This is a genomic window from Nocardia cyriacigeorgica, from assembly GCF_005863245.1.
GTDB classification, from domain to species: domain Bacteria; phylum Actinomycetota; class Actinomycetes; order Mycobacteriales; family Mycobacteriaceae; genus Nocardia; species Nocardia cyriacigeorgica_C.
Window position 1 is genome coordinate 629,849 of record NZ_VBUT01000001.1, and the last position, 56,066, is coordinate 685,914.

General features: G+C 67.9%; 57 protein-coding genes and 1 tRNA gene (2 of these 58 running past the window's edge). 23 read left to right on the forward strand and 35 right to left on the reverse strand.

Annotation, left to right across the window (positions count from 1 at the left end; genetic code table 11):
* The 4 genes from FEK34_RS02780 to FEK34_RS02795 form a co-directional block, all read right to left on the reverse strand.
* On the reverse strand, positions 1-177 hold the beginning of the coding sequence (locus tag FEK34_RS02780; RefSeq protein WP_249358755.1) for an HIT family protein. It extends 264 nt beyond the left edge of the window; only the first 177 of its 441 coding nucleotides appear in the window; the start codon lies at positions 175-177; the stop codon falls past the left edge of the window.
* A 108-nt stretch (positions 178-285) separates the two neighbouring features.
* A complete protein-coding gene (purB, locus tag FEK34_RS02785; RefSeq protein ID WP_138446246.1) occupies positions 286-1,707 on the reverse strand; it encodes an adenylosuccinate lyase in 1,422 nt (473 codons plus the stop codon).
* 6 nt (positions 1,708-1,713) lie between these two features.
* Positions 1,714-2,352, reverse strand: a complete 639-nt coding sequence (locus tag FEK34_RS02790; protein ID WP_138446247.1) for a TetR/AcrR family transcriptional regulator — start codon at positions 2,350-2,352, stop codon at positions 1,714-1,716.
* 148 nt (positions 2,353-2,500) lie between these two features.
* A complete protein-coding gene (locus tag FEK34_RS02795; protein ID WP_138446248.1) occupies positions 2,501-3,658 on the reverse strand; it encodes a pyridoxal phosphate-dependent aminotransferase in 1,158 nt (385 codons plus the stop codon).
* A gap of 498 nt (positions 3,659-4,156) precedes the next feature.
* On the opposite strand from FEK34_RS02795, the gene FEK34_RS02800 reads away from it, so the two are divergent.
* On the forward strand, positions 4,157-5,146 hold the full coding sequence (locus FEK34_RS02800; protein ID WP_249358765.1) for a M23 family metallopeptidase: 990 nt from the start codon (positions 4,157-4,159) through the stop codon (positions 5,144-5,146).
* A 295-nt stretch (positions 5,147-5,441) separates the two neighbouring features.
* Here the strand turns inward: FEK34_RS02800 and purD are convergent, their stop codons facing one another.
* Positions 5,442-6,713, reverse strand: a complete 1,272-nt coding sequence (purD, locus tag FEK34_RS02805) for a phosphoribosylamine--glycine ligase (RefSeq protein ID WP_138446250.1) — start codon at positions 6,711-6,713, stop codon at positions 5,442-5,444.
* A 213-nt stretch (positions 6,714-6,926) separates the two neighbouring features.
* On the opposite strand from purD, the gene FEK34_RS02810 reads away from it, so the two are divergent.
* The 3 genes from FEK34_RS02810 to FEK34_RS02820 all read left to right on the forward strand — a co-directional run bounded on the left by FEK34_RS02810 (position 6,927) and on the right by FEK34_RS02820 (position 9,159).
* On the forward strand, positions 6,927-7,304 hold the full coding sequence (locus tag FEK34_RS02810) for a PH domain-containing protein (RefSeq protein WP_138446384.1): 378 nt from the start codon (positions 6,927-6,929) through the stop codon (positions 7,302-7,304).
* A gap of 62 nt (positions 7,305-7,366) precedes the next feature.
* The gene (locus FEK34_RS02815; protein WP_138446251.1) at positions 7,367-7,792 is read left to right on the forward strand and encodes an HIT family protein; all 426 of its coding nucleotides are present in this window, start codon (positions 7,367-7,369) and stop codon (positions 7,790-7,792) included.
* Positions 7,793-8,076: 284 nt separating this feature from the next.
* The gene (locus FEK34_RS02820) at positions 8,077-9,159 is read left to right on the forward strand and encodes a class I SAM-dependent methyltransferase (protein ID WP_138446252.1); all 1,083 of its coding nucleotides are present in this window, start codon (positions 8,077-8,079) and stop codon (positions 9,157-9,159) included.
* Positions 9,160-9,186: 27 nt separating this feature from the next.
* Here the strand turns inward: FEK34_RS02820 and FEK34_RS02825 are convergent, their stop codons facing one another.
* The 5 genes from FEK34_RS02825 to FEK34_RS29860 form a co-directional block, all read right to left on the reverse strand.
* Positions 9,187-9,534: a type II toxin-antitoxin system HicB family antitoxin gene (locus FEK34_RS02825; RefSeq protein ID WP_138446253.1), complete on the reverse strand. Its 348-nt coding sequence runs from the start codon at positions 9,532-9,534 to the stop codon at positions 9,187-9,189.
* A gap of 157 nt (positions 9,535-9,691) precedes the next feature.
* On the reverse strand, positions 9,692-11,179 hold the full coding sequence (locus FEK34_RS02830; protein WP_283206580.1) for a sensor histidine kinase: 1,488 nt from the start codon (positions 11,177-11,179) through the stop codon (positions 9,692-9,694).
* 186 nt (positions 11,180-11,365) lie between these two features.
* Positions 11,366-12,088: a response regulator transcription factor gene (locus FEK34_RS02835; protein ID WP_138446254.1), complete on the reverse strand. Its 723-nt coding sequence runs from the start codon at positions 12,086-12,088 to the stop codon at positions 11,366-11,368.
* Between the two features lie 67 nt (positions 12,089-12,155).
* Positions 12,156-13,793, reverse strand: a complete 1,638-nt coding sequence (locus tag FEK34_RS02840) for an alpha,alpha-trehalose-phosphate synthase (UDP-forming) (RefSeq protein WP_249358767.1) — start codon at positions 13,791-13,793, stop codon at positions 12,156-12,158.
* 160 nt (positions 13,794-13,953) lie between these two features.
* Positions 13,954-14,124, reverse strand: a complete 171-nt coding sequence (locus FEK34_RS29860) for a hypothetical protein (RefSeq protein WP_165448960.1) — start codon at positions 14,122-14,124, stop codon at positions 13,954-13,956.
* Positions 14,125-14,285: 161 nt separating this feature from the next.
* Between FEK34_RS29860 and FEK34_RS02845 the strand changes: the two genes are divergently transcribed.
* From FEK34_RS02845 to FEK34_RS02855, 3 genes are all read left to right on the forward strand, one after another.
* Positions 14,286-15,119, forward strand: coding sequence for an alpha/beta fold hydrolase (locus FEK34_RS02845; protein ID WP_138446386.1), 834 nt, complete (start codon positions 14,286-14,288; stop codon positions 15,117-15,119).
* A gap of 152 nt (positions 15,120-15,271) precedes the next feature.
* A complete protein-coding gene (locus tag FEK34_RS02850) occupies positions 15,272-15,514 on the forward strand; it encodes an MbtH family protein (RefSeq protein ID WP_011207082.1) in 243 nt (80 codons plus the stop codon).
* 112 nt (positions 15,515-15,626) lie between these two features.
* Positions 15,627-15,698, forward strand: a tRNA-Thr gene (locus FEK34_RS02855).
* A 2-nt stretch (positions 15,699-15,700) separates the two neighbouring features.
* Here FEK34_RS02855 and FEK34_RS02860 read toward each other — a convergent pair.
* Positions 15,701-16,024 carry a hypothetical protein gene (locus FEK34_RS02860; protein ID WP_249358756.1) on the reverse strand — a complete coding sequence of 108 codons (324 nt, stop codon included), beginning with the start codon at positions 16,022-16,024 and terminating at the stop codon, positions 15,701-15,703.
* 135 nt (positions 16,025-16,159) lie between these two features.
* On the opposite strand from FEK34_RS02860, the gene FEK34_RS02865 reads away from it, so the two are divergent.
* Entirely contained in the window at positions 16,160-17,347 is a 1,188-nt protein-coding gene (locus FEK34_RS02865; protein ID WP_138446255.1) for a helix-turn-helix domain-containing protein, read from the forward strand.
* Between the two features lie 66 nt (positions 17,348-17,413).
* Here the strand turns inward: FEK34_RS02865 and FEK34_RS02870 are convergent, their stop codons facing one another.
* The 14 genes from FEK34_RS02870 to FEK34_RS02935 all read right to left on the reverse strand — a co-directional run bounded on the left by FEK34_RS02870 (position 17,414) and on the right by FEK34_RS02935 (position 30,662).
* Complete coding sequence (locus FEK34_RS02870; protein WP_138446256.1) at positions 17,414-17,665, reverse strand: hypothetical protein; 252 nt, start codon at positions 17,663-17,665, stop codon at positions 17,414-17,416.
* Positions 17,665-18,600 (reverse strand): hypothetical protein, encoded by a 936-nt coding sequence (locus FEK34_RS02875; RefSeq protein ID WP_138446257.1) that lies wholly within the window; start codon positions 18,598-18,600, stop codon positions 17,665-17,667. The genes FEK34_RS02870 and FEK34_RS02875 overlap by 1 nt, the downstream gene beginning before the upstream one ends.
* Before the next feature lie 138 nt (positions 18,601-18,738).
* The gene (locus tag FEK34_RS02880; protein ID WP_138446258.1) at positions 18,739-19,233 is read right to left on the reverse strand and encodes a h domain protein; all 495 of its coding nucleotides are present in this window, start codon (positions 19,231-19,233) and stop codon (positions 18,739-18,741) included.
* Positions 19,230-20,279, reverse strand: a complete 1,050-nt coding sequence (locus tag FEK34_RS02885; protein WP_138446259.1) for a hypothetical protein — start codon at positions 20,277-20,279, stop codon at positions 19,230-19,232. Before FEK34_RS02885 ends, FEK34_RS02880 begins: the two co-directional genes overlap by 4 nt.
* Positions 20,276-21,712 carry an MCE family protein gene (locus tag FEK34_RS02890; protein WP_138446260.1) on the reverse strand — a complete coding sequence of 479 codons (1,437 nt, stop codon included), beginning with the start codon at positions 21,710-21,712 and terminating at the stop codon, positions 20,276-20,278. Before FEK34_RS02890 ends, FEK34_RS02885 begins: the two co-directional genes overlap by 4 nt.
* Entirely contained in the window at positions 21,709-22,956 is a 1,248-nt protein-coding gene (locus FEK34_RS02895) for an MCE family protein (RefSeq protein WP_138446388.1), read from the reverse strand. Before FEK34_RS02895 ends, FEK34_RS02890 begins: the two co-directional genes overlap by 4 nt.
* Positions 22,957-23,009: 53 nt before the next feature.
* A complete protein-coding gene (locus tag FEK34_RS02900; RefSeq protein ID WP_138446261.1) occupies positions 23,010-24,302 on the reverse strand; it encodes an MCE family protein in 1,293 nt (430 codons plus the stop codon).
* Positions 24,299-25,360: an MCE family protein gene (locus tag FEK34_RS02905; RefSeq protein ID WP_138446262.1), complete on the reverse strand. Its 1,062-nt coding sequence runs from the start codon at positions 25,358-25,360 to the stop codon at positions 24,299-24,301. The genes FEK34_RS02900 and FEK34_RS02905 overlap by 4 nt, the downstream gene beginning before the upstream one ends.
* Positions 25,357-26,382 (reverse strand): MCE family protein, encoded by a 1,026-nt coding sequence (locus FEK34_RS02910; protein ID WP_138446263.1) that lies wholly within the window; start codon positions 26,380-26,382, stop codon positions 25,357-25,359. Before FEK34_RS02910 ends, FEK34_RS02905 begins: the two co-directional genes overlap by 4 nt.
* Positions 26,379-27,599, reverse strand: a complete 1,221-nt coding sequence (locus FEK34_RS02915; protein WP_138446264.1) for an MCE family protein — start codon at positions 27,597-27,599, stop codon at positions 26,379-26,381. Before FEK34_RS02915 ends, FEK34_RS02910 begins: the two co-directional genes overlap by 4 nt.
* A 4-nt stretch (positions 27,600-27,603) precedes the next feature.
* Positions 27,604-28,455: an MlaE family ABC transporter permease gene (locus FEK34_RS02920; RefSeq protein WP_138446265.1), complete on the reverse strand. Its 852-nt coding sequence runs from the start codon at positions 28,453-28,455 to the stop codon at positions 27,604-27,606.
* Positions 28,456-28,459: 4 nt separating this feature from the next.
* Positions 28,460-29,224: an MlaE family ABC transporter permease gene (locus FEK34_RS02925; RefSeq protein WP_014348837.1), complete on the reverse strand. Its 765-nt coding sequence runs from the start codon at positions 29,222-29,224 to the stop codon at positions 28,460-28,462.
* Between the two features lie 300 nt (positions 29,225-29,524).
* The gene (locus tag FEK34_RS02930; RefSeq protein WP_138446266.1) at positions 29,525-30,430 is read right to left on the reverse strand and encodes a 3-oxoacyl-ACP reductase; all 906 of its coding nucleotides are present in this window, start codon (positions 30,428-30,430) and stop codon (positions 29,525-29,527) included.
* 43 nt (positions 30,431-30,473) lie between these two features.
* Positions 30,474-30,662 carry a ferredoxin gene (locus FEK34_RS02935; RefSeq protein WP_081505543.1) on the reverse strand — a complete coding sequence of 63 codons (189 nt, stop codon included), beginning with the start codon at positions 30,660-30,662 and terminating at the stop codon, positions 30,474-30,476.
* Between the two features lie 179 nt (positions 30,663-30,841).
* On the opposite strand from FEK34_RS02935, the gene FEK34_RS02940 reads away from it, so the two are divergent.
* Entirely contained in the window at positions 30,842-32,035 is a 1,194-nt protein-coding gene (locus FEK34_RS02940) for an acyl-CoA dehydrogenase family protein (protein ID WP_138446267.1), read from the forward strand.
* 28 nt (positions 32,036-32,063) lie between these two features.
* Positions 32,064-33,170, forward strand: coding sequence for an acyl-CoA dehydrogenase family protein (locus tag FEK34_RS02945; RefSeq protein WP_138446268.1), 1,107 nt, complete (start codon positions 32,064-32,066; stop codon positions 33,168-33,170).
* A gap of 233 nt (positions 33,171-33,403) precedes the next feature.
* Here the strand turns inward: FEK34_RS02945 and FEK34_RS02950 are convergent, their stop codons facing one another.
* On the reverse strand, positions 33,404-35,053 hold the full coding sequence (locus FEK34_RS02950) for an acyl-CoA synthetase (RefSeq protein WP_138446269.1): 1,650 nt from the start codon (positions 35,051-35,053) through the stop codon (positions 33,404-33,406).
* 80 nt (positions 35,054-35,133) lie between these two features.
* On the opposite strand from FEK34_RS02950, the gene FEK34_RS02955 reads away from it, so the two are divergent.
* A complete protein-coding gene (locus FEK34_RS02955) occupies positions 35,134-35,916 on the forward strand; it encodes a crotonase/enoyl-CoA hydratase family protein (RefSeq protein WP_138446270.1) in 783 nt (260 codons plus the stop codon).
* Between the two features lie 83 nt (positions 35,917-35,999).
* Here FEK34_RS02955 and FEK34_RS02960 read toward each other — a convergent pair whose 3' ends face one another.
* The gene (locus tag FEK34_RS02960; RefSeq protein WP_138446271.1) at positions 36,000-36,419 is read right to left on the reverse strand and encodes a VOC family protein; all 420 of its coding nucleotides are present in this window, start codon (positions 36,417-36,419) and stop codon (positions 36,000-36,002) included.
* Between the two features lie 218 nt (positions 36,420-36,637).
* On the opposite strand from FEK34_RS02960, the gene FEK34_RS02965 reads away from it, so the two are divergent.
* Positions 36,638-37,627 carry a sigma-70 family RNA polymerase sigma factor gene (locus FEK34_RS02965; RefSeq protein WP_138446272.1) on the forward strand — a complete coding sequence of 330 codons (990 nt, stop codon included), beginning with the start codon at positions 36,638-36,640 and terminating at the stop codon, positions 37,625-37,627.
* Positions 37,628-37,633: 6 nt separating this feature from the next.
* On the opposite strand, the gene FEK34_RS02970 is transcribed toward FEK34_RS02965, so the two are convergent.
* Both FEK34_RS02970 and FEK34_RS02975 read right to left on the reverse strand, forming a co-directional pair.
* Positions 37,634-38,662, reverse strand: coding sequence for an AMP-binding protein (locus FEK34_RS02970; RefSeq protein ID WP_138446273.1), 1,029 nt, complete (start codon positions 38,660-38,662; stop codon positions 37,634-37,636).
* Positions 38,663-38,684: 22 nt separating this feature from the next.
* Positions 38,685-39,722: an LLM class F420-dependent oxidoreductase gene (locus tag FEK34_RS02975; RefSeq protein ID WP_138446274.1), complete on the reverse strand. Its 1,038-nt coding sequence runs from the start codon at positions 39,720-39,722 to the stop codon at positions 38,685-38,687.
* Between the two features lie 61 nt (positions 39,723-39,783).
* On the opposite strand from FEK34_RS02975, the gene FEK34_RS02980 reads away from it, so the two are divergent.
* From FEK34_RS02980 to FEK34_RS03000, 5 genes are read left to right on the forward strand one after another with little or no spacing between them, the layout of a single operon-like run.
* On the forward strand, positions 39,784-40,800 hold the full coding sequence (locus FEK34_RS02980) for a Zn-ribbon domain-containing OB-fold protein (RefSeq protein ID WP_432760919.1): 1,017 nt from the start codon (positions 39,784-39,786) through the stop codon (positions 40,798-40,800).
* A gap of 12 nt (positions 40,801-40,812) precedes the next feature.
* Positions 40,813-41,880 carry a thiolase domain-containing protein gene (locus FEK34_RS02985; protein WP_171048009.1) on the forward strand — a complete coding sequence of 356 codons (1,068 nt, stop codon included), beginning with the start codon at positions 40,813-40,815 and terminating at the stop codon, positions 41,878-41,880.
* Positions 41,877-43,046 carry a thiolase domain-containing protein gene (locus FEK34_RS02990; RefSeq protein WP_138446275.1) on the forward strand — a complete coding sequence of 390 codons (1,170 nt, stop codon included), beginning with the start codon at positions 41,877-41,879 and terminating at the stop codon, positions 43,044-43,046. The genes FEK34_RS02985 and FEK34_RS02990 overlap by 4 nt, the downstream gene beginning before the upstream one ends.
* Positions 43,043-43,918 (forward strand): TIGR03619 family F420-dependent LLM class oxidoreductase, encoded by an 876-nt coding sequence (locus FEK34_RS02995; protein WP_138446276.1) that lies wholly within the window; start codon positions 43,043-43,045, stop codon positions 43,916-43,918. Before FEK34_RS02990 ends, FEK34_RS02995 begins: the two co-directional genes overlap by 4 nt.
* Positions 43,919-43,933: 15 nt before the next feature.
* Positions 43,934-44,362 (forward strand): nuclear transport factor 2 family protein, encoded by a 429-nt coding sequence (locus FEK34_RS03000; protein WP_138446277.1) that lies wholly within the window; start codon positions 43,934-43,936, stop codon positions 44,360-44,362.
* A gap of 63 nt (positions 44,363-44,425) precedes the next feature.
* On the opposite strand, the gene FEK34_RS03005 is transcribed toward FEK34_RS03000, so the two are convergent.
* Positions 44,426-45,697: a cytochrome P450 gene (locus FEK34_RS03005; RefSeq protein ID WP_138446278.1), complete on the reverse strand. Its 1,272-nt coding sequence runs from the start codon at positions 45,695-45,697 to the stop codon at positions 44,426-44,428.
* Between the two features lie 187 nt (positions 45,698-45,884).
* On the opposite strand from FEK34_RS03005, the gene FEK34_RS03010 reads away from it, so the two are divergent.
* Together FEK34_RS03010 and FEK34_RS03015 are read left to right on the forward strand one after the other, a co-directional pair.
* A complete protein-coding gene (locus FEK34_RS03010; RefSeq protein ID WP_138446279.1) occupies positions 45,885-47,048 on the forward strand; it encodes a steroid 3-ketoacyl-CoA thiolase in 1,164 nt (387 codons plus the stop codon).
* Between the two features lie 362 nt (positions 47,049-47,410).
* The gene (locus FEK34_RS03015; RefSeq protein ID WP_014348820.1) at positions 47,411-47,827 is read left to right on the forward strand and encodes a helix-turn-helix domain-containing protein; all 417 of its coding nucleotides are present in this window, start codon (positions 47,411-47,413) and stop codon (positions 47,825-47,827) included.
* A 163-nt stretch (positions 47,828-47,990) separates the two neighbouring features.
* Here FEK34_RS03015 and FEK34_RS03020 read toward each other — a convergent pair whose 3' ends face one another.
* The 5 genes from FEK34_RS03020 to FEK34_RS03040 form a co-directional block, all read right to left on the reverse strand.
* Complete coding sequence (locus tag FEK34_RS03020) at positions 47,991-49,025, reverse strand: hypothetical protein (RefSeq protein WP_138446280.1); 1,035 nt, start codon at positions 49,023-49,025, stop codon at positions 47,991-47,993.
* On the reverse strand, positions 49,022-49,537 hold the full coding sequence (locus FEK34_RS03025; protein ID WP_036532694.1) for an ImmA/IrrE family metallo-endopeptidase: 516 nt from the start codon (positions 49,535-49,537) through the stop codon (positions 49,022-49,024). Before FEK34_RS03025 ends, FEK34_RS03020 begins: the two co-directional genes overlap by 4 nt.
* 6 nt (positions 49,538-49,543) lie before the next feature.
* A complete protein-coding gene (locus tag FEK34_RS03030) occupies positions 49,544-50,899 on the reverse strand; it encodes a hypothetical protein (RefSeq protein WP_138446281.1) in 1,356 nt (451 codons plus the stop codon).
* Positions 50,900-51,454: 555 nt separating this feature from the next.
* Positions 51,455-52,366, reverse strand: a complete 912-nt coding sequence (locus tag FEK34_RS03035; RefSeq protein WP_138446282.1) for an SDR family oxidoreductase — start codon at positions 52,364-52,366, stop codon at positions 51,455-51,457.
* A 74-nt stretch (positions 52,367-52,440) separates the two neighbouring features.
* On the reverse strand, positions 52,441-53,244 hold the full coding sequence (locus FEK34_RS03040; protein WP_138446283.1) for an SDR family oxidoreductase: 804 nt from the start codon (positions 53,242-53,244) through the stop codon (positions 52,441-52,443).
* Positions 53,245-53,304: 60 nt separating this feature from the next.
* On the opposite strand from FEK34_RS03040, the gene FEK34_RS03045 reads away from it, so the two are divergent.
* The 4 genes in view from FEK34_RS03045 to FEK34_RS03060 are tightly spaced (at most 6 nt apart) and all read left to right on the forward strand, a layout consistent with a single transcriptional unit that may run on beyond the window.
* On the forward strand, positions 53,305-54,069 hold the full coding sequence (locus FEK34_RS03045; protein ID WP_138446391.1) for an enoyl-CoA hydratase family protein: 765 nt from the start codon (positions 53,305-53,307) through the stop codon (positions 54,067-54,069).
* A gap of 6 nt (positions 54,070-54,075) precedes the next feature.
* Positions 54,076-54,951, forward strand: a complete 876-nt coding sequence (locus FEK34_RS03050; protein ID WP_138446284.1) for a CoA transferase subunit A — start codon at positions 54,076-54,078, stop codon at positions 54,949-54,951.
* Entirely contained in the window at positions 54,948-55,706 is a 759-nt protein-coding gene (locus tag FEK34_RS03055) for a CoA-transferase subunit beta (protein WP_138446285.1), read from the forward strand. The genes FEK34_RS03050 and FEK34_RS03055 overlap by 4 nt, the downstream gene beginning before the upstream one ends.
* On the forward strand, positions 55,703-56,066 hold the beginning of the coding sequence (locus FEK34_RS03060) for an NAD(P)H-dependent flavin oxidoreductase (RefSeq protein WP_138446286.1). 731 nt of this gene lie beyond the right edge of the window; the window shows 364 of its 1,095 coding nt (coding positions 1-364); its start codon is at positions 55,703-55,705; the stop codon falls past the right edge of the window. Before FEK34_RS03055 ends, FEK34_RS03060 begins: the two co-directional genes overlap by 4 nt.

The window sequence follows — 56,066 nt, forward strand, 5'->3', positions numbered from 1 at the left end:
CTCCTCGAGGCTGCGCGCCACCACCTTGGGCACCACCAGCAGATGCCCCGGCGTCAGCGGGCGGATATCCATGAACGCGATGACGTCGTCGTCCTCGTAGACGCGGCTGGCCGGCTCCTTGCCGGCGATGATGTCGGCGAAGATCGTGTAGGGATTCACCCGCCCACTATCGCTCATCCGGCCCCGGAATCCACCGCGGCCGTTTTCAGCCGAACCCGCACCCGAACCGTCGGCGTCCACCCCACGCCGGGCATGGCGCACCGAAGGCTCGAGCCTGATCCGGGCTCAGAGAATGGGCGAAGGCGTGTATCGGGCGGCCTCGGGATAGGCGGCGACCAGTTTGTCGACCTGCGCCACCACGTCACCGACCTGCGCACCGGCGGCGCCGATGAACGCCGACTTGTCCGCGAGCGCGGCATCGAGCGCGGCCCGGTCCAGCGGCAGCCGCGAGTCGGCGGCGAGGCGGTCGAGCAGATCCGGCTCGCGGCCCTGCTCCCGCATGGCCAGCGCCACGGCCACCGCGTGTTCCTTGATGACCTCGTGCGCGGTCTCCCGGCCGACGCCGGCGCGCACGGCCGCCATCAGGATGCGGGTGGTGGCCAGGAACGGCAGGTAGCGGTCCAGTTCGCGGGAGATGACGGCCGGGTAGGCGCCGAATTCGGCGAGCACCGTCAGGAAGGTCTCCATCATGCCGTCGATGGCGAAGAAGGCATCCGGTAGCGCGACCCGGCGCACCACCGAGCAGAACACATCACCCTCGTTCCACTGCGCACCGGCGAGTTCGGCGGCCATCGACGCGTAACCGCGCAGCACCACCTGCAACCCGTTGACGCGCTCGCAGGAGCGGGTGTTCATCTTGTGCGGCATGGCCGAGGAGCCCACCTGGCCGGGCTGGAAGCCCTCGGTGACCAGTTCGTGGCCCGCCATCAGCCGGATGGTGTGCGCGAACGACGACGGCCCGGCACCCACCTGGACCAGCGCGGAGAGCACATCGTGGTCCAGCGAGCGCGGATACACCTGACCGACGCTCGTCAGCACGTTCGCGAACCCGAGATGGCGCGCCACCTGCTGTTCCAGGGTGGCCAGCTTGGCCGCGTCGCCGCCGAGCAGATCGAGCATGTCCTGGGCGGTGCCCATCGGGCCCTTGATCCCGCGCAGCGGGTAGCGGTCGATCAGCTCACGCAGCCGGGTCAGCGCGATCAGCAGCTCGTCGGCGGCGGAGGCGAACCGCTTGCCGAGCGTGGTGGCCTGCGCGGCGACATTATGCGAGCGGCCCGCCATCACCAGCACCTGGTATTCGGCGGCGCGTTCGGCCAGCCTGGCCGCGATGGCGACACCGTGGGCGTGCACATGCTCGAGCGAGAGCCGGATCTGCAACTGCTCGACGTTCTCGGTGAGGTCGCGGCTGGTCATGCCCTTGTGCACGTGTTCGTGCCCGGCCAGTGCGTTGAATTCCTCGATCCTGGCCTTCACGTCGTGGCGGGTGACGCGCTCGCGTTCGGCGATCGAGGCCAGGTTCACCTGGTCGATGACGCGCTCGTAGTCGGCCAGCACGCCGTCGGGCACGTCGATGCCGAGCTCGGACTGCGCCCGCAGCACCTCCAGCCACAGCCGCCGCTCGAGCACGATCTTGTTCTCGGGAGACCACAGATGCACCAACTCGGGGCTGGCGTAGCGGGTGGCTAGGACGTTCGGGACGAGGCTCACGTCCGGTCAGTCTAGTGCTCGGAACCGGTCGACCTGCTGCGGCGTCGGCGGAGCGACGATGTCGATCACTTCCAGCAGCGCCCCGCGCGCCATCCGCCGCGGTTGCGGATCGCGTTCGGTGAGCGCGGCGACCACCGCGCCGTCGACCACCGCGACCAGCCTGCGCAGCTGTTCGGCCCGCACCACCCGGTCCGAGCGGCGCAGCACGTCGGCGAGCAGTTCGTCGAGCTGGGCGCGTAGTCGTAGCTGCACCTCGCGCAGCTCCGGATGACGGGCCGAGGCGACGGTGCGCTCGTAGCGGGCGATCAGCTGCCCGCGCGCGCCCTCGTCCGGCCCGTCGGCGCCGATCAACAGGTCGAGCACCAGTTCGACGGTCGCCTCGGCGCCACGCCTGCGGTGGCTCACCTCGCCGATCCGCCGCCGCATCGCTTCCAGCTCGGCATTGCCGCTGAACTCGACCGCGCGCGCGATCAGATCTTCCAGCGATTCGAAGTAGTAGGTGGTGGACGCCAGCGGCAGCTCTGCCCGGGTCGCGACGGAGCGATGCCGCACTGCATCGAACCCACCTTCGAGGAGGAGCTCGGCAGCGGCCGCTACCAGAGCTTGGCGACGCCGTTCGCCTTTCGGGGTCGTCGCGGTTATCACCGTGCCATCGTGCCAGTCATCATCAGTTCATCCGTGCGGAATCGGAAGGAATTAGCAGCCACCGATGTTTTTACCGCATCCGCGCGGCGATGGTGTCGTACTGTGCAAAGTTGTTGCCGGACACTATGTTCGACCGCCTGGTTAGTGCTCAGCGTCGCAGGAAGCGGCCGAGGCGTTCCAGCGCCGCTTCGATGTCGGCGGTGGCGCCGGCGAACGAGAAGCGCACCGTGTGGTTGCCCGCGACGGTGTCGAAATCCAGTCCGGGAGCCAGCGCGACCCCGGTGTGCTCGAGCACCTCGGCACACCAGGCGCGGGAATCACTGGTGAGGTGGGCGATGTCGGCGTAGGCGTAGAAGGCGCCGTCGGCGGGTGCGAGATCGGTGATGCCGAGCTCGGCGAGGCCGTCCAGCAGCAGTTTTCGGTTGGTCGCGTAGCGGCGCACGTGCCCGTCGAGTTCGGCCTTGGCCTCGGCGCCGAACGCATGCAATGCCGCGTACTGCGAGATGGCGGGCGGGCAGACGGTCATGTTCGAGGCCAGCCGCTGCAAGGCGGGGCGCATGTCCGTCGGCGCCAGCATCCAGCCGAGCCGCCAACCGGTCATGGAGAAGTACTTCGAGACCGAGCCGATCACCACCGCCTCGCGCGAGGTCTCCCACGCCGACGCGGTGCGCTCGCCGCCGTAGGTGATGCCGTGATAGATCTCGTCGGAGATGAGCACGGTGCCGTTGGCCTCGCACCAGCGTGCGAGGGCGGCCAGCTCATCGGGGTCGATCATGGTGCCGGTCGGGTTGGCCGGGCTCGCCACCACCAGCCCCTTCGGCGGCTGCGGCAGCGCCTCGAGCATGGCGACGGTGGGCTGGAAGCGGGTCTCGGCGCCGCAATCGAGCTCCACCACCCGGCAGCCGAGCGCGGTCAGGGTATTGCGGTAGGCCGGATAGCCGGGACGGGCCACCACCACGGTGTCGCCGGGATCGAAGGCGGCCAGGAAGACGAGGGTGAAGGCGCCGGAGGATCCGGTCGTCACCACCACGTCATCGGGGTCGACCGGATAGCCGTAGGTGGACCGGTGGTGTTCGGCGATCGCGGCGCGCAGCGGCAGGATGCCGAAAGTCTCGGTGTAGCCGAGCAATTCGGCGTCGATGGCGATCTTGGTGGCGCGCAGCACCGGCGCGGGCGCGGGCGTCGACGGCTGCCCGGCCGCGAGCACGAGCACATCGCCGTGCGTCCTGGCTCGTTCCGCTGCGGCTTTCCAGACATCCATCACGTAAAAAGGTGGAATGGTCGACCGCCGAGATTCTGTGAACACCCGACAGACGGTAGAGCACACGCTCACCGCCGTCGGGCGATATGGTCGCACCTGATGCTCGAGAAGGCCCCCCGGTCGCCCCTCGACCAGGACTCCGCCGAAGAGCCCGCCACCGACGGCAATAAAGCCGGCGGCGCCGGGCTCGATGAGCAGCGCCACCCGGACACCGCGCAGGCAGCCGTCAACGGCAAGCCCCGCGCCTTCCGGCTCCCCCGATGGCGCCGGCGAGCCGCGGCCGACAGCGTCATCGATGACGGCGATTCCCCGCGCGTCGGCGCAGAAGACGAGGCCCGCACCGACCCGGTCGACGACGTCCACGCGGACGCCATCGCCGCCGACAACACGCCCGCCGGCACAACCGACACGAACCAGGCATCCGGCAACAACCCGCCTGCCGGCGCATCCGCCGACGGCAGAGTGACCACCGAGACACCCGGCGACGACCTACCCACCGACGAGGAGGCCCGCACCGACGCACCCCGCTTACAAGACGTGAGCCTGGCCGGCGGGGTCGTGCTGGCATCGGACTGGCGAACCCGAGGTAAGGGACCGCGACGGGATCTGCGCAGCGTGTTCGCCTCTCGCATGGCACAGGCCCGGCAGCTGGCGGACCGGCGACCGACCGGCGCGGATGTCACCGCGCTACTCGCCAAGCGCCCCACCCGCGAGGACCTGCGGGAACTGGTCGCGAAGCGGCCGACCGGCGACGAGGTGCGGGCGACCTTACGCAAGCACCGGGTGCTGATCGGCGGCGTCACCGTCGTCGCACTGTTCGCCGCCGCCGATTCCAGCTTCACCGATCTGGTCTCCGACCGCGGGCCCGCACCGGGACAGGTGCAGCGGATCGCGGTGGCCTATCCCTGGCAGATGCAGACGACCACGCCCTCGGTGCGGCGCTACCTCGATGCCGTCGACCACGGCGAACGACTGCGTGAAGCGGCCGTGGTGGCCGCGGCGGCCCGCGCCACTCTGGAACGCGCGCGCAACGAGGCGGCGGCGGCCGCGGCGGGCGAACGTCAGCCGTGGATGGGCACCCCGCCGCCACCGGCCATCACCATGACGCCCGGCGAGGTGCTGCCCGGCGGCATCGCACCCGGTGCGGGCGGGTTCGTGCTCCCCGCGATCGGGGTGTTCACCTCCGGGTTCGGTCAGCGCTGGGGCACCTTCCACAACGGCATCGACGTGGCAGGACCGATCGGCACGCCGATCTACGCCGTCGCCAACGGCACCGTCATCGACGCAGGCCCCGCGCAAGGGTTCGGTCTCTGGGTCCGGATCCGCCACGACGACGGCAGCATCTCCGTCTACGGCCACATGTACGACTTCTTCGTCTCCGTCGGCGAACGCGTCCCGGCGGGCATGCAGATCGCCCGCATGGGCAACCGCGGCGACTCCACCGGCCCCCACCTGCACTTCGAGGTGATCGTCGGCGGACAGCACGTCGACCCGCAGCGCTGGCTGGCACTGCACGGGCTCACCTACAGCTGAGCCGGCCACCCGCCGCGCATTGCGGCCTCACGACAGTGCCCGAACCGGCACACCCGACGTCGATGAGGTCATGGTCGACAACCGGCACGCCGACCGCACCGCCGGCCGGCGCTACGCGGGCTCGCCCACCGCCGAACCAGCCGAACGGGTGCTCACTGCGGCCTCGCGACAGCGCCCGCACGGCAATCCCCACCTCGGGGCGGTCATGCGCGGCAACCGGCACGCCGGGCCCGCAGCCGTGGCTGCCCTTCCGCGCGTCGATTCCGTGCCACGGGCAGTCACAGCTCGCGTCGCACTACACGCTGATGCGTTCCTCGACGGCGGCCAGCCCGATATCGGTGCGGTAGTGGCTGCCGGGCAGCTTGATGCTCGCGATCCGCTCATACGCGGCGGCGCGCGCGGCAGCCAGATCGGCGCCGGTGCCGACGACATTGAGCACCCGCCCACCGGCGGAGATCAGCGCACCGTCGTCACGCAGTGCGGTACCGGCGTGCAGCACGGTCGCGGAGTCGTCGGCCGAACCCTCGCCCGCGCCGGTGATGACGTCACCCACCCGGGGCCGTCCGGGGTAGTTCTCGGCCGCGAGCACCACGGTGATCGCCGCCCCGTCCTTCCAGCGCGGCGGCCGCACCTGCGCGAGCGTGCCGGTCGCGGTGGCGTACAGCAGTTCGCCCAGCGGGCTGTCCAGCAGCGCGAGCACCGCCTGGGTCTCCGGGTCACCGAAGCGGCAGTTGAACTCGACCACAGCCGGGCCTTCGGCGCCGATGGCCAGCCCGGCGTAGAGCAGACCGGAGAATCCGCAGCCGCGGCGCACCATTTCAGCGGCCACCGGCTCCACCACATCGGTGACGATCGCGCGCGCGGTCTCCTCCGGCAGCCACGGCAGCGGAGTGTAGGCGCCCATGCCGCCGGTGTTCGGGCCGGTGTCGCCGTCGCCGACGCGCTTGTGGTCCTGCGCGGGCAGCAGCGGCACCACGGTTTCACCGTCGACCAGGCAGAACAGCGATACCTCCGGCCCGTCGAGGAACGATTCGAACAGCACCGGATGCCCCTGTTCGAGCAGTTCGGCGCCGTGATCGCGGGCTGCGGAGCGGTCGGTGGTCACCACGACGCCCTTGCCCGCGGCCAGGCCGTCGTCCTTGACCACCCAGGTGGGTCCGAAGCGGTCCAGCGCCGCGTCGAGCTCGGCCGGGGTGTCGACGACCTCGCTGTGCGCGGTGCGCACACCGGCGGCGGCCATCACGTCCTTGGCGAACGCCTTGGAACCTTCGATCCTGGCCGCGGCCGCGGACGGGCCGAAGCAGGCGATTCCAGCAGCGCGCACCGCGTCGGCCACGCCGAGCACCAGCGGCACCTCGGGGCCGATCACGACCAGATCGGCGGCCAGCTCGGTGGCCAGCGCGACCACGGCCTCGGCGGAACTGGGATCGACCGGGCGGATCTGCGCGTGCTGGGCAATGCCCGCATTACCCGGTGCGGCCACCACGGCCTGCACCGCGGGGTCGCGGCGCAGGGCGAGGACGAGGGCATGTTCACGGGCTCCGGAACCGATGACGAGTACGCGCACGGCAGACAGCTTATAGGTGCGACGGTCGCGCTCCGCGTGTCAGGTTCGCGGCTCACCGAACCCGCCGCCCGCACCCGCGAACCGTCGTTCACCACGAACGCCGCAGGTCCGGGCCGCCGACCCGGCCGCACCCGGCGAACACGTGGATGATGGTTGCTGACAACCGAAGTGGGGGGCGCTCCCTCACCCGAGCACGCGGAGGATGTGCGGGCCATGGGTCTGATGGACGGAATCATGGGCAACGCCGGACGGATCGATCCCGGCCAGGCCCAGCAGGAATACGCCAAACTCCTCGGCAACGGCGAGCAGATCTATGCCGCCTTCCTCCTCATCCGCGACGCCATTCTGTTCACCAACCGGCGCCTGATCCTGGTCGACAAGCAGGGCATGTCCGGGCGCAAGGTGAGCTACCACAGCATTCCGTACCGCTCCATCACGCATTTCTCGGTGGAAACCGCGGGCACCTTCGACCTCGACGCCGAACTCGCCATCTGGATCGCGGGCAGCCCCGCGCCGTTGCACAAGAAGTTCAACCGCCAGGTCGACATCTATGAGGTGCAGGGCCTGCTGTCGCATTTCGTCGCCGTCTAGGGCCGAGCGCGCCCGGCGCCGGTAGCGGCCGCAGACCGGCACCGGGCGCGTAATCTGCGAGCATGGCTTCTGTTTTCAGTGCGATCATCGCTGGTCAGCTCCCCGGTCGATTCGTATGGGAGGACGACGAATTCGTCGGCTTCCTCACCATCGCGCCGGTCACCCAGGGCCACACCCTCGTGGTCCCGCGCGCGGAGATCGACCAGTGGCAGGACGTCGATCCCGAGACCTTCGCCCGCCTCACCGGTGTCGCGCAGAAGGTCGGCCAGGCGGTGCGCGCCGCCTTCGACGCGCCACGCGCCGGCCTGCTGATCGCCGGACTGGAAGTCCCGCACCTGCACGTGCATGTCTTCCCCGCGTTCACCATGGGCAATTTCGACATCTCCGGCGCCGACCCGAACCCCTCCCCCGAATCCCTCGACGAAGCCCAGACCAAGATCAAGCAGGCCCTGCGCGAGCTCGGCTACGGCGCCAACGTCCCGGACTGAACCGCCGCGTGGTGAGGGGGCCGCCGCCTCCTCACCACCGCCGCTTCCTCAGCCATTGCGACCGGTGCTCCGCCGGCGAAGATGCTCGCGCGCGTGCTTGGCGTCCCCCGCGATGGTGGTCACCCGCGCATTCTCACGATGATGTGCCCACGCGTCCGTGCGATGGGCCGCGACCTGTTCGATGAACCGTTCCGCCGGCCCGCACCGTAGTTCCTCACGCTGCCCCACTCGATGGCGACGGCATTCCGGCCGCGAATCCTGCGGCGAGTCGAAGAGGAGCGAACATGACCACTGTCCATCCGGCACCGACCGAAACCGCCACCGAAGAGTTCGCCGCCAGGATGGTCGGCGTACTCAACGACGCGTGCACCGCGATGATGACCAGCATCGGCCATCAGACCGGACTGTTCGACACCATGTCCACCCTGCCCGGCCCGGTGACCTGCGCCGAGCTCGCCACCACCGCGGGCCTCAACGAACGGTATGTGCGGGAATGGCTGGGTGCGATGACCGTCTCCGGCATCGTCGAATTCGACGCCGCCGCACAGACTTACCTGCTCCCGGCCGCACACGCCGCCGTGCTGACCCGCGCCGCGGGCCCGGACAATCTGGCCCGCTTCATGCAGGTCGTGTCGATGCTCGGCGAGGTGGAACCCGCTATCACCGAATGCTTCCGGGCCGGCGGCGGCCTGTCCTACGACAACTATCCGCGCTTCCACCAGTTCATGGCCGAATTCAGTGCGGGCACACTCGATGCCGCCCTGATCGACAGCATCCTGCCGATGGCGCCCGGATTGACCGAGCGGTTGCGTGAGGGCATCGACCTCGCCGATATCGGCTGCGGCCGCGGACACGCGATCAACCTTATGGCGCAAGCATTTCCGGCGAGCCGCTTCATCGGCTACGACTTCTCGGTCGAAGCGATCGAAGCCGCACGCGCCGAGGCCGCACAGCTCGGCCTGACCAACGCGACCTTCGAAGTGCTCGACGTGACCGACCTCGACGCCACCGACGCCTTCGACGCGATCACCGTCTTCGACGCCATCCACGACCAGGCCCACCCCGCCACCGTGCTCGCGAACATCGCCCGCGCCCTGCGCGCCGACGGCATCTTCCTCATGGTCGACATCCAGGCCTCCAGCCGCCTCGAAGACAACGCCGACCTCCCCTTCGGCCCCTTCCTCTACACCGTCTCGACCATGCACTGCATGACCGTCTCCCTCGGCCTCGACGGCGACGGCCTCGGCACCGTCTGGGGCGAACAGAAAGCCCTGTCGATGCTCGCCGACGCCGGCTTCACCGACGTGCAGATCCACCATGAGGAGGCGGATCCGCTGAACAGTTATTACGTGGCCAGGAAGGGGTGAGCCGGGCGCGGGCGGACCACCTGATGGCTAGCCGCGCGCCAGTCGCTGGTTCAGCAGCTGGTTCAGCGAGACGTTTTGTTCAGCGGCTTCTCGCGACAGCCGAGCGTGGAGTTCGGACGACGTGCGCACCAGAAACCTTCCGCTGTAGCTCCTCTCGGAGAGCGGTTGCGGGACGGTCTCACCGTTGACGGCCATGTCCTTGATCGTGTCGGCTACCAGCTCTCGCAGGCCCTCGAGTGCGGCCTCCTGAGTTGGAGCCAGCCACGAGAGGGACGGAAACTCGGTGCACAGCGCCACGAACTCATCGTCCTCTGGCGACCAGAGGACTCGATAGGCGTAGTGCGCGGCGTCTGGCAGGTTGTGGAGATCGGACATGTCAGGCACCCTCCTCCGGTTCCACTTGATGAAGCTTGTCGATCGCGGCCAGCAGCTTCTCTACTTCGCCACACGCAAATAGTATCGCGGGCGATATCATACTCGGGAAGAGGAGCGTCTTCGGTCGCTGAGTCTGCCGGTTGGCTCGAGCGAGATCCTATAGACGGCCTCCGGGCGACGTCGTCTTCTCGCGCGGCAACCGGACGGTGAAGGTGGTTCCCTTGCCGACCGTGCTGTGGACGTCCACGCTCCCGCCGTGCGCGGCGACCAGGGCCTGCACGATCGACAGGCCGAGTCCGGTCCCGCCGCTGTCGCGGCTGCGCGAGGTGTCGGTGCGGTAGAAGCGTTCGAAGATCCGGGCGGCCTCCTCGGCGGGTAGGCCGGGGCCGGTGTCGGTTACTTCGAGCAGCACCTCGTCGTCGCCCGGTGTCAGTGCGACGGTGATGGCCGCGTCCGGCGGGGTGTGGACCAGGGCATTGTTCAGCAGATTGGCCAGCACCTGGCGAAGCCGGGCGGCGTCGCCGGAGATCTCGTAGGTCCCGGTTCCCGGCCGGGCGTCGAGATCGATGGGGCGGGGCGGCAGGTCGGGGTGGCGGGCGGCGGCCGCGGCGCGTGCGCTGTGCACGGCGTCGCTGGCCAGGGCCAGCAGATCGACCGGTTCGCGTTCGAGTGGGCGCTGGGCGTCGAGGCGGGCCAGCATCAGCAGGTCGCCCACCAGCACGCTCATCCGGTTGGCTTCGCTTTCGATCCGCTCCATGAACAGGGCCGCGTCGGTGGCCGCGCCCTGGCGGTAGAGCTCGGCGAAACCGCGGATGGTGGTGAGCGGGGTGCGCAGTTCGTGGCTGGCGTCGGCGACGAATTGACGCATCTTGGCCTCGGATCGGCGCGCCGCCTCCTCGGAGGCCTCGGTCGCGGCGAAACCTGATTGGATCTGGGTGAGCATGGCATTGAGGGAGGAAGCGAGGCTGTCGACCTCGGTGTTGGTGCCGCGCACCGGAACTCGCCGATGCAGATCACCCGCGGCGATCTCGGCGGCGATCTCCTCGACCTCGACCAGCCGCCGCAGACTCCGCCGGACCACGAAGTACCCGGCCACCGCCAGCGCTGCCAGCACCGCCGCGCCGATCACCAGTTCCAGCACGATGAGCCGGTCGATGATCGCCTCGGTTTCATCCATCCGCAATGCGACCAGGCTGCTTCCGCCCGACCGCTCGGTATAGAGCACCCGCCAGTTGGACTCATCTCCGCCGGTCGAGCCCGTGGTGAACGGGCTGGTTCCAGGATCGGCGGACACCGCGGGTGCGCCGCCACCGCCGTCGTTGAGTTGCAGGACGCGACCGGACGAATCCTCCACGCGCGCAAAGAACAACACCGGCGGGCGTTCGAAACCCGGCCGGCCAGGGGGTCGTTGCAGGATCGGCCTGGCAGGATCGGCCCACGTGTGGGCGGCCTCGTAGAGCTGGCGGTCCAGCCGGTCGACAAGTACGCCACGCAGCGACGACGTCACCGCGACGCCGGAGGCGAGCAACCCGGCCGCCGCGAGCGTGACCAGCGCCAGCACCAGCGTGACTCGCAGCGGAATCGCGGCGATCTTTCCCGCGATTGTGCGCTGGACGCGCCGCAGCAGACCTGCCTCCGGCGTCACCTCGTCCTGTTCGGTGTTCGCGGAGATTCCCCCATCGGCCACCGCGGCGAAGGGCCGGCGGCTGTCCGGTGCGGAGTCGGTTTCGGCCGCTGCCGCCGAGCCTGGCACCGCGGCCTGCTCCGGCGACTCACCGTCCACAGCGACAGCTCGTTTCAGATGATCGCCGGCCGCGGTTCGCGAACACCGTCATCCGCGCCCACTCTCCGGCTCCCGCAGCACATATCCCACCCCGCGCAACGTATGAATCAGCCGCGGCTCCCCGGTGTCGACCTTCTTGCGCAGATACGACACATACGTCTCCACCACTCCGACCTCACCACCGAAGTCGTAGCGCCACACGTGATCCAGGATGCGCGGCTTACTCAGCACGGTGCCCGCGTTGACCATGAAGTACCGCAGCAGCGTGAATTCGGTGGGCGACAACGACACCGGTTCGCCGGCCTTCCACACTTCGTGGGTGTCGTCGTCGAGTTCGATATCGGCGAACCGCAGCCGTGCGCGTTCCGGCGGCGGTTTCACCTGACCGGCGCGGCGCAGGATCACCCGCAGCCGCGCCACCACCTCTTCGAGGCTGAACGGTTTGGTGACGTAGTCGTCGGCGCCGAGGGTCAGGCCGGTCACCTTGTCGTGCACGTCGTCGCGGGCGGTGAGGAACAGTACCGGTGCGTCGAATCCGTCGGCGCGCAGCCGCCGCAGCAGGCCGAATCCGTCCATGCCCGGCATCATCACGTCGACGATGAGCGCCTGCGGCCGGAACGTCCGGGCCAGATCCAGCGCTTGGGCGCCGTCGGCGGCGGTGGCCACCTCGAAGCCCTGAAAGCGCAGGCTGACGTCGAGCAGTTCGACGATCATCGGCTCGTCGTCGACCACCAGCACCCTGGCCTCGGGCGTGTGCTGCGTACCGGTCATGCCACCATGCTCGCCGCTGCCGCTGGGACGCGGCTGCGGACTCGCTGTGTGGTTGCTGTGAACGCGGTCAGCGGTGCGGTTCGGAGTACATGTCCTCTTCGTCGGAGAGCAGGGCGCTGCCCGCGACCTGATCGTGGGCCAGCGCGTCCAGGAACGCGCGCGCCCAGCGGTCGACGTCGTGGGTGAGCACCTGCCTGCGCAGCGACCGCATCCGGCGCCGCTTGGTATCGCGATCGTCGGTCAGCGCGGAGGCGATGGCGTCCTTCACCGAGTCGAGGTCATGCGGATTACACAGGTACGCCTGCCGCAATTCGGCTGCCGCACCGGTGAATTCACTCAGCACCAGGGCACCGTTGAGACCGCTGTGGCAGGCCACGTACTCCTTGGCCACCAGGTTCATGCCGTCGCGCAGCGGGGTCACCAGCATGGCGTCGGCGGCGACGAAGAAGGCGATCAGTTCCTCGCGCGGGATCGGCCGGTGCAGATAGTGCACCACCGGGTAGCCGACCCGGGCGAACTCGCCGTTGATCCGGCCGACCTGGCGTTCGATATCGCCGCGCATCTTGATGTAGCTCTGCACCCGCTCGCGGCTCGGGGTGGCCAACTGCACCATCACCGTGTCCGACGGGTCGACCCGGCCCTCCATCAGCAGTTCTTCCAGCGCGTTGAGCCGGATATCGATGCCCTTGGTGTAGTCGAGCCGGTCGACGCCGAGCAGGATGTTCTTCGGATTGCCCAGTTCCGCGCGGATCTTGGCGGCCCGTTCGCGCACCGAGCGGCGGCGGGAATGCTCGTCGAGTTCGGCCGAGGCGATCGAGATCGGGAACGCGCCGACCCGCACATTCCGGAACCCGACCTGCACGACACCCAGCTTCGACCGCACGCCGACATTGCCACGTGAGGTCGGCTGACCGGCCAGCCTGCGGGCCAGGTAGAGGAAGTTCTGCGCGCCGCCGGGCAGGTGGAAACCGATCAGGTCGGCGCCGAGCAGGCCCTCGATGATCTCGGTGCGCCACGGCATCTGCATGAACAGTTCCACCGGAGGGAACGGGATGTGCAGGAAGAACCCGATGGTCAGATCCGGGCGCAGCATCCGCAGCATCTTCGGCACCAGCTGGAGCTGATAGTCCTGCACCCACACCGTGGCGCCTTCGGCGGCGACCTTCGCGGTGGCTTCGGCGAAACGGCGGTTGACCTGCACGTAGGCGGCCCACCATTTCCGGTCGTAGACCGGGCGCACGATGACGTCGTGGTAGAGCGGCCACAGGGTGCCGTTGGAGAAGCCTTCGTAGTAGTCCTCGACCTCCTGTGCCGTCAACGGCACCGGGTGCAGTTCGAGACCGTCCTCGATGATCGGGTCGACATCGACGTCGGGGACGCCGGCCCAGCCCACCCAGGCGCCCTTGTTCGAGCGCAGCACCGGTTCCAGCGCGGTGACCAGCCCACCCGGGCTGCGCTTCCAGCGCGTACTGCCGTCGGGAAGTTTTTCCAGATCGACCGGGAGCCGGTTGGCGACCACGACGAACCCGGAGTTGCCGCCGCCGGCGCCGATGGGCTGCGCCTGGATCGGTTCGGGTTCGGCGACCTCGGTGTCGATCGGGCCGGAGCCATTGGATACGGAGCCATTGGGCACCGAAGCGGCGCCGGACGGATCCGATAGGGCGTAGTCGGAGGAGTCGTTGTCGTTGGACGGCTGGTCGGTCATCTGGTCCACTCACGCATCCTTGTCTGAGGGCGGCGTGCGACTGCCCGTCATGAGTCGGCTGTCGCCTTCGGGCCGTCGCTCACGCCGCGCTGCGCTTCGCTGTTCCCGGTTTCAGTTGTCGGAAGGATCGCCGGACGGGCCGCCGATCCGGTGCGGCGACTTATTCGCCGCGTGCGCCGGGGCCGATGCCGAGCATCGACAGCAGCATCCGGCATTCGTCCGCGTCGGCCGCGTAGGCCGCCACGACGCGCTGGGCCTGACGAGCGGTTTCGTCGGCCAGCGGCTCGAGATCCTCGTCGGCGATTCCGTTCGCGCTGCTCTTCGTGGCCATCTTCAGTCCTCCCGGCAAAATTGCGCTCGTACGTGCGAGTAGTCAATGGTATCTGGCGCGCGGCCCGGACATACCCGGTGCTGGAGCCCACCCGGTGTACCGGCCTTCGCGGTACCGATACCGTGGGCAGCGCAGTACCAACCTTACGAAAGGGTATGCGGATGCCACTGGCCACGGTGAACGGAATTTCACTCAACTACCAGGTCAAGGGCGACCGAGCCAAGGGCACCGACGTCAAGGGCGGCGGCCCGCTGGTCGTGATGATCATGGGCACCGGTAGCCCCGGCCGGGTCTGGGAGCTGCATCAGGTGCCTGCCCTGGTGGCCGCGGGCTATCGGGTGTGCACCTTCGACAACCGCGGTATCGCGCCTTCCTACGAAGCCGCCGACGGGATGACCATCGACCAGCTGGTCGCCGACACCGCGGGCCTGATCGAACTGCTCGACGAGGGCCCGGCGCTGGTCGTCGGCACCTCGATGGGCGCGCGGGTCGCGCAGGAACTGGCGCTGGCCCGTCCCGAACTGGTGCGTAAGGCGGTGTTCCTGGCCGGGCACGGACGCCTCGACCAGTTCCAGAAGACGCTCTCGCTCGGCGAACACGAACTGGACGCGAGCGCCATCTCGCTGCCGCCGAAATACGAGGCCGCGGTCACCGCGGTGATGAATCTGTCGCCTGCCACGATGGCCGACCCCAATGCGGCCCGCGACTGGCTGGACCTGTTCGAGTTCACCGGCGGACCGGTCACCCCCGGCATCCGCGCCCAGCGGCGCATGGACCACGATTTCGACCGGGTGCAGGCCTACCGGGCGATCACGGTGCCGTGCCTGGCGGTCGGTTTCGCCGACGACCGGATGATCCCGCCGTACCTGTCGCGCGAAGTCGCCGACGCCATTCCGGGAGCCCGCTACCAGGAGATTCCCGACGCCGGGCACTACGGCTACCTGGAGCGGCCGGAAGCGGTGAACAAGATCCTGCTCGATTTCTTCGCCGCCTGAGCAGGTGCGGCGAGGTAACCGCCCAGCCGTAACGTATCCCTTGCTAGGGTCGACACAACGCTCGGGGTTTCCGATGCCCGCGGTTCGCGTAACCCGGCGCCGGTCGACCCAGCAGCGATCCCGTACACAGCGCCAGTATCCAGTGAGGTGAAATGAGCACCAATCCCTTCGACGACGAAGACGGCCGCTTCTTCGTTCTGGTCAACGACGAGGAACAGCACTCCCTGTGGCCGGCCTTCGCGGAGGTCCCGGCCGGATGGCGAGTGGTGTTCGGCGAGGACAGCCGCGCCGCCTGCGTCGAGTACGTAGAGAAGAACTGGACCGACATGCGTCCCAAGAGCCTGCGCGACGCCATGGCCGCCGACGACGCGGCCCGCCAGGGCGCCCAGTCCTGACCGCGGTCGATACTGCGCCTCGGGACACCGTCGACCGGACTGCGTACCGCTTGGCACCGTGAAACCCGGTGTCACGCGGTGCGCACGCCCGGTTATGATTGCTCCGCTTTCCGCCTCCTTAGCTCAGTGGTAGAGCACCGCTCTTGTAAAGCGAAGGTCGTCAGTTCGATCCTGACAGGGGGCTCTTCATCTTCCGCTGCTCTCGGGCCACCGGTGCCCTCGCGGGTAGCGCCGGACCGGAGTCACCAGATCGGCGAACTCGGTGATCAGCACTCGGTACGGCTCCGCGTGCTCGTAGGTCGGTACGACAACGGCCGAGGCCGCATGGTCGCCGAGGTGCTGCGCGATCACCATCGCCGCCACCAGGGGCCGCACGTCCAGGGTGATCGTGAAGACCAGCTCGTAGCCGTGCCGGCCCGCAACAGCGTGCAGGATGGCGACGTCACCGCCGTGCACGCCGCGCCGGACCAATCCGATGGCCCTGTGTTGCCCGTTCGAAGTACGCCCCATAGACCGCCCCTGTCTTCGTTGCCGAGTGGTTCGCACCCGCCGCCGAGGACCGACGTCGACCCGGCGGCGGGGCTCGCGTCAACTTTGTCCGCGTGACCTGGTGCGAAGTGGCACAACGTGTGTCACCGTGGAGGTATGGACGACGCCGGGATCGGGGCACGCACCGCCAGGGCTCGTAAACTGGCGCGGCTGACTCAGCCGCAGCTCGCACAGAAAGCGCACGTTTCGGTCTCGCTTCTACGCAAGGTGGAACAGGGCTCGAGAGCAGCCTCGCCCGCATTCATCGCGTCTGTGGCTCGCGCGCTAGGCGTGAATATCGAGGACCTCACCGGTCAGCCCTACCGTCCCGCACGCGACGACAGTGCGGCACACGCGACGATCAGGGAATTGCGCCGCACGATTCTGGCATTCAATGACGAACCGCTCAGCGAACCAACCACATTGGACGGACTGACTTCGGCACTCGACCGGGTTCGGGAGGGGATGCGGCGTGCTCGGTACAGCGACCTGACCGCCGAACTGCCGGACGTGATCCACGGCCTCCATGTACTCGCCGAGGATGAGAATTCGCAGCATCACCTCGAACAGATTCACTCGACGCTTGCGTATGCCTACAGCAAGGCAATGCTTTTCGCGTACCAGTACGGCTATCTCGATCTCGCCGGGCTGGCCGCAGAACGTTGTCAGTGGGCAGCTGGTCGCAGCGGCGACCCGATATGGCCGATCGCTGCTGACTACAACCGAGCGCTGATCTTGCTGTACTCCGGCGCTTACCCCAGCGGTCTGCGCATTATCGAGCGGGCCCACGTCGCCAGCGAAGCAATAGCGACGACCCCAGATCTGTTGGCCGTGCGCGGCGCGCTGCACCTGCGCGGATCGATCCTCGCCGCCCGCGCCCTCGACGCCGAAACTGCTGAATCGCACCTTACGGAAGCACGTGGCATCGCAGCAGCAGTCGCAGGACAGCGATACAGCAATTACGGAACCGGTTTCCGTCCGTCGAACGTCGACATCCACTCCGTCGCCGTCCCCGTTGAATTATCCGACGGCACAACAGCAGTAGCGCGCGCCGAACAAATCCGTCTGCCGAAATCGGTGGCCCCTTCCCGAGCCGGCCACCACTGGATCGACGTATCTCGAGCCTGGCTCCTCCATGGCGACAAACAGCGCGCCCTCACCAGCCTCGACCACGCCCGCCGAATCGCCCCCGAACTGACCCGCAACCACCCGCAGGTCCACGAGACCATCCGAGTCCTCGCCCACACCCGCCGCAGCACCGACGCCCTGGCGAGGTTCGCCAAGTGGGCCGACGTCAAGATCTGATCCAGGCCGCTGTCACCGACCGGTTGATTCGGATGCCGTGATGCCGCTGTCTGGACCGCTCACTCGTTACTCGCCGAAAACATCAGCAGCCGAGTCGGCAAGCGCCGCGCGGTCCAGCCACTCACAGAGCTGGTCTATATCGCGGCACGCCGAGATCAATTCGGCCTGTTCCGTAGTGAGGACGACGCCCCGGCTCCGCAGGACCAGCAGCACGATCGCACCCAATTCTCGCCGCGCCTCCGCGCGCCCTTGCTCGCGCCCCTGTTCACGCAGCATCTGCGCGGTGGCGCCCCGGAAAAACGACAGTTCGATCGCCATTAGTTGCCGCGCCCGAACACGTCCTCAGCCGAGTCGGCAACTGCCGCACGTTCGAGCCATTCACAGAGCTGGGCGAGGTCGTGGCACGACGAGATCAACCGCTCCTGGGCGGCGCTGAGGACGACCCCACGTCGCCGCATTACCCGCAGCACGCTGGTGGCAAGGCCCTCTTCGCGTCCTTCTTCGCGCCCTTCCTCGCGTCCCTCTTCGCGCCCTTCCTCGCGCCCCACTTCGCGTCCCTCCTCGCGAAGCTGCTGCGCGGTGTCGCCTCGGAAAAACGACAGTTCGATCGCCATCAGTTTCCTCCATTGTCCGGCGGCGGGGGTGTTTGTCAGACCGCGGTCGATCAGCTCGATGAACAGTTGGACGTCGTCACGGTCGCCGTGCACCCGCACTGCGGCGGCGGCTGCGTCCAGTATCGCACCGATATCGGGCTCGGTGGCGTGGGTGATCGCCGACAGCGCTGTCAACGGCAGGTTGGCAGCTGCCGTTTCGGGGTCGGAGACGGCTGGGACGCTGGCAGGCCCGAAGACGAGCGGTTTCAAAGTCAGGTTCGGGGCGATACGGTGGCCGATCGTGAATCCCGCTTCGACCCAGGCTGCGGTGTTCCGGTTGATGCAGACGACGACCAATATCGCCGGGATCAGGTGTTTCTCCTGCACGAACGACAGGTAGTAGGTCCACGCTCCCGGCCGCGACGGATCGATCTTGCCTTGCGCTTCGATAATCACCAGAAACTCGTCGGTGCGGGTGGTGATGCGCAGGATGGTGTCTGCTCGGCGCTCTACCGGCGCGGTCTCGGTGAGATCGACGCAGACCTGTTCGACGGCGATCGGGTCGGGGAACGGTAGGCCGAGGGCGCGGAACGTACCGGCGAAAGCGCCAGGATCGTGTCGGAAGAGCCTGTGCATCGCCTCGTGCTTTGCGGAGACCATGCACGCAAGCTACCGCCGATAATCGAATGTGCGTTCGACACACCGGGTTTGGGCGCGACACTCGACGGACACGCCGACAACGCGCCGAACGGCTGGTCGAGAACAGCCCGGGTCAGTGGCGCGTCGGTCGGCAGTTCGTCAGATCGGCGTCACCGACGCGACCAGCCACCTGTCGTCGGACTTGTCCATCTCCACCCGCACTCGGCTGCCGGAGGTGGTGCCCTGGGGGCTGTCCTTGCTGGTGGTGACCTGGTTGAGGTACAGCATGACGACGGCGTGGGCGCGGTCGGCGGAGACTACGCCCGCGGCCTGGGTGGTGGCGGCTACGGTGAGCTGCTTTTCCTTGGCGCCGGGGACGATGGCCTTCTCTATCAGCGTCAGGTAGTCCTTGCGGAACGGGTCGGCGAGGTTGTCGGCGGCCTTGGGCAGTTCGGTTTCGACCGTGGTGTGTTCGTAGCTGAACATCGCCGAGACGGTGCGGCTGGCGGCTTCCACGGCGGCGGCGCGGGAATCCTCGGATCGCTGGTCGTCCCAGTAGCGGTAGCCGTTGATGCCGAGGATGATCGCCGATGCGGCGACCACGACCGCCGTCACACCGAGCAGGATCTTGGTACGCAAACCCAGAGCACTCATGCCACGAACTCCACATCAGAAGCGGTCATCCCGGAATCGCTGTTGGTCACGGTGATCCGGAATCGGTAGTACCGCAGTTGCGGACCTTCCTGGCCCGCATTGGTCACGGTCTGCTTGGCGGCCACCAGCACGCGCGCGGAGTTGTCGTCCGAGCTTTCCAGCGCGGCCTCGACGACCTCGCCGGTGGATTGCACCTTGGCCTGCTTGACCACCTCGGTGAAGGGGTCGACCCGGCCGTTGAACTCGTCCTTGAACTCGCCCGAGGCCATGGTGAGGATGCGGTCGATGTCCTCCTTGGCCGTGTCCGCGCGGATCGTGGTCAGGTTCAGCACGGTCTGCCGAGCGGTCTGGATGTACTCGGCGCGCAGGGCGTCACGTTCTTCGGTGGAACGCACCGCGAACACCGAGATCACCGCACCGGCCACCAGCGCGAGAGCGAGGATGGTCGAGGCGGCGACGGCGAGGATGCGGGCGGCCGAACGGCGGGGGCGCTTGTCATCGGCGGAGTTCGAGTCGGCCGCGCCCGAGGACGCCTTGTCCAGCTTCACGGTGTCGGCGTCGGCCTGCGCCGAAGCCGTGTTCAGCTTCACCGTGTTGGCATCCGGCTCGACGGTGCCGGCATCCTTCTTCGCCATGCCAGTGCTCAGCTTGACGGTGTCAGCATCAGCCTTCTCCGCCTCGGTGCTCAGCTCGAGAGTGTCAGCATCGGATTTCGCCGTGTCGGAGCTCAGCTTGACCGTGTCAGCATCCGCCTTGGCCGTGTCGGAGCTCGGCGCGACTGTGTCCGCGGCCGACTCGGCCGCGCTCGCCTCCACCTTCACCGTGTTCGCATCGGCGCCACCGGCCCCCGCAACCACCCCCGTGTCCGTCTTGTCCGGTTCCTCCCCCCGAACATGGGCAGAGCCCGGTACGGCAGTACCGGGCTCGACCGCATCGCTGCGGTCCGGATCCGAGGCCGATAGCGCCTCGTTGCGCACCTCGTCGATCGGCGGGCCCGCGGAACGGCTCGCGCGCCGACGAGTCCGGCTGTTGTTCTTTTCGCTCATCGTTGCTGCTCCTCGAACATCGCTTGCCAACTCGACGGGACCGTTCCCGATCCGCCAGGTTCGATATTTCCCTGCCGGTAGGTGCGGCCGTCGGTGCCGATATAGACGCCCGTGCCCGGATCGTAGGACCTGGCGGCGGCGGGCGTGGTCATTGCGCCCGATCCCACCGACGGCGCACCGGCCGGGGCCGAGCCCGGGATCAGCGGCGCCGAGGCGGGGGCGACGGGCTGCGGCGGGCCGAAGGGCGGGTTGTTGCCTTCCGGAACGTACCCGGTGCGGCACAGCTCCGGCGAGGGCGCCCGCCGTCCGGGGAACTCCGCGCAGGGGGTGTTGCGGATGCCGCGCACCGCGACCGGGGAATCCTGCGGAACCTTGCAGTACAGGCCGGACGGCGTGTCGATCGGGCTGGTATCGGCCGGTGAACGCCGCTGGTCCGGCGGCAGGAATCCGGTGGTGCACGGCGGTGGATCATTGAGCGTCGTCATGAAGTCGACCATGGCGCCGTACTCCAGCGGCCCGCGGATCGAGGTCAGCAGGGCCGCGACCAGCGGCGGGTAGACGACGAGGATCTGCTCGACGCCCGCGTGGTAGGTGACCGCGACCTGGCCGAGGCTCACCAGATTGGCCAGCAGCAGCGGCAGGGTCGGGCGCAGCGAGTCGAACTGGTTGGTGACGGTCTCCAGCGCGGCCGGCCCGTCGCGCAGGATATTGCGCAGCGCCGGATCGTGTTCGCGCAGTTGATCGGTCACCGTGGCCAGGTCGGCGGTCCAGGAGCGGATGGCGTCCTCGGAGCGGACCTGGGTGTCCAGCAGCGGGCCGATCTGTTCGATCAGCTGCTTGGTCGGCTCGGCGCTGTCCTTGGCTTCCTGCACCAGCAGGGCCGCCGAGTCGATGAAGCGTTGCAGGTCCGGGCCGGCGCCGTTGAATGCGCGGAACGCCTCGTCGATCACCTGACGCAGCCGGGTGTCGGCGACGCTGGACAGCAGCCGGTCCGTCTGGTCGAGCAGCGCACCGACGTCCTGCGGGAGCTTGGTCCGCTCCACCGGAATCACGCTGCCGTCGTAGAGGTTTCCGTCACCGCCGTCTTCGAGCGGCACCAGGTCGACGTACTGTTCGCCGATCGCCGACACACTGCGCACCCAGGCCTCGGAGTCGCTGGGGATCTTGTAGTCGCTGTCGATGGACAGATCCGCCTCCACGCCTTCGGGCGTCAGCCGGACCTCGGTCACCTTGCCGACGTTCGTGCCACGGAAGGCCACGTTCGCCTGCTGGTACAGCCCACCGGTCGCCTCGAGTTGCACGGTGACCTTGTAGCGGCCGATCCCGAGCATCGCGGGCACCCCGATGTAGGTGCCGCCCATGACGACCAGGCCGATCACGGTGAGTACGGAGAAGATCGCCAGCTGGATCTTGACGAATTTGGTGAGCGTCACCGCCCCTGTCCCCCTTCCGGCGCGGGTGCCGGTGCGGCCGCGCCGGGCAGCGGCACGGTCAGCCCGGGAATGGCGGGCAGGCCGGGAATCGGCGGCAGCCCGGGGATGGTCGGTGCGGGCCCGCCGGGTTGACCGGCCGGCGGCTGCATCGGCGTGGTCAGCGGATTACCTTGCTGCCCAGCGGTATCCGGGGCGAAGGTGCCGAGCACGCCTTCCACACCGCCGAACCGGCCGCCCAGCGGGGTTCCGGTGAGGAAGTTGGAGTCCAGGCGTTTGCCGGTCATATCCACGGTCATGAACAGGTTGAGGTAGTCGCCCTTGATGGCGTTGCCGAGGTTCTTCATCGGGAACGGGAACGTCAACGCGATCTTCAACGCCTCGGTGAGGTTGTTGCCGGTGTCGGCCAAGGTTTGCAGTACCGGGCCGAGCGCGGCGAGATTCGCCTTCAGGTTGTCGCCGGCGTTGTCGATGATCCGCTGGGTGACGTCGCTGAGGTCGCCGAGCGCGGTGAGCGTATGGGTGATGTTCTCCCGGCGATCGGCCAGCACGGTCAGCGCCGGATGGATCTGCTCGATGGCGTCGGCCACCAGATCCTTCTGCTGGTTCAGCTGGCCGCCGAGGCGGTCCAGCCCGGCCATCGCGGCGATGATGTCGTTGGTCTGCGATTGCAGGTTGGTGGTCAGCTCGTTGAGTTGCGGTAGCAGATCGCGGATTTCGTCCTCGTTGCCGACGAAGGCCGCGTTCAGTTCCCGGGTGATGGTCTCCAGCTGGGAGATACCGCCACCGTTGAGCACCACCGACAGCGAGGACAGCACCTGCTCGGTGGTCGGGTAGGCCCCGGCGCGGTCGAGCGGGATCAGGTCGCCGTCGCTGAGCCGTCCCTGCGGCGCCATGTCCGGCGGCGGGCCGAGCTCCACGTGGTTGCTGCCGAGCAGACTGGTCTGCCCGATCTTGGCGACCGCGTTGGCGGGCAGCACCACATCGGGATTGAGCGAGACGGTGACCAGCGCGTGCCAGTCCTCCACTTCGATCCCGGTGACGGTGCCGACCGCGACGTCGCCGACGCGGACCGGCGAATTACGCGTCAGCGTGGTGACATTCGGCATCTGGATGCGCACCTGATACGCACCCTCGCCGGTGCCTTCGTTACCGGGCATGGGCAGCGAGTTCAGCCCGTCCCACGAACATCCGGTGACGCCGAGCGCCATGGTGAGTCCGACCGCGACGGCCGCGGTGCGGCGCATCGCGCGCTCGCGCGATGGCGTAGACCGTTCACCGCGCACCGTTGGTTTGCGCATCATCGCCCTCCTCCCGGCGCCGGCGGCGCGGGCAATCCCGGAATGGCCAGCCCGGCGATCCCGCTGGGCACCGTCACCGGCGCGGGGCCGCGAGCTGGGGCCGGACCCTGGGTCTGCTGGGTGCCCGCCAGCGACTCCGGGCTGAACACCAGCTGGTCCGGGAACGCGGTGACACCGGTGGCCGGATTGGCCAGCAGCGGCGGGTAGTTCATCGCGAGCGACTTCAGCACCGGCGCCAGGAACTCCGCGCACAGGGCGGCGCTCTGATCGGAGTTGTAGCCCTCGCGCGCCTGCACCGAGCCACACAGGAAGCTGAGCGGGTCCGCGGTGTTGTTCAACGAGATGGCCCCGGTCAGCGTGCCCTGTGCGGGCTTGTAGATCTGATAGAAGTTCACCAGCGCGGTCGGCCCGGAGTGCAGCGCCTGTTCCAGCTCGGGGCGCTTGTCGACCAGGATCTGGGTGGCGTCGGCGAGCTTCTGCACGCCTTCGGTGAGTTCGGCGCCGCTGCCGTCGAGGAAGCGTTTGACGTCGGCGACGGCGATATCCAGGTTGTCCAGGCCCGCGCCGAGATCATTGGACACGCCCGCCAGCACCGACGACACCGAGGCGAGCCTGCCGCCGAACTGCACGATCTGCTCATTGCTCGCCGAGAGCACCTCGACGAAATGTTGCAGGTTGCGGACGGTGCCGAACAGGTCGGTGCGACCATCCGAGAGCGTGGTCAGCGTCGCCGACAGCTCCCGCAGCGTCTCCCGGAACCGGTCGCCGTTGCCGTCGAGGTTCTCCGCGGCGGTGTCGACGAAGCGGCCGAACGACCCCTGCTGGTCCTCCCCGACCGGCCCGAGAGCCGTTGCCAGCTTGGACAATTCGGCCTTGATGTCATCCCACTCCACCGGGACGGCGGTGCGTTCGATGCCGATGGTGGCACCGTCTTCCAGCTTCGGTCCCTCGGTGTAGGCCGGGGCGATCTGGATGAAGCGGGCCGCGACCAGCGACGGCGCGATGATCACCGCACGCGAGTCGGCGGGCAGGTCGATACCGCGGTCGATGGTCATCTCCACCTTGACCTGGTCGGCGCTCGGTTCGATCGAGTCGATGCTGCCGACCTTGACGCCGAGCACCCGCACGTCGTCACCGGCATAGAGGCCGCTGGTGGAGGTGAAGTAGGCGGTGATGTTCGTCTTGCCGATCCGGTTCAGCGCGGTGTAGCCGGCGAACACCACCAGCGCGGCGACGAGCACCGCGGCGGCGACGAACACCCATCGGGGCAGACGGCGAATTCTCGATGTCATCGCGGCGGCTCCTGGATCGCGGGTCCGATGGACGGCATCGGGTCGAAGTACCCGCGCAACGATTCGGGCAGGTTCTGCGGCCAGACCAGCGAATCCACCAGGATCTGCAAGCCGGGGCTGGTCGCGTTGACGACGTAGGCCTGGAAGTACGGGCCGCTGCCGACCTGCTCGCCGAGCGCCGCCGCGAACGGGCCGAGTCCGTCGAGCGCCTGGGAGATGTTGTCCCGGTTGCGCTGGAGCAGGTCGAGCACCGAATTCAGCTTGTCCAGCGCCGGTTGCAGCTGGGCCTCGTTGTCGGCCACCAGACCCGACAGCTGCTGGGCCAGACCGTTGACGTAGACGATCAGCTGGCTGATGGCGGTGCGCCGCCGGTCCAGCTCGCCGAGCAGCTCGTTGCCATCCAGCAGCAGGGCGTTGAGCTGGGTCGCCCGGTCGGACAGGATCTTGGTGACGTTCTGCGCCCGCCTCAGCAGATCCGACAGCGCCTGGTCGCGGGTGTTGATGGTGCGCGAGAGCGCGGTGATGCCGTCGAGCGCGTTGCGCAGCGGCTCCGGGGTGTCGGCGAAGGTGGCCGAGAGCGCGTCGAGGGTCTGGTCGACCCGGTCCATGTCCAGGCCGCCGACGGTATCGGCGAGATCGCCGAGCGCCTCGTTGAGCGAGTACGGCGAGGTGGTGCGATCCAGCGGAATGGTGTCGTCGACGCGCAGCGCGCCCGGGCCGTTCGGGGTGACCTCGAGCGATTTGCGGCCGAGCACGGTGTTGGTCTTGATCGCCGCGGAGGTCTTGTCGCCGAGCACGATGGATTCGTTCAGCGAGAAGGTCACCAGCACCTTCGCACCGTCCAGCTCCACGTCCTCGACCTGACCGGATCGCACACCGGCCACCTGGACGTCATCGCCCGGCACCAGCCCGCCGGCATCGGCGAAGAACGCGGTGAAGGTGGCGCCGGAGCGGATGAACGGCAACCGGTCGAACTGGAGCGCAGACAGCGCGACCGTCACCGCGAGCACCAGACCGACGACACCGACCGTTGTTGCGGGCGTTGACTTCTCACTCATTCGCTCGCACACCTTCCGGTATCCTGCCCGCCCGGGAAGACCACCTTCATGGGCTTGCCGTCCGGACCGTCGACGAGGAAGTTGGTCTCGCAGACATACAGCTGCAGGAACGATCCGTAGGAACCGATGCGGATCAACTGCTTGTAGGTCTCGGGCAGCCGCTCCAGCACCCACTGCACGGTGTCGGAACCGTTGTTGACATTGGTGGCGACCCGGTCGATCTGCGCGACGGTGTTCTTCAGGTCCGGGCGTGCTTGGGCGAGCAGATCGGTGAGGTCACCGGTGGCGCCGGCGATCCGCGGCAGCGCGGCACCGATCGGATCGCGATCAGCGGCCAATCCGCTGACCAGCCGCTGCAATTCGTTGATCGTGGTGGTGAACTGCTCGTCGCGCTCGTCGATGGTGGCCAGTACGGCGTTGAGGTTGTCGATCACGCTGCCGATCAGGGCATCGCGGTCGGCCAGCGTCTTGGCGAAGGAGCCGCCGCTGTTGAGCAGCGACACCAGCGTCCCGCCCTGCCCCTGGAACACCTGGAGCAGGGCGTTGGTCAGATCGTTGACCTGCGCCGGATCCAGGCCGCGCAGCAGCGGTTTGAAGCCGCCGAGCAGCATGTCCAGGTCGAGCGCGGGTGCGGTCTGCTCCAGGCCGATGGTGCTGCCCTCGGGCAGGATGTCCGCCGAACCCGGGCCCTCCAGCAGCTCGAGGTAGCGGTCGCCGACCAGGTTCTCGTACCGGATGGTGGCGCGAGTGCTGCTGTAGAGCTTGAACGTCCGGTCGACGTCGAATTCGACGTGCGCCAGATTGTCCTTGCCGACTTCCACCGACGTCACCGAACCCACCGGGACGCCCGCGATGCGCACCTTGTCGCCGGGCAACATGCCCGACGCGCTGGTGAACACGGCGTTGTAACCGTATTCCCTGGAGAAGCGCACCTCACTGAAGACGATCACCAGACCGGTGAAGATCAGCGTCATCACCAGCGTGAAAATGCCCAGCTTGACTTTCGTTGCGGTATTCCTCACGGCTGACGCACCCCTGGAAGCCCGGCGAACAGAATCTGGAAAACCTTGGGCGCGTTGATCGTGAGCTGCGTCGACGGCGCGTACGGCGCACCCTCGGAGGTATCGGTGACGACGTAGTCAGCGTGGCTACCCGGTTCCCGGTCCACGGTGCCCGCGCAGCGCGGTCCGCCGGTGGCATTCACCTTCGGCAGATCCTCCGGGTAGGTGTAGGCGGTCTGGCCGTACATGAAGCTCGAATTGAGCCCGACGCCCGGCTGAAGTCCACCGAAGACCGCCTCACCTAACGGCAACGCCTTGCCGAGGCCGAGGATCAGGCACGACAGCGCGGGCCGGTACTCGTAGAGCAGTTCGCTCGTAGGCCGCAGCAGCTCCATTGCGGTAACCAGCGGCTGTTCGTTCTCGCGCATGGCCGAGCCCACGGTATCGGCCAGGCCGGTCAGATTCGCCAGCAGTTCGTCCACCCCCGCGGTCTCGTCGACGATGGTGCCGCTGGTGACGATGGCGTTGTCGACCGTGCGCAGCAGATCGCCGACGGTATCGGCGTAGATAGTGGTGACCTGTGCGGTGGTGGCCAGATCCCGTTGCAGCGTGGGCAGGCTGGGGTTGATGTCGCGCAGGTAGGCCTCACTGTTGACGAGCAGATCGCCCAGCTTCTCACCACGGCCCTGCAAAGCGGTGCCGAGCCCGGCCAGCGTGGCATTGAGCTTTTCCGGCTCGACCTGGGCCAGCACATCGGACAGATGCTGGAACAGCGTGTTGAACTCGACGGTCACCTTGCTCGCCGCCACCGTCGCACCGGGCTTCAGCGACTCCGACGAAGGCTCCTCGGGCACGGTGAAGTTCACGTACTTGGCGCCGAAGACCGTGGTCGAGCGGATGTCCACGCCTGCATTGGCGGGCACCAGCTTCAATTGATCCGGGTTCAACGCCAGATTGATGGTCGCGCCGTCGTCGCCGAGCTCGATATCGGAGACCCGGCCGATCTCGACGCCGCGCACCTTGACCTTCGCGTCCGGGTCGAGCACCAGGCCGCTGCGCGGCGCCTTCACGGCCACCGCGACGGTCTGGTTGAATCCGCCGACGAACATGATCATCGACACGGTCACCACCGCGACCATGAACAGCACGAGCCCGAGCCCGGCCAGTTTCAGTCCCAGCGGGCCGCGCAGCCGTGCCGCGAGACCCGAGGACCGCCCCGAAGTTTTCGTGTTCACCATGCCGCTATCCGGAGAGGTTGAAGTTGCCGGAAGTGCCGTAGATGGCCAGCGAGACCAGCAGCGTCACCGTGACCACCGCGACCAGGGAGGCGCGCACCGCGTTACCCACCGCGACACCGACGCCCACCGGACCGCCCGCGGCGTGGAAGCCGTAGTAGGTGTGGATCATCATCACCGCGACCGCCATCAAGATCGCCTGCACGAACGACCACAGGATGTCGCTCGGGATCAAGAAGGTGGAGAAGTAGTGGTCGTAGACGCCGGCGGACTGCCCGTAGATCACCACCGTCGCGAACCGGCTGGCGACGAACGAGGCGATCACCGCGAGTGAGTACAGCGGGATGATCGCGATCATCCCGGCCAGCACCCGCGTGCCCACCAGGTACGGCACCGGCCGGATGCCCATGGATTCGAGCGCGTCGATCTCCTCGGCCACCCGCATCGCACCCAGCTGCGCGGTCGAACCGGCGCCGATGGTGGCGGCCAGGCCGATACCGGAGATCACCGGCGCCGCGATGCGCACATTGATGAAGGCGGCGAAGAAGCCGGTCAGTGCCTCGACGCCGATATTGCCGAGTGAGCTGTAGCCCTGCACCGCGATGGTGCCGCCGGTGAACAGCGTCAGGAACCCGACGATCACCACGGTGCCGCCGATGACGGCCAGCGCGCCGGTGCCCATGCTGATCTCGGCGATGAGCCGGATGGTCTCGGTGCGGTAGTGCACCAGCGCCTTCGGCATAGAACCGATCGCACGACCGTAGAACACGGCCTGCTGGCCGAGTTCGTCGATCGAGTTCGACATCCGGCGTACCCGCCGCACCAAGCGGGGGAACCGGGACTGGATCACGAACGCCATCGGATCACCGCACCGCGAACTTGATGCCGACGGCGGTGACGACGACGTTCACCACGAACAGCGCCATGAACGCGAACACCACGGTCTGGTTCACCGCATCACCGACACTCTTGGGTCCGCCTTTGACGTTGAGCCCGAGATAGCAGGCCACCAGGCCGGCGATCAGGCCGAACAGGCCCGCCTTGACCTCGGAGATGATCAGCTCGGGCAGGTTGGTGAGCAGGGTGATCCCGTTGACGAAGGCGCCCGGATTCACATCCTGGAGCAGCACCGAGAACAGGAACCCGCCGAGGATGCCGATGGTGCACACCAGGCCGTTGAGCAACAGCGCCACGAACATCGACGCGAGCACGCGCGGAACCACCAGTCGCTGGACCGGGTCGATGCCGAGCACCTTCATCGCGTCGATTTCCTCGCGAATGGTGCGCGCGCCGAGGTCGGCGCAGATGGCGGTGGCGCCCGCGCCTGCCACGATGAGCACGGTGACGATCGGGCCGACCTGGGTCACCGCGCCGAAGGCGGCGCCCGCGCCGCTGAGGTCGGCCGCGCCGATCTCGCGCAACAGGATGTTCAGCGTGAAGCTCACCAGCACGGTGAAAGGTATGGCTACCAGCAGGGTCGGCACGATCGAGACTCGCGCGATGAACCAGGACTGGTCGACGAACTCGCGTGCCTGGAAGGGCCGGCGCATGCTGGCACGCGCCACTTCCGCCGTGAGGTCGAAGAACCCGCCGACCGCCCGCAATGGCACGGCAAGGACCTCGTTCATCGGCGATCCTCCTTGCCTGACTACTGGTCCCGCTGACGGACGCGACGGCCGTAACCGTCCCGCGCCCCGGACAAGTAGAACATGTTCACTAAGACTCTGTGGGGCTTTTGGCCCCATTTGAACTGCTATTTCGATCCAATCTCAGACAGCAAGATTGGAACCTGGTTCATACGTGTTGAGCATCACTGTTGTGAGTCCCGGCACATACGATCCCCATGTCTACCAACTGCTGGACGACCGATCAACTCTTGGACGGCCGTTCAGGAAGCGGTCGAGCGGACGGACGGGCAACGGGGCTGGTCAGCCCAGTTCGTGTAGCGACGTTGCAGAAAAGGTACGACCTTCCGGCCGCTGGGCGAAGTACCCGCTCAGCGTGGCGGCCAGATCGCCGGTCGACCACTGCTCACCCGTCGCGTCGAAGCGCTGCTCGACTTCCGGCGCCGCCATCAGCGCGACCATCGGCCCGTACACCACGAACACCTGTCCGTTGACGGCTTCGGCCGCGGGCGAGGACAGATAGGCCACCAGTCGCGCGACATGATCGGGCGAGAGCGGATCGACCGCACCCTCGGGCGCGTCCTTGAACACAGCCTCGGTCATCGCGGTCCTGGCCCGCGGGCAGATCGCGTTGGCCCGCACGCCGAAGCGCGAGAGCGCGCGCGACGCCGACAACGTCAGCGCGGTGATGCCCGCCTTGGCCGCGCCGTAGTTCGCCTGCCCTTCCGGACCGAGCAGACCGGCCTCGGAGGAGGTGTTGACAATGCGGCCGTACACCGGCGCGCCCGCTTCTTTGGACTTGCCGCGCCAGTACGCGCCCGCGTTGCGGCAGAGCAGGAAATGGCCGCGCAGATGAACGGCGATCACCGCGTCCCAGTCCTCGTCGGACATATTGAACAGCATCCGGTCGCGGGTGATGCCCGCGTTGTTGACCACGATGTCGAGCCCGCCGAAGGCCTCGGTGGCGGTGCGGATCAGTTCGTCGGCGGTGGACCGCTCGGCGACGCTGCCCGCGACGAACTCCGCTTTCGCACCCAGTGCGCGAATCTCGGCCATGGTCTGGGCCACGGCCTCGGAATCGGCCAGGTCGTTGACGACGACCGAGGCGCCGGCGCCCGCGAGTGCCAGCGCCTCGGCGCGACCGAGGCCGGCACCCGCCCCGGTCACGATCGCAACACGTCCGGCAAGGCTCACATCGTTATCGTTCACCGGGCCGACTTTAGAACGTGTTCCAGTTCACGGCAAGAGCCGATTACAACAATTTCAGCGCCGCTTTCGGGCATTGCGCTACCGCGTCCTCCACCTCGGCGAGGCGATCGGCGGGCACTTCACCCTCGGCAATGTGCAGCACGTCTTCGTCATCGAGTTCGAAGACGTCGGGGGCGATTCCGACACAGATTCCGTTCGCTTCGCACTGGTCGAGATCAACAACGACCTTCATCAGAACTCCTTCACCGCGGCTGTCGCCGAAGAGTAACAAGCCGATGCCGCCGCGCGGGCGGACATCGAGTGGATCCACTATCAATACTGGAACATGTTTCAGTCGATATGCAATGATCGAAACGCCGGTTTCCTATCCGGGTGTCCCTATTCGATGAATGAAGGCCCGAGGTAACGCCCATGCGCATCGCCTACACGCCGCAGCAGCAACAGCTACGAGCGGAGCTGCGCGACTACTTCGCCACGCTGATCACCCCCGAACGCCGCGCCGCGCTCAGCGCGCAGACCGGCGAATACGGGCAGGGCAACGTCTACCGCGAGGTCGTGCGGGAGATGGGCCGCGACGGCTGGCTGGCGCTGGGCTGGCCCACGGAGTTCGGCGGCCAGGACCGGCCGATGCTGGACCAGCTGATCTTCACCGACGAGGCGGCCATCGCGGGCGCGCCGGTGCCGTTCCTGACCATCAACTCCGTCGCGCCGACCATCATGCATTACGGCAGCGAGGAACAGAAGAAATTCTTCCTGCCCAAGATCGCGGCCGGTGAGCTGCACTTCTCCATCGGCTACTCCGAGCCGGGCGCGGGCACCGACCTGGCCTCGCTGCGCACCACCGCGGTGCGCGACGGCGACGAATACGTCATCAACGGGCAGAAGATGTGGACCAGCCTCATCGCCTACGCCGACTACGTCTGGCTGGCCTGCCGCACCGATCCGACGGCCAAGAAGCACAAGGGCATCAGCATGCTCATCGTGCCGACCGACGCCGAGGGCTTCTCCTGGACGCCGGTGCACACCATGGCCGGACCCGACACCAGCGCCACCTACTACCAGGACGTGCGGGTACCGGTGACCGCCCTGGTTGGCAAGGAGAACGGTGGCTGGCCGCTGGTCACCAACCAGCTCAACCACGAGCGGGTCGCGCTCACGTCTTCCGCGCCGCTGGCGCTGGCGCTGCGCCAGACCGTCGAGTGGGCGCGCGAGACCAAATCCTCGGACGGTTCGCGGGTGATCGACCGCGAATGGGTGCGGTTGAACCTGGCCAAGGTGCACGCCAAGGTCGAATACCTGAAGCTGCTGAACTGGGAGATCGCCAGCCGCGCCGACGCGGGCGGTGACGCCGCACCGCGGCCGTGGGACGCCTCGGCCTGCAAGGTGTACGGCACCGAATTGGCCACCGAGGCCTACCGGCTGCTGATGGAGGTGCTCGGACCGCAGGCCTACCTGCGCCAGGACTCCCCCGGTTCGGTGCTGCGCGGACGGCTGGAGCGGATGCACCGGGCCGCGCTGATCCTGACCTTCGGCGGCGGCACCAACGAGGTCCAGCGCGACATCATCGCCATGACCGCGCTGAAGCAGCCCGCCGCCGCCCGCTGAGACCGGATTTCGAAAGCAGGAACTCACCATGGATTTCACCCCTACCGAGGCACAGGGCGATCTGGCCCGGCTGACCGGCGAGGTGTGCGCCAAGCTGGTCACCGACGACCGGCTGCGCGAACTCGACACCGCGGAGGTGCGCTTCGACGAACCGCTGTGGCAGTCGCTGGCCGAGACCGGTGTGCTCGCCGCCGCCCTGCCGGAGGCCGTGGGCGGCAATGACTTCGGCGTGCTCGAACAAACCTCGATCCTGCGCGAACTCGGCCGGTACGTGGCGGCCGTGCCGTATCTGTCCTCGATCGTGCTCGGGGCGGGTGCGCTGGCGCGGTACGGCTCTTCCGAGCAGCGCGAGCTCGCCCGGCAGGCCGGGGCCGGCGAGCTGATCCTCACCGCCGCGCTGACCGAGGAACACAACTGGGACACCGCGACCCCGGACACCACCGCCACCGAAGCCGCCGACGGCTGGCGGGTCACCGGCGCCAAGACCACCGTCCCGGTCGCCGACCGCGCGCACCGGATCCTGGTGCCCGCCACCGTGTCCGGGCAGACCGCGGTGTTCCTGGTCGATCCGTCGCACTCGTCGGTGCAGGTGAGCGCTCAGCAGGTGGTCGACCGCAGCGCGGAGTACCTGGTGGAGTTCACCGAGTCCCCTGCCGAACTGCTCGGCACCCTGGACACCGGCGCCGAGATCGTGGACTGGCTGCTGCTGCGCGCCTGGCTCGGGCTCAGCGCCCAGCAGCTCGGCACCCTCGAACGAGCCCTGGAACTGGTGGCCGAGTACGCCCGCGAACGCGAGCAGTTCGGCAAGGCCATCGGCAGCTTCCAGGCCGTGGCCCAGCGCCTGGCCGACGCCTACATCGACGTCGGCGGCCTGCGCCTGACCGTCACCCAGGCCGCCTGGCAGCTCTCCGAGGACCTGCCCGCGGGCCCCGCCGTGCACACCGCCAAGTTCTGGGCCGCCGAAGCCGGCCACCGCGTCGCCCACACCGTCGTCCACGTGCACGGCGGCGTCGGCATCGACCGCGACCACATCGTGCAGAATTACTTCACCGCCGCGAAGCACAACGAATTCGCCCTCGGCCCAGCCCCCGACCACCTGCTCCCCATCGCCGAGCACCTGGCCGACTCGGCCTGAGCCACCCCGAAACGACATCGGCCCGCCGGACATCATCCGGCGGGCCGATCTCGTGCGCTCTACTGCTCACCTCAGGCGGTCGTTCAGTTCCTGACCGACGCTGAAGACATACGTTGCCGCCTCGTCGAACAGCCGCTCCCGCTCGGTGATGGCTGCCGCCGCGTCCTCGTCGTCGAATGGCAAGGGGCGCACCGCCGAATTGCGATGCGCCCTCACCGTCAGTCGTCGAGAAACTATTTGCTGCTCGCCTCGGCGTGCTCGTCGGCGGGGCGGGCTTCGGTCTGCGCCTTGGCCCAGCGGTAGTCGGGCTTGCCGGCGGGGGAACGCTTGATCTCGTCGACGAACCAGAGGCTGCGCGGCATCTTGTAGGACGAGACCTCCTTGGTCAGGACCGGGCGCAGCTCCTCCAGGGTGGGGCGCTTGTCGCCGCGACACTGGATTACGGCGGCGACCCGCTGGCCCCAGCGCTCGTCCGGCACACCGACGACGAGGGCGTCGAAGATCTCTGGATGGGTCTTGAGGGCGCCCTCGACCTCCTCCGGGTAGATCTTCTCGCCGCCGCTGTTGATGCTCACCGAACCACGGCCGAGCATGGTGACGGTGCCGTCCTCCTCGACGCGGGCGTAGTCACCCGGAATCGAGTAGCGGACCCCGTTGAACTCCTTGAACGTCGCGGCCGTCTTGACCGGGTCGTTGTAGTAGCCGAGCGGGATATGGCCCTTGCGGGCGAGCATGCCGACCTTGCCCGAACCCGGCTCGACCGGGTTGCCGTCCTCGTCGAGCACCTCGGTGGAGGCATCGATCTTCACCCGGGGGCCGCCGGTGTGCGTCGCCCCCTTGGCCGCGATGGCCAAACCGCCGAACCCGGTCTCCGAGGAGCCGATCGAGTCGGTGATGACGGTGGTCGGCAACAGTTCCAGGTACTGGTCCTTGAGCGTCGGCGAGAACAGCGCGGCGCTGCTGGCCATCGCCCACAGATTCGAATGCTTGTACGGCTCACCGGTTTCCGGGTTGCCCTCGCGCAGCGCGTCCAGCATCGGACGCGCCATCGCGTCGCCGGTAATAAAGATCATGTTCACGCCGTGCCGGTCGATCGCCTGCCACACGCTGTGCCCGCTGAACTCCGGCAGCATGACGGTCTTGCCGCCGTCGAACAGGCCGTGGAAGGTGGCGGCCTGCGAGCCCCCGTGGATCATCGGCGGGATCGGGTAGCGCACCATCGCGGCACCGGCGGCGCCGTTCTTGGCCTGGGTCCATTCGTCTTCGATCTTCTCGCCGGTGCCGAAGTTGGTGCCGCCGCCGAGCACCCGCCACCAGTCTTCCTGGCGCCACATCACGCCCTTGGGCATGCCGGTGGTCCCGCCGGTGTAGAGCATGAAGATGTCGTCGGGGGAACGTTCACCGAAGTCGCGCGCGCCCGAGCTACCGGCGAGGGCGGCCTCGTATTCGACCGAATCCGCCGCGAGCGGCACCTGTCCGGCGGTATCGTCGTCGACCACGATCACGGTCTTCAACTTCGGCACATTCGGCCGCACGGCGGTCACCTTGTCGGTGTAGCGACGCTCGTGGATCAACGCCACCATGTCCGAATCATCGAAGATATATTGCAACTCGTTCTCGACGTAACGGAAGTTCACGTTGACCATCACCGCGCGCGCCTTGAACACCGCGACCATCGACTCGACGGCCTCGATCGTGTTGCGCGAGTAGATGCCCACCTTGTCACCCGGCTGGACACCCTGTTCTCGCAGGTAATGGGCTAGCTTGTTGGTCCGCTCCTCCAACTGCGCATAGGTGACCTCGCGAACGTCGTCGACCAGTGCGACGCGATCGGGCATGAGGTCGATGGTGTGCTCGATGAGGTCCGCTATGTTGTAGCTCACAGACCTAAAAATAGAACGTGTTACTGTTCCTGACAAGGGTGCCTTTTCACACCACGTCCTCGAGCCAGGAGATTTCCGCGATGCCGCACTGCCTCGTCGAGAAGCGCGACCACGTTCTCATCGTCACCATGAATCGCCCGGAAGCGAAGAACGCCCTCTCGGGCGAGATGATGGCGATCATGCGCGACGCCTGGGATCAGGTCGACAACGATCCCGATATCCGGGTCGCGATCCTCACCGGCGCGGGCGGCGCGTTCTGCGCGGGCGCGGATCTGAAGGCGATGACCTCCCAGCATCCCGGCGATTCGTTCTCCGGCGGCGGCTGGGACCTGTCGAAGATCGAAGCACTGCTCAAGGGCCGCAGGCTCACCAAGCCGCTGATCGCCGCGGTCGAGGGCCCGGCCATCGCGGGCGGCACCGAGATCTTGCAGGGCACCGACATCCGGGTGGCCGGTGAGAGCGCGAAATTCGGTGTGTCCGAGGCGCGTTGGGGGCTGTTCCCGCTGGGCGGCTCGGCCGTGCGGCTGGTGCGCCAGATTCCCTACACCGTCGCCGCCGACATCCTGCTCACCGGACGCCACGTCACCGCGGCCGAGGCCAAGGAGATCGGCCTGATCGGACACGTGGTGCCGGACGGGACCGCGCTCGACAAGGCGCTGGAACTGGCGGGGCTGATCGCCGCCAACGGCCCGCTGGCGGTGCAGGCGATCCTGAAGACCATCCGCGACACCGAGGCCATGCCGGAGAACGACGCCTTCAAGATCGATGCCGAACTCGGCATGGCGGTGTTCAAGTCGGCCGACGCCAAGGAGGGGCCGAAGGCCTTCGCCGAGAAGCGTAAGCCCACGTTCTCCGGCAAGTAGCCGCTCATGAAACGACAGAACGTCCCCGGCGTGCTCGACGCGCCGGGGACGTTCCGCTGTCTGCGCTCAGGTGCTGTCCGTGCTCAGTTGGCGCCGGGGTAGTCCATCCAGAACGGCTCCCACTGGTGACCGTCGGGGTCGAGGAAGGTGCGCCCGTGCATGCCGACCTCGGCTTCCTGGGCGCGCTTGTCCTCGTTGACCTCTTCCCGGCCGCCCGCCGCCACCGCGGCGTTGGTCAGCTGGTCGACTTCCTGCGCACTGCCGAGCGAGAGCGCGTAGCCGGCAGCGGCGGTGGCCGCGGTGTCGGCGATCGGGCGCTTGGTGAAGGTGGCGAAGTACTCCCGGGTCAGCAGCATCAGGCAGATGTTGTCGTCGATCACGATGCAGGCGGCGTTCTGATCGGTGAAGTCCTGGTTGACCTTCCAGCCGAGCGCCTCGTAGAAGCTCTTGGACCGCTCCAGGTCGGTCACGGGGAGATTGATGAAGATCATCTTGCTGCTCATTGTCTTTTCGGCCTCTCGGTCGGTGTGTGCTTATCGCTTCACCCATAGAGACGGGGCCGGTTCCGGAAACTCATCGCGGCCGTAGAATCCAGTTCGGCGACGTCGTATCCGTCACCTGCGGTACTGGTGCGATTCCTGTGGCTGACGTGGTCTTTCCGTCGGCAAACGATCACCGCGACATCTGTTTGTTGTCGGTGGCTTGTGCCACAGTGGCATCCATGAGCGAGATGACGGGCACCGCCACGGCGGAAGTCATGGAATCCTTCGAGGTACACCGCCGCGAGTTGTGCGCCTACGCCTACCGCATGCTCGGTTCCTCGTTCGAGGCCGAAGACGCGGTCCAAGAAACCTTCACCCGTGCCTGGAAGGCCTACGACAGCTTCGAGGGCCGGGCCAGCCTGCGATCGTGGCTGTACCGCATCGCCACCAACGTCTGCCTGGACATGCTCGACGGTCCGCAGCGCCGGGCCCGGCCGATGGATCTGTCGGGGCCGTCGAGCCCGGAGTCGCCGCTGTCGGCGCCGCAGCCGGACTACGTGTGGGTCGAGCCGATCCCCAACGCGCTCGCCTTCGGAGCGGATCCGGCCGACCACGCCACCGCCAAGGACACGCTGCGGCTGGCCTTCGTCGCCGCCTGTCAGCACCTGCCCGCCACCCAGCGCGCCATCCTGATCATGCGCGAGGTGCTGCGCTTTTCCGCCAGCGAGACCGCCGAGGCCCTCACCATGTCGCCGGCCTCGGTGAACAGCGCTTTGCAACGCGCCCGCGCCACCATGTCCAAGGTCCAGCCCGCGGTCACCGACACCTACGACGAGACCGATGAGGATCAGCGCAGACTCGTCGACGATTTCGTCAAGGCCTTCGAGTCCTACGATATGGACACCCTCACCACGCTGCTGAAAACCGATGTGGCGCTGTCCATGCCGCCGCTCGAGTTCTGGGTGTCCGGCCCGGCCAATGTCGCGGAGTTCATGCTCGGCCACGGCGCGGCCTGCCGCGATTCGCGTCTGGTCCGGCTCGAGGGCGCCAACGGCCTGCCCGCCTTCGGCCACTACAAGCCCAGCGGCGAGCCGGGCGTGTGGGTGCCGTGGTCGATCACCGTCCTCGAACTCACCGACGGCGAGATCTCCGGGCTCAACTTCTTCCTCGATACCGAGAAGTTGTTCCCGCTGTTCGGCCTGGAGCCGGAGCTGCGCGAAGCCGTCTGAGTCCGCTCAGCCGGGGATCAGATCCGAGTGGCGGTCCCGGTCGGCCGCGTCGTCCGTGAGGGCGGCGCCGGCGATCGGGCCGCCCTCGGTCGCGCTCCGGTAGTCGGTGAACACCGGGCCCCACCAGGCGGCCATCCGCTGTTCGAGTTCCGGCGAGCACGGCTCGGGTCCGTGCACGATCCGGCGCAGCGAGGACAGGTCGTAGCGGGATCGGATCGCTTCCGGCAGCGCCAGCAGCCGGTCGAACAGGGCCGGGGACAACCGGCTGTGAGTCACGCGGTGCCGTTCGATCAACCGCAGCGCCTCGGCCGCGTCCCAACCGTCCATCAGCACCACCCGGTGCCCCAATTGCACCGAGACCGTGAGGAAATCGAGTGCCTCGAACCGATACAGCGGCAGTCCCGCCAAATGCACATGGGCGCCGTGCGGCGCGAGCCCGAAGAGGCCGAAGAAACCGGCGGTGTGCGGTGCCACCACACCGTGATCGTCACCGGCGAGCGCGCTCCGAACGCCGAGGTGCGGCGCGACCGTCGACGAGTCGGAGCGCAATGCGGCCCCGGCCGTACGATCACCCGGCCGCCGGATCCCCGCCGCACCGAGCCAGGCCACCGATTTGAAGCCCTCGATCTCGCCCACTGAGAACCGCGCGGCGACAGGCAGACTCGCGGCATCGGCGGCGAGACGAGCCGACTCGGCGAACCGCCGGCCCGCCACGAACGCCTTGGTTTCGCTGTCGATGAGCATATGGGCGATGTCCGGCACCGCCAGATGCCAGTCCACCGTGACCAGGTACAGCCCGCTCTGAGCTGCCGCGAACGAGAACGCGACCGCCTCCACGCAATTCGGCAGCAGGCTCACCACGGCATCACCCGGCCGCAGCCCGAGCGCCCGTAGCCCACCGGCATATCGATCCGCGAGACCGGCCAGTTCCCGGTAGCTCACCTCCCGCCCGGACGGTGCGATCAGCGCAATGCGCTCCGGCTGGACCGCGGCGATATTCCACAGCCCGAGAACTTCGGCCGACTCCTGCGTCACCCCATCGAATTTAGAACGCGTTCTACGTGCCGACAAGGGGTGCGAGTTTACGCATCTGCTCGGTGTCAGCGACCGACACCAACAGCATGGTCACCCCGGCCGCCTCCCAGACGCCGATCTGCTTACGCACCTCGTCCTCGTTGCCGATGATGGTGGTGTCGAGCACCATCTCATCCGGCACCGCAGCCGCGGCCTCGGCCTTACGACCCGCTCGGAACAGCGTGCCGATCTCCTCGACCTCCTTCTCGTAGCCCATCCGGCGGTAGACCTGGGCGTGGAAATTGAGCTCGGGGGCGCCCATGCCGCCGATGTAGAGCGACATCACCCAGCGCAGGCGTTCGATCTCGCTCGCCGGGTCGTCGGTGACGATCACCTGGGCGCTGGCGGCGATCTCGAAGGTCTCCCTGGTGCGGCGCGCGCCGGCGCGGGCAAAGCCTTCGTCGAGCCATTCGTTGTACATCCCGGCCAGCCGCGGGGCGTAGTAGATGGCCAGCCAGCCGTCGGCGATCTCGGCGGTCAGCGCGACGTTCTTCGGGCCCTCCGCACCGAGCCAGATCGGCAAATCCGCACGTAGCGGGTGCACGATCGGCTTGAGCGGCTTACCGAGCCCGGTGGCGCCCGGCCCGGCGTAGGGCAGCGTGTAGTGCGGCCCCTCGCTGACAACGGGCGCCTCGCGCGCGAGCACCTTGCGGACAATGTCGACGTACTCCCTGGTGCGCTGCAACGGCTTGGCGAACGGTTGTCCGTACCAGCCCTCCACCACCTGCGGGCCGGAGACGCCGAGCCCGAGAATGGCGCGGCCACCGCTGAGGTGATCGAGGGTCAGCGCGTGCATCGCGGTGGCGGCAGGAGTGCGCGCCGACACTTGCGCGACCGAGGTACCGAGCCGCACCCGGCTGGTCGACGATCCCCACCAGGCCAGCGGACCGAAGGCGTCCGAGCCCCACGACTCGGCCGCGAACACCGCGTCGAAGCCCGCCGCCTCGGCGGCCGCGACCAGTTCACCGACATGCTGCGGCGGCGCCGCACCCCAATATCCGAGCTGCAATCCGAACCGCATATCGGTCCCCTTTCCAATCCACTGCTTGCCAGCAGAATAAGAACCTGTTCTACTCGATATCGTGACTCATGGGAATACTGCACCCACGGCAATCACGCAGGATCGCCCGCCGGGATTGAAACCGAGCGACGTACTCAGCGCGCCGCTGCGAATGAAGTTCGACTACACCCGATCGACGGGACCGACCATCGGAAAGTTCCTGACCGGGCTGCGCGAACGCCGCGTCGTCGGCGTGCGCGGTTCCGACGGCCGGGTCCTCGTACCGCCGTCCGAATACGACCCGGTGACAGCCGATCCGCTCAGCGAGTTCGTCGACGTCGCCGATGTCGGCACGGTCGTCTCCTGGAGCTGGGTGCGTGATCCACTGCCGGGTCAGCCCTTCGACCGGCCGTTCGCGTACGCGCTGATCAAGCTCGACGGCGCCGATACCGCGCTGCTGCACGCGGTGGACGTGGCGAGCCCGGACGAGATCAGCACCGGCATGCGGGTTCGCGCGCGCTGGGCCGCCGAGACCACCGGCACCATCCACGACATCGCCTGCTTCGAACCCGGCGAAACCTCCACCGCCGGTGAGCGAACCGGGGATGCCGAGGCCGAGCCGGTCACCATGCTGGTGACGCCGGTGGACATGAGCTACAAGCACACGGCCTCCCCGCAGGAGACGGTGTACCTGCGTGGACTCAAGGAAGGCAAGCTGATCGGCGGCCGCACCGACGCCGGCGGCAAGGTCTACTTCCCGCCGCGCGGCGCCAACCCCACCGACGGCAGGCCCACCGACGACATGGTGGAGCTGGCCGACACCGGCACCGTCACCACCTTCTGCATCGTCAACGTGCCGTTCCTCGGCCAGCGGATCAAGCCGCCCTACGTGGCCGCCTATGTGCTGCTCGACGGCGCCGATATCCCGGTACTGCACCTGGTGCTCGGCTGCGCGGCCGAGGACGTCCGGATGGGCATGCGGGTGCGCGCGGTGTGGAAGCCGCGCGAGGAGTGGGGATACGGACTGGAGAACGTCGACCACTTCGAGCCCTCCGGCGAGCCGGATGCCGATTACGACACCTACAAGCATCACCTGTGAGAGGGCTCCCGAGTGACCATCACCGAGCGTTCGACCGATAACGCCACCGACATCGCCGTCGTCGGCTTCGCGCACGCACCCCATGTGCGGGAGACCTTCGGCACCACCAATGGCGTGGAGATGCTGCAACCGTGTTTCCAGCAGCTCTACGACCAGCTCGGCATCACCAAGTCCGATATCGACTTCTGGTGCTCGGGTTCCTCCGATTACCTTGCCGGACGGGCCTTCTCGTTCATCTCTGCGGTCGACTCGATCGGCGCGGTGCCGCCGATCAACGAATCGCATGTCGAGATGGACGCGGCCTGGGCCCTCTACGAGGCGTGGGTGAAACTGCGGTCCGGTCAGGCCCGCACCGCGCTGGTGTACGGCTTCGGCAAGTCCTCCGCCGGCACCCTGCGTCAGGTTCTGTCGATGCAGCTGGATCCGTATCTGGTGACGCCGCTGTGGCCGGATTCGCTGTCCATCGCGGGCTTGCAGGCCAGGGCCGGTCTGGACGCCGGTCGCTGGAGCGAACGCGATATGGCCGCCGTTTCGCAGGCGCATCGCGCCGACGGGACTTCCATCGACGACCTGCTGGCGGCGCCGTATGTCGCCGACCCGCTGCGTGAACACGATTGCGCCCCCATCACCGACGGGGCCGCGGCCATCGTGCTCGCGGTGGGCGACCGGGCCCGCGAACTGTGCGAGCGCCCGGCCTGGATCACCGGCATGGCGCATCGGATCGACTCGTCGGTGCTGGGCGGGCGTGATCTGACCGTCTCGCCGTCGACGCAGGCCGCCGCCGAGGCGGTGACCGGCGGCGACACCAGCGGTTTCGATATCGCCGAGCTGCACGCTCCGTTCAGCCATCAGGAATTGATCCTCGCCGAGGCGATCGGCCTGGACAAGCGCACCAGGATCAATCCCTCCGGCGGCGCGCTGGCCGGTAATCCGATGTTCGCGGCCGGACTCGAGCGCATCGGCTTCGCGGCGCGCGAAATCATGGCGGGCACCGCCGATCGTGCCCTCGCCCACGCCACCAGCGGGCCCGCGCTGCAACAAAACCTTGTGACCGTTCTGGATTCGGAGGCTGGCCGATGAGTTTCCCGGCTGCGGTGCTCGGCACCGGACAAACGCATCATGTGACGAAACGCAGCGATGTGTCGATGGCCGGCATGGTCCGCGAAGCCATCGACCGCGCGCTGGCAGATTCCGACCTCACCATGGCCGATATCGACGCCATCGTGATCGGCAAGGCGCCGGACCTGTTCGAGGGCGTCATGATGCCCGAGCTCTACATGGCCGACGCGCTCGGCGCACCCGGCAAGCCGCTGCTGCGCGTGCACACCGCCGGTTCGGTGGGCGGCTCGACCGGCGTCGTCGCGGCCAACCTGGTGCAGGCCGGCGTGCACGAGCGGGTGCTCGCGGTGGCGTGGGAGAAGCAGTCGGAGTCGAATGCCATGTGGGCGTTGTCGATTCCGGTGCCGTTCACCATGCCGGTCGGCGCCGGCGCGGGCGGCTACTTCGCCCCGCACGTGCGTTCCTACATCCGCCGCTCCAATGCCCCCGGGCACATCGGCGCGATGGTGGCGGCCAAGGACCGGCGCAATGGCGCCAAGAATCCTTACGCGCATCTGAAGCAGCCCGATATCACCATGGAGTCGGTGCTGGCCTCGCAGATGCTGTGGGATCCGATCCGCTTCGACGAGACCTGCCCCTCCTCTGACGGCGCCTGCGCGGTGGTCATCGGTGGGGAGAAGTCCGCCGCCGCGGTGGAAGCGGCGGGCAAGAAGGTGGCGTGGGTGCACGCGACCGCGATGCGCACCGAGCCCACCACCTATGCCGGGCGCGACCAGGTGAATCCGCAGGCCGGGCGCGATGCGGCCGCCGCGTTGTGGAAGCAGGCGGGCATCACCGATCCGCTCCGCGAGATCGACGCCGCCGAGATCTATGTCCCGTTCTCCTGGTTCGAGCCGATGTGGCTGGAAAACCTCGGTTTCGCCGCGCCGGGTGACGGCTGGAAACTCACCGATAAGGGCGAAACCGAGATCGGCGGCATGCTGCCGGTCAATCCGTCCGGCGGCGTGCTCTCCTCCAACCCGATCGGCGCCTCCGGCATGATCCGCTTCGCCGAGGCCGCCAAGCAGGTGATGGGCCGGGCCGGCGCCTACCAGGTCGAGAATGCGCGCAAGGCGCTCGGTCACGCCTACGGCGGTGGCTCGCAGTACTTCTCGATGTGGGTGGTCGGCTCGGAGCGTCCGGCATGAAGTTCACCCTCGGCATCGCGCTGAGCCCGCTCGATCAACTCACCGAGCTGGCCAAGACCGCGGAGGAATGCGGGTTCTCCTCCATCGCCCTGCCCGATTCGCTGTTCTACATGAAAACGGCCGAGGCGAAATACCCCTACACCCCGGACGGCAGCCGCTTCTGGGGCCCGGAGACCCCGTGGGTGGATCCGCTGATCGGGGCCACCGCCATGGCCGCGGTGACCAGCCGCATCCGCTTCTACACCAATGTGCTCAAGCTCGGTTCCCGCAATCCGCTGCTGCTGGCCCGCCAGGTCGGCTCGGTGGCGAACATGTCCGGTAACCGCTTCGGCTTCGGTGTCGGAATCGGCTGGGCGCCGGAGGAATTCGAATGGTGCGGGGTGCCGTTCCAGCGGCGCGGCGCCAGGGTGGACGAGATGATCGAGGTCATCAAGCTGGTACTCGGCGGCGGGATGGTCGAGTACCACGGCGAGTTCTTCGACTTCGACCCGTTGCAGATGAGTCCGGCTCCGAGCGAACCGGTGCCGTTCTATATCGGCGGCCACACCGACGCCGCGCTGCGCCGGGCGGCGCGGGTCGGTGACGGCTGGACCTCGGCCATGATGAAGTTCGACCAGCTGTGCGAGACCATCGAGACGCTGGGACAGCTGCGCGCCGAATACGGCCGGGCCGAGGAGCCCTTCGAAATCCAGGCGGTGTGCATCGACAAGTTCGGTCGCTCGGGCTATCAGGATCTGGCCGATGCGGGCGTCACCGATGCGATCGTGGTGCCGTGGCTGATGGACGGCATCGGCTTCGACGGTGAGCTGTCGGCCAAGCAGGAGTCGCTGCGCAAGTTCGCCGCGGCCAATATCGACGATCCGATCGTCTGAGCCGGAAGGACAACCATGACCGTCGAGTCCTCCCCCATCACCGATCACCCGGCGCGCGCCGCCGGCCTGGCCTCCCAGGCGGCGGTGCGAGCGCGCGACAAGAACGCCTGGCTGGAGCTGTTCGCCGAGGACGGCATCGTCGAGGATCCGATCGGGCCGTCCGGTTTCGATCCGGAGGGCCGCGGCCACCGCGGTCGCGATGCCATCTCGGCCTTCTGGGACAAGGCGATCGCGGCCACCGAATCGATCGAGTTCCTGTTCGGCGACTCGTTCGCCTGCGGTTCGGAGGTCGCGTTCACCGGCCTCATTCGCAGCACCCTCGGCGGGCATGTGATCGATGCCGAGGGCGTGTTCACCTATCGCGTGGACGAGGCGGGCAAGATCGCCGCCTTGCGCGCGTACTGGGAGGTCGATCGGGCCATGAAGACGGCGCGACCGGCCTGAAGCACCGACAACGACGATGCCCCCTCGATCCGTTCGAGGGGGCATCGTCGTGTGTGGCCGTGTTCAGCTGCCGGTCTGGCCGGTGACCGGGCAGGTCTTGTAGTCGACCGGGAATTCCTTGATGCCGTTGAGCCAGCCCGAACGCAGCCGCTTGGCGTCACCGAGCTTGCTGATATCGGGCAGATGATCGGCGATCGCATTGAAAATCAGATCGACCTCGAGCCGGGCCAGGTTCGCACCGATACAGAAATGCGCGCCGGTGCCGCCGAAGGACAGATGCTGATTGTCCTCGCGCATGATGTCGAACTTCTCCGGATTCTCGAAGACGTCCTCGTCGAAGTTGGCCGAGCGGTACAGCATGACCACCCGCTGCCCCTTTTTGATCTGCACGCCGCCGAGCTCCACATCCTCGAGCGCGGTGCGCTGGAACGACGTCACCGGGGTGGCCCAGCGGATGATCTCGTCGGCGGCCGTGGCCGGGCGCTCCTTTTTGAACAGCTCCCACTGATCGGGGTGATCGAGGAACGCCATCATGCCTTGGGTGATGGCATTGCGGGTGGTCTCGTTACCCGCCACCGCCAGCATGATGACGAAGAAGCCGAATTCCTCTTCCGAGAGCTTGTCGCCGTCGATATCGGCCTCGATCAATGTGGTCACGATGTCGTCGGCCGGACATTTCTTGCGATCGGCGGCCATCTGGTAGGCGTAGCCGAGAATTTCCGCGGACGCCACCACCGGATCGGCGTCGTTGTCGGGGTCGTCGTACCCGGTCATCTCGTTCGACCAGCGGAAGACCTTCATCCGGTCTTCCTGCGGAACACCGATCAGCTCGGCGATGGCCTGCAACGGCAGCTCGCACGCGATCTGGGTGACGAAGTCGCCAGATCCGGCCTCGGCGGCCGCCTTCACGATCCCCTCCGCGCGGGCCGACAGCTCGGCGCGCAGGCTGTTGATCGCACGCGGGGTGAAGCCACGAGAAATGATCTTGCGCAGTTTGGTGTGCTCGGGGGCGTCCTTGTTGATCAGGACGAATCGTTGCAGCTCGATCTGTTCCCGGGTGATGTCGTCGTTGAATCGCGGGATCGCGGTGTTCTCGTAGGTGGAGAACACGTCGCTGCGCCGCGAGACCTCCTTGACATCGGCGTGCTTGCTGACGACCCAGAATCCGTCGTCGTGGAAACCGCCCACTTCCGGCGGCTGCGGATTCCACCAGATCGGTGCGGCCCGGCGCAGCTCGGCGAATTCCTCGACCGGGATGCGGTGGGCATAGATTTCGGGATCGGTGACGTCGAATCCGTCCGGCAGATCGGGCCGGACCGTTCGAGGGGCTACCACCAGCGGCCTCCTTAAGAGAGTGCACAACCAAGCCGAGCCGAGCACCAGGTGCATCCATCGACAACACTGGAACACGTTCTACAATTATTGAAGCACAGGCGGGAAAACTAGGAAAGAAACCGGACAGATCCGCCGGTGACAAGTGTCAAGAACACGTTTCAGTTCTGTCCTCGAGGAAAGGTTGCAGATGGGTACACCCGTCATCGTCGAAGCCGCCCGCACCCCCATCGGCAAGCGCCGCGGCTGGCTGTCCGGCCTGCACGCGGCCGAGCTCATCGGCCTCGCCCAGCGCGGCCTGCTCGAGCGCGCCCATCTCGACCCCGCCCTCGTGGAGCAGGTCATCGGTGGCTGCGTCACCCAGGCCGGCGAGCAGTCCAACAACGTCACCCGGGTCGGCTGGCTGCACGCCGGACTGCCCTGGCAGGTCGGCTGCACCACCATCGACGCCCAGTGCGGTTCGGCCCAGCAGGCCAACCACCTGATCGCCGGACTCATCGCCACCGATGCCATCGAGATCGGCATGGCCTGCGGCGTGGAGGCGATGAGCCGGGTTCCGCTCGGCGCCAACGTCGGTGAGCACGCGGGCCCGCGCAGGCCGGCGTCGTGGAGTATCGATATGCCCAACCAGTTCGAGGCCGCCGAGCGAATCGCCAAGCGGCGCGGCATCACCCGCGAAGACGTCGACGCGCTCGGCGTGCGCTCGCAGCGCCTGGCCGCCCAGGCCTGGGCCGAGGGCCGCTTCGACCGCGAGGTGCTCACCGTGACCGCGCCGGTCGCCGATAAGGAAGGCAACCTCACCGGCGAGAAGATGGAGGTCAGCCGGGACCAGGGCCTGCGCGAGACCACCGCGGAAAGCCTGGCCGGACTGAAGCCGGTGCTCGAGGGCGGCATCCATACCGCCGGCACCTCCTCGCAGATCTCCGATGGCGCCGCCGCCGTGCTGCTGATGGACGAAAAGGCCGCGCGCCGTGAAGGTTTGACCCCGCGGGCGCGGATCGTCACCCAGTGCCTGGTCGGCTCGGAGCCGGAGTTCCACCTCGACGGGCCGGTGCAGGCCACCACCCGCCTGCTGGAGCGCTCGGGTATGAGCATCGGCGATATCGATCTGTTCGAGATCAATGAGGCCTTCGCCTCGGTGCCGCTGTCGTGGGCCTCGGTGCACAAGCCGGATATGGACAAGGTGAACGTCAACGGTGGCGCGATCGCGCTCGGCCATCCGGTCGGGTCCACCGGATCCCGCCTCATCACAACGGCTTTGCACGAGCTGGAGCGCTCCGACAAGAGCATCGCAATGGTGCTCATGTGTGCCGGTGGCGCACTAGCGACAGGCACGATCATCGAGCGGTTGTAAGGCTTTCAACCAATTCCCCGGTGTAACTTGAACGTTCATCTCGGAGGCGGCAAAACGTGTCGTACGCCACACAAAGTCCGGTACAGAGGACTAGATGAGATGTCAGCTAACTTGCGGCTACCGCCGGTCCGGCGGGCAAGACCCCCGCGACGGGCTAGAACTTGCTGGCCGGACGGCTCCACAAGAGCCGTTGGTGGAACCCGCAAACGCCACGCTCGGAGCCTCTGCACTGGATACCGACCTGGAAGCTTCAAGGAAATTCGGAATCAGGCGTAGGTTTTCAGTTACTGAGCCGCTAATATCAATGATACGTATCCGAGATAACGACTGTTAGTACAGCGAAGGGAATTGGGCGGCTCACAATGGCTGATTTCGCGGCGCGGCTGAACAAGCTGTTCGAAACCGTGCATCCCCCGGGGCGTAAGCCGCACACCAACGCGGAGGTCGCAGCCGCGCTGACGGCTTCAGGACATCCGATCTCCAAACCGTACCTGTCGCAGTTGCGGTCCGGTCAGCGGACCAATCCGTCGGACGAGACGGTGGCCGCGTTGGCGAAGTTCTTCAAGGTCAAGCCGGACTACTTCTTCAACGACATCTACGCCGCCAAGATCGACCACGATCTGGAACTGCTGTCTCAGTTGCAGGGGTACGGGCTGCGCCGACTGTCCAGCCGGGCGTTCGACCTGTCCGAAGAATCGCAGAATCTGCTCACGTCCATGGCGGAGAAGCTCCGGGCAAGCGAAGGTCTGCCCGAAGTTCCTCCGGACGGGACCGAATAGGCTCTCACACACCACAACACAGTGCGGCCCGCCGGGTCGCACTGTGTTGTGTTATGCGATCGGTGCCACCACGTAGCGAGCACCCGTTGGCACATGGCCGAAAACCGCTGTCCCGGAGCGTGAGCCGCGCCGGGCCAGCGGTCGGGCCGAAGGGTCCGCCGGATCAGGGCCGCGGCTGGGCGGCGGCCGGCTTCTTCTGCTGCTCGCGCGCGGTGGTGTCGAAGGCCTGTGCGATCGCACTGACCCAGCCACGCGGGCTCACACCCTCGGGCGGTGCGATCCAGCGAGCATCGACCACCACATCGCCGAGCGGATTACGCGCCCACCGGGCCACCCGGTCGGCGCGCTGGGTCACCGAGTCCGGCGGATCACCGGCCGACACGATCTGCACACCACCGCCCGACTGGAGATAGAGCGCGTCCATGATCTGCGCCACCCGGTCGGAAGCCTTCAACTGCGTGGAGGTGCCGCCCTGTTCGTGGGCCACCACCTCGGGGAAACGTTTCACCAGCACCCGGTGCAGCAGCTCGATACGCCGCAGCAACAGCCGCGCCCGCACCCACAACTCGATGACGATCCACACCGCGCCGAACGCGATCAACAGGCTCGCGATCTGCCAGGCCGGCCAACCCCAGTCCGCCGCACCGGGTTTCGCGCGCGAGGCATCGATGGCGGCACGCCGGATCTCGAGCACCGCGAGCACGGCCACCAGCGCGGTGCCCGCGGTGTAGATCGCGATACCGCGACCGAGCGCGGTCCAGTCCAGATTGCGCAGGCCGGTGACGACGATGAAAAGCCCGCCGAGCGCGACGATCACCCAGCCGAACACATGCGTCCAGGCCAGGGTCGCCGCGGCCGCGGCCGCACCGACCGCGTAGATCGCCAACGCGATCTGGCGCAGGTTGCGCCGCGACACCACCGGCCAGGCCGCCGAGGCGACCACCGAGGTGGCCGTGGTGAACAGCAGCCAGGCCGCGACGACGACACCGTCGGACAGCATGCCCGAGCGCAGGCCCTCCGGTAGCAGGTTGTCGACCGCGAGCCCGACGTCGGGAATCGCGACCGTGGCGGCGAGCGCGACCGCGGCGACCGCGATCACGATGGCCACCCGGGCGGTGGTCGCCGGCTTGACCAGCACCCGCCCCACCCGCGCACCGGCTGCCACCCAGACCAGCATGGCCGTCAACCAGAAGGTCATCCGAGAGCCTCATCGAATCGAAGGACCGAGACGCCCGCGCCCCGGTTGTTGAATACGCGCAGCCGCGTCATCAGCATCGCGGCGAAGGTCTCGGCCTCCCATTCGGCCTGCTCGTCCTCGCCGTCGTCGACGATCTGCTGGTGGGCGCGCTGACTCAGCATGTAGGCGATCAGATCGTCGCTGGCCTCGAGCGTCACCTCCGGCGCGGGCGCACCCTCGTGGTCGAACACGATGTGCCCGAGTTCGTGGGCGAGAGTGTGCTCGCGGCTGGGCAGCGCGGTGGCCAGCACGATCACGTCCTTGTCCGGATAGAAGCGGCGCTGACCGCAGACGCCGGGGCCGAGGTCGGCGTCGGCGATCTCGATCATCCGTTTGCGTTCGGCGGCGATGGCGAGCACCACCTCGTCGAGGGTGGTGGCGTCGAAATCGGCGGCGACCGCGCAGACCGCGTCCACGGCCGCGGCCACCCGTCGGTAGGACCGCGAACCGCTCTGCGCCTTACTCTGTGTCATCACCGATCACCGACCCGTTCCGAAGAATTCGGCGCGCGCGGCATCGATGCGTGCCTGTGCCGCCGAGGCACTCTGGAAGCTCACCGCACCCGACCCGGCGCCGGCGAGGGTCAAGGCGATCAGGCCGCCGATCACCGTCAGCATCTTCGGTTCGGGCAGCCCGTCCTCGGCGCTGGTGGTGCGCACATCGGGATCCGCGGGCGCGGCCAGTGCGGGCGGCGCGGCGGGAGCGGGGGCCGCGGCGGGCGGCGCGGGTGGCGCCGGAGCAGCGGCGGGTGCGGGCGGCGCGACCACGGGGAGAGCCGGGACGCCGGGAACGACCGGCGCGATGGCGGGTGGTGCGATCGCCGGCGGCGCGGGCACCGGCGGGATGGCCAGCGGCGGCAGCGCGGGCGCCGGCGGCACGGGCGGAATGGGAAGCAGCAATAACAGCAGCGGGGACGCGGACCCGACCGCGGCCGAACCCACGGCTGCCGAGCCGACCGCAGCCGAACCCGTTGCCGCGGAACCGAGTCCGGCCGCGCCGAGGGCGGCCGAGCCAACGGCTGCCGAACCGGTGCCGAGCACTCCGGCACCAGCCGAACCCACCGCTGCCGAACCCGTACCGAGAGCGGCGGAACCGGTGGCGAGCGCGCCCACGCCCGCCGAACCCACCGCTGCCGAACCGGTACCGAGAGCGGCCGAGCCGGTGCCGAGAGCACCGACACCCGCCGAACCCACTGCCGCAGAGCCGGTTCCGAGGGCCCCGACCCCGGCCGAGCCGACGGCCGCAGAACCGGTGCCGAGGGCAGCGCCGAGTCCGGCGGAGCCGGTACTGAGAATCACGCCGAGAGCGGAGGATCCACCGCCGAGCACCGCGCCGAGTCCGGCCGAGCCTGCGGCAGCGGAGCCCGCCGCGGCCGAACCGGCTCCGGCCGAACCGGTTCCGGGGCCGGCGACGTCGGTGGGTTCGAGGCCCGCATCGGCGGGGGTGGGGCGGCCGGGGATGGTCAGCGGCTGCCACTCGCCGGATTCATCGACCGGGGAGGTGGAGTTCGTCGCGTTCGCGCCGGGCGAACCGTTCGGCCCCGCACCATGACTTGGCCCCGCATCATGTCCGGGGTTTGCTCCGTTGCCTTGATTCGCCCCCGCGCCCGCGTCCGGGCCATTGCCGGCGTTTCCAGCGCCACCGCTTCCCGAGTTGGGCAGCAGGCCGCCGACGATCGGCGGGATCGGCCCGCCATTGCCCGGATTCGGGGCGCTGTTTCCGCCCTGACCGGAACCATTGTCCGGCTGGGCCTCGGCCGCTACCGGCCCGAGTAGTCCGAGGCAGCCGACGGCCCCCGCTACCGCGAGCACACGGGTGAAGCGACCACTGGCCATGCGACGGCCTTCCCCTCATAGAGACTGCGCAAATCCTCGCCCGGCCACACGCACAACCCGGACTCCAACAACGGTTGCCCATAGTAAACCGTCGCCTTCCGGCCGCGCAGCCGTACCGCCCGCTCAGGGGCGGCGATCGACCGGGCATTCGGATCGCCTGGACGGCGTAAACCACGTCCGCCGAGGTCTGCGGCCCGCGGCGCATGAGCAGGCGTGAACAACCTGACGGTCGGTTTGCTGGCAAACCTCACTCGGCAATCGATCCAGCGGTGAAGTGAAGTCGACCACAGCCCGGGCAGCCGCGCCCTCGCCGCGAGCTCGAGGCCAACAGGCCCGCACGACAAGCGCCGACGCGCAGGGCGTCGACCCACGGCGGCCCGCACGACAACCTCCGGCGGGCAGGCTTTCAAGTCGCGGCCCGACGAGACGCCTGTCGAACACGCGGTTTTCGGGGCAGCAGCCGCTCACCTCCGCCGGAGTCCCCGGACAGACGAGACGGCGGCGCAAGTCACCCGACTCGCGCCGCCGTCGATTGCCGAGGGGCCGATACGCCCCTTACGCCCCGTAGACGGGTTCCGGCGTATTGGCCTTGGCGAGCAGGTCCGCCACCACCGGGCCGAGCTCGGCCGGGTCCCAGCGGGCGCCGCGGTCGACGGGGATGCCGTGGCGCCAGCCCTCGGCGACGGCGATCTTGCCGCCTTCGACCTCGAACATGCGGCCGGTCACGCCGGCGGATTCGGCGCTGCCCAGCCAGACGACCAGCGGCGAGACGTTCTCCGGCGCCATGGCGTCGAAGCCCTCCTCGGGGGCGGCCATGTCTTCGGCGAAGACGGTCTCCGTCATCCGGGTGCGGGCGGCGGGTGCGATCGCGTTGACGGTGACGCCGTAGCGGGCGAACTCGGCCGACGCGGTGAGGGTCAGGCCGGCGATGCCTGCCTTGGCGGCGCCGTAGTTGCCCTGGCCGACGCTGCCCTGCAAGCCGGCGCCGGAGCTGGTGTTGATGATGCGCGCGTCCACCGGGCGCCCGGCCTTGGACTCACCGCGCCAGTACTCGATGGCGTGACGCATGGTGGCGAAATGGCCCTTGAGGTGGACCCGGATCACCGCGTCCCATTCCTCTTCGGACAGGTTGACCAGCATCCGGTCGCGCACGAAGCCGGCATTGTTGACCAGCACGTCCAGCCCGCCGAAGGTGTCGACGGCCTGGCGGATGAGCCGGCGCGCGCCCTCCCAGTCGGCGACGTCGTCGCCATTGGCCACGGCCTCGCCGCCCTGCGCGCGGATCTCGGCGACGACCTGTTCGGCCGGAGTCTCGCCGGTGTCGGCGCCGTCGAGCGCGGCGCCCAGATCGTTGACGACCACCTTCGCGCCCGCCGCGGCGAACGCCAGCGCGTGCGCGCGGCCGATGCCGCGGCCGGCGCCGGTGATGATCACGGTACGTCCGGCACAGATCCCATCGGTTTCCATCGTGTTCCTATCGTCTTGCTCAGCGGTCGGGGTGGGCGATCAGGCCGGTGCGGGCGCTGATCAGGTCTGGTCGGTCAGGGCTTGGGCGCGCCGTTCGGGGCGGCGGCGTTGACGGTGGCCGCGTCGAGGAAGGCCGGGCGTTCGCCGCCGCCGTGCACCTCGAGCGTCGCCCCGCTGACGTAGCCGGCCAGCGGTGAGGCGAGGAAGGCCACGCAGCGGCCGACGTCTTCGGGCCGGGCCAGCCGGCCCAGCGGGATGGTCGCGCCGACCGCGGCGATGCCGTCGGCGTCGCCGTAGTGCAGCAGGCTGAGTTCGGTTTCCACCGGGCCGACGACCACCGAGTTCACCCGGACCTTCGGCGCCCATTCCACCGCGAGCGAGCCGGTGAGACTGTCGACGCCGGCCTTGGCCGCACCGTAGGCGGCGGTTCCCGGTGACGGGCGGTGCGCGCTGACACTGGAGATATTGATGATCGAGCCGCCGTCGGGCTGGGCCTGCATCACCGCATTGGCCGTCTGCGAAACCAGCAGCGGCGCCAGCAGATTCAGCTCGACGATCTTGGCGTGGAAGTTCTTGCTGGCGTCGGCGGCCAGGGCGTAGGGGGCGCCGCCCGCATTGTTGACCAGGTGGTCGAGGCGCCCGTGCCGGGCGACGACGGTGTCGATCAGCTCACGCACCGCGTCACCGTCGCGCACATCGCAGGGCAGGAATTCGGCCTGCCGTCCCTCGTACTCCACCGGGGCGTCGCCGGGGCGGCGTGCGCAGGCCAGCACGGTCGCGCCCGCGGCGAGCAGGGCTCGGCTGACGCCCGCGCCCACACCGCGGACGCCGCCGGTTACCAGAACGACGCGTCCGGACAGATCGATTTCGAGTGCCACCGTGCTAACCTACCAAGCAATTGCTTGCTTAGCCAAGGTTCGCTCACGATGGGAACTGCGATGGGGATCAACCGTCACACCGAATCAACCGGCATCACCGTCATCACGGTCGACTATCCGCCGGTCAACGCCATACCCTCGGACGGCTGGTTCGCTCTCGCCGACGCACTGCGCGAGGCAGGCCGCGATCCGGAGACCAAGGTGGTGGTGCTGCGCGCGGAGGGCCGCGGATTCAACGCGGGCGTCGACATCAAGGAAATGAACGCCGACACCGGCCACACCGCCCTGATCCGCGCCAACCACGGCTGCTTCGAGGCCTTCGCCGCCGTCTACGACTGTCAGGTGCCGGTGATCTCCGCGGTCAACGGCTTCTGCCTGGGCGGCGGCATCGGACTGGTCGGCAATTCCGATATCGTCGTCGCCTCCGACGACGCCACCTTCGGCCTGCCCGAGGTCGACCGCGGTGCCCTCGGCGCCGCCACCCACCTGGCCCGGCTGATCCCCCAGCATCTGATGCGGGCCATGTTCTACACCGCGGGCACCCTCACCGCGCAGCAGCTGCACCACTACGGCTCGGTACTGCACGTGGTGCCGCGCGCCGAACTCGACGCCACCGCGATGGACGTCGCCGAGAACATCGCGAACAAGGACGGCCGGGTGATCCGCGCCGCCAAACGCGCCCTCAACGGCATCGACGTCCAGGACGTGCACCGCTCCTACCGCTACGAGCAGGGCTTCACCATGGAGCTCAACCTCGCCGGTGTGGCCGATGAGATCCGCGCGCGTTTCGACGACGATCTGGCCGCACAGAAGAAAGGGAAGTAGAAACCCATGCGCGACAAGCACATGACGCTCGACGAGGTCGTCGGCGAACTGCGCAGCGGAATGACCATCGGCCTGGGCGGCTGGGGTTCACGGCGTAAGCCGATGGCCCTGGTCCGGGCGCTGCTGCGGTCCGATATCACCGATCTGACCGTGGTCACCTACGGCGGCCCGGATCTCGGCCTGCTGTGCTCGGCGGGCAAGGTGCGCAAGGCGTACTACGGTTTCGTCTCGCTGGATTCGGCGCCGTTCTACGATCCCTGGTTCGCCAAGGCCCGCACCGAGGGCGCGATCACCGTGCGGGAGATGGACGAGGGCATGGTCAAGTGTGGTCTGCAAGCCGCCGCGGCCCGGCTGCCGTTCCTGCCGATCCGCGCCGGATTGGGTTCGGCCGTCCTGGATTTCTGGGAGGGCGAGCTGAAGACGGTGCGGTCGCCCTACCCGACCGACGGCAAGACCGAGACCCTGATCGCCATGCCCGCGCTGAACCTGGATGCCGCGTTCGTGCACCTGGATCTGGGTGACAAGCACGGCAATGCCGCCTACACCGGCGTCGACCCCTACTTCGATGACCTGTACTGCCTGTCGGCCGAGCGCCGCTACCTCACCGTCGACCGGCTGGTGGAGACCGGGGAACTGGTGAAAGCCGTTCCGCAGCAGTCGATCATCCTCAACCGGATGATGGTCGACGGCGTGGTGGAAGCCCCCGGCGGCGCGCACTTCACCTTCTCCGGCAGCTACGGCCGCGACGAGAAGTTCCAGCGCCACTATGTGGAGGCCGCCAAGACGCCCGAATCGTGGGCCGAGTTCAAGGCGCGCTACCTGGATGTGTCCGAGGACGAATACCAGGCCGCCGTCCGCGCGTTCGCCGAGGAGCAGAAATGAGCGAAACGACCACCATCACTCGGGCCGAGGTCTGCGTCGTCGCCGCGGCCGAGATCTTCCGTGGCGCGGGCGAGATCATGGCGAGCCCGATGTCCACCATCACCACCATCGGCGCCCGGCTGGCCCGGCTGACGTTCGAGCCGGATCTGCTGCTGTCCGACGGTGAGGCGCTGCTGTTCGCCGAGGTTCCCGCGATCGGCGGCAAGGCGCCCATCGAGGGCTGGATTCCGTTCTCCCGGGTCTTCGACGTGGTCGCCTCCGGGCGTCGGCACGTCGTGATGGGCGCCAATCAGCTGGACCGGTACGGCAATCAGAACCTGTCGGCGTTCGGCCCGCTGCAACAGCCGACCCGGCAGATGTTCGGTGTGCGCGGCGCGCCCGGCAACACCATCAACCACGCCACCAGCTACTTCGTGCCGCGGCACAACAAGCGGGTGTTCTGCGAGAACGTCGACATCGTCTCCGGCATCGGCTACGACAAGATCGATCCGGACAATCCGGCGTTCCGGTTCCATCACCTGCATCGCGTGGTGAGCAACCTCGGCGTCTTCGATTTCGGCGGGCCCGGCCACACCATGCGGGCGCTGTCGCTGCATCCGGGCGTCACCGCAGATGAGGTCGCCGAGAACACCTCGTTCGAGATCGCGGAGCTGGGCGAGGCGGGCGAGACCCGGCTGCCGACCGAGGAAGAGTTGCGGATCATTCGTACCGTGCTCGACCCGAAGGGGATTCGCGAGAAGGAGGTCTCGTCATGAGTCCAACGCTGCGGACCCCGCTGACCGAACTGGTCGGCATCGAGCATCCGATCGTGCAGACCGGCATGGGCTGGGTGGCCGGGCCGCGACTGGTCGCGGCCACCGCCGAAGCCGGCGGGCTCGGCATCCTGGCCTCGGCCACCATGACCTACGACGAGCTCGAGGCGGCGATCGCGAAGACCAAATCGCATACCTCGAAGCCGTTCGGCGTGAATATCCGCGCCGACGCCTCCGACGCCGGTGAACGCATCGACCTGCTGATCCGGGAAAAGGTGGCGGTGGCGTCGTTCGCGCTGGCGCCCAAGCAGGATTTGATCGCCAAGCTCAAAGATGCCGGCGTGGTGGTGATTCCGTCCATCG

Bases quoted from the DNA above. Each gene is read 5' to 3' on its own strand.
- FEK34_RS02845 (WP_138446386.1), top strand. From the start codon at position 14,286: ATGCCACTGGCCACGGTGAACGGAATTTCACTCAACTACCAGGTCAAG.
- FEK34_RS03020 (WP_138446280.1), bottom strand. From the start codon at position 49,025: ATGACCTTCTGGTTGACGGCCATGCTGGTCTGGGTGGCAGCCGGTGCG.
- FEK34_RS02975 (WP_138446274.1), bottom strand. From the start codon at position 39,722: ATGCGGTTCGGATTGCAGCTCGGATATTGGGGTGCGGCGCCGCCGCAG.
- FEK34_RS02840 (WP_249358767.1), bottom strand. From the start codon at position 13,793: ATGACCGACCAGCCGTCCAACGACAACGACTCCTCCGACTACGCCCTA.
- FEK34_RS03035 (WP_138446282.1), bottom strand. From the start codon at position 52,366: ATGGAAACCGATGGGATCTGTGCCGGACGTACCGTGATCATCACCGGC.
- FEK34_RS03015 (WP_014348820.1), top strand. From the start codon at position 47,411: ATGGCTGATTTCGCGGCGCGGCTGAACAAGCTGTTCGAAACCGTGCAT.
- FEK34_RS03055 (WP_138446285.1), top strand. From the start codon at position 54,948: ATGAGCGAAACGACCACCATCACTCGGGCCGAGGTCTGCGTCGTCGCC.
- FEK34_RS03045 (WP_138446391.1), top strand. From the start codon at position 53,305: ATGGGGATCAACCGTCACACCGAATCAACCGGCATCACCGTCATCACG.
- FEK34_RS02990 (WP_138446275.1), top strand. From the start codon at position 41,877: ATGAGTTTCCCGGCTGCGGTGCTCGGCACCGGACAAACGCATCATGTG.
- FEK34_RS03025 (WP_036532694.1), bottom strand. From the start codon at position 49,537: ATGACACAGAGTAAGGCGCAGAGCGGTTCGCGGTCCTACCGACGGGTG.
- FEK34_RS03010 (WP_138446279.1), top strand. From the start codon at position 45,885: ATGGGTACACCCGTCATCGTCGAAGCCGCCCGCACCCCCATCGGCAAG.
- FEK34_RS02900 (WP_138446261.1), bottom strand. From the start codon at position 24,302: ATGACATCGAGAATTCGCCGTCTGCCCCGATGGGTGTTCGTCGCCGCC.
- FEK34_RS02960 (WP_138446271.1), bottom strand. From the start codon at position 36,419: ATGAGCAGCAAGATGATCTTCATCAATCTCCCCGTGACCGACCTGGAG.
- FEK34_RS02945 (WP_138446268.1), top strand. From the start codon at position 32,064: ATGGATTTCACCCCTACCGAGGCACAGGGCGATCTGGCCCGGCTGACC.
- FEK34_RS02895 (WP_138446388.1), bottom strand. From the start codon at position 22,956: ATGCGCCGCACCGCGGCCGTCGCGGTCGGACTCACCATGGCGCTCGGC.
- FEK34_RS02885 (WP_138446259.1), bottom strand. From the start codon at position 20,279: ATGAGCGAAAAGAACAACAGCCGGACTCGTCGGCGCGCGAGCCGTTCC.
- FEK34_RS02995 (WP_138446276.1), top strand. From the start codon at position 43,043: ATGAAGTTCACCCTCGGCATCGCGCTGAGCCCGCTCGATCAACTCACC.
- FEK34_RS02870 (WP_138446256.1), bottom strand. From the start codon at position 17,665: ATGGCGATCGAACTGTCGTTTTTCCGGGGCGCCACCGCGCAGATGCTG.
- FEK34_RS02820 (WP_138446252.1), top strand. From the start codon at position 8,077: ATGACCACTGTCCATCCGGCACCGACCGAAACCGCCACCGAAGAGTTC.
- FEK34_RS02815 (WP_138446251.1), top strand. From the start codon at position 7,367: ATGGCTTCTGTTTTCAGTGCGATCATCGCTGGTCAGCTCCCCGGTCGA.
- FEK34_RS02920 (WP_138446265.1), bottom strand. From the start codon at position 28,455: ATGGCGTTCGTGATCCAGTCCCGGTTCCCCCGCTTGGTGCGGCGGGTA.
- FEK34_RS02850 (WP_011207082.1), top strand. From the start codon at position 15,272: ATGAGCACCAATCCCTTCGACGACGAAGACGGCCGCTTCTTCGTTCTG.
- FEK34_RS02865 (WP_138446255.1), top strand. From the start codon at position 16,160: ATGGACGACGCCGGGATCGGGGCACGCACCGCCAGGGCTCGTAAACTG.
- FEK34_RS02935 (WP_081505543.1), bottom strand. From the start codon at position 30,662: ATGAAGGTCGTTGTTGATCTCGACCAGTGCGAAGCGAACGGAATCTGT.
- FEK34_RS03030 (WP_138446281.1), bottom strand. From the start codon at position 50,899: ATGGCCAGTGGTCGCTTCACCCGTGTGCTCGCGGTAGCGGGGGCCGTC.
- FEK34_RS02835 (WP_138446254.1), bottom strand. From the start codon at position 12,088: ATGACCGGTACGCAGCACACGCCCGAGGCCAGGGTGCTGGTGGTCGAC.
- FEK34_RS02875 (WP_138446257.1), bottom strand. From the start codon at position 18,600: ATGGTCTCCGCAAAGCACGAGGCGATGCACAGGCTCTTCCGACACGAT.
- FEK34_RS02810 (WP_138446384.1), top strand. From the start codon at position 6,927: ATGGGTCTGATGGACGGAATCATGGGCAACGCCGGACGGATCGATCCC.
- FEK34_RS02880 (WP_138446258.1), bottom strand. From the start codon at position 19,233: ATGAGTGCTCTGGGTTTGCGTACCAAGATCCTGCTCGGTGTGACGGCG.
- FEK34_RS03000 (WP_138446277.1), top strand. From the start codon at position 43,934: ATGACCGTCGAGTCCTCCCCCATCACCGATCACCCGGCGCGCGCCGCC.
- FEK34_RS29860 (WP_165448960.1), bottom strand. From the start codon at position 14,124: ATGGCCACGAAGAGCAGCGCGAACGGAATCGCCGACGAGGATCTCGAG.
- FEK34_RS03050 (WP_138446284.1), top strand. From the start codon at position 54,076: ATGCGCGACAAGCACATGACGCTCGACGAGGTCGTCGGCGAACTGCGC.
- FEK34_RS02860 (WP_249358756.1), bottom strand. From the start codon at position 16,024: ATGGGGCGTACTTCGAACGGGCAACACAGGGCCATCGGATTGGTCCGG.
- FEK34_RS02915 (WP_138446264.1), bottom strand. From the start codon at position 27,599: ATGGTGAACACGAAAACTTCGGGGCGGTCCTCGGGTCTCGCGGCACGG.
- FEK34_RS02955 (WP_138446270.1), top strand. From the start codon at position 35,134: ATGCCGCACTGCCTCGTCGAGAAGCGCGACCACGTTCTCATCGTCACC.
- FEK34_RS02965 (WP_138446272.1), top strand. From the start codon at position 36,638: ATGAGCGAGATGACGGGCACCGCCACGGCGGAAGTCATGGAATCCTTC.
- FEK34_RS02825 (WP_138446253.1), bottom strand. From the start codon at position 9,534: ATGTCCGATCTCCACAACCTGCCAGACGCCGCGCACTACGCCTATCGA.
- FEK34_RS02940 (WP_138446267.1), top strand. From the start codon at position 30,842: ATGCGCATCGCCTACACGCCGCAGCAGCAACAGCTACGAGCGGAGCTG.
- FEK34_RS02925 (WP_014348837.1), bottom strand. From the start codon at position 29,224: ATGAACGAGGTCCTTGCCGTGCCATTGCGGGCGGTCGGCGGGTTCTTC.
- FEK34_RS02905 (WP_138446262.1), bottom strand. From the start codon at position 25,360: ATGAGTGAGAAGTCAACGCCCGCAACAACGGTCGGTGTCGTCGGTCTG.